Genomic DNA, 55,574 nt, shown 5'->3' with positions numbered 1-55,574 from the left:
GGCAGCGGTTCCGCTGGTCGTTCGGGATTCTGCAGGCGGTGTGGAAGCACCGCGGGGCGATTACCCGGAACAAGGCGATGGGACTGTTCGCGCTGCCGAACATCCTGATCTTCCAGATCTTTCTGCCGCTGGTCTCTCCGCTGATCGACCTGATGTTCGTGTTGGGTGCGATCCACTTCGCACTGGATCGGTACTTCCACCCGCTGACGGCTTCGCCGGATAGCTTCTATAAGCTGCTGGCGTTCTTCCTGGTCTTCCTGGTGATCGACTTCATCACGTCGGTGCTGGCGTTCATGCTGGAGCGGAGGCATCCGGCGAGCAAGGGAGATGCCTGGCTGCTGGTGCACATCTGGATCCAGCGGTTCACGTACCGGCAGGTCTTTGCGGTGGTGCTGTTCAAGACGGTGAAGCGGGCGATCGATGGGAAGCCGTTCAACTGGGACAAGCTGGATCGGACGGCGAAGATGTCGGCTGAGACGGACAGGCTGACGGAGGTGCGGTAGTACCCCCTCCCCCGGTACTTGAGTACCAAAGTATTCGATTGATTGGGGTTATGGGTGGGGTACTTTTTGTAAAGTCTTGATTTCATTGAGGGCCCCCGAGTGCTTTTGTAAGGTATTGATTTCAAATGAAGAAGCCCCGGATTGCTCCGGGGCTTCTTTATTTTCTGGCTGGTTCTATTTTACGGGATTGGGGGAAACTCGACCGCCAGTTTGCGGAGATTTATTTGACGTTTGGTTTGTTTGATTTGCGGGGGTTTTGGGCGAGTTGAGGGGTTGACACCGACGTGGCTGCTTTGGACGGGATGCTGGAGGTTGTGGCTGAAAGGGGTTGGAGGTATGGGTGGGATTCGGCGGTGTCAGGGTCCTTCGACTGCGCTCCCTGCGGTCGCTTCGCTCAGGATGACGGGCTTTTTCCTTACGATGGCAATCTTCGCTCAGGATGACGGGCTTTTTCCTTACGATGGCAATCTTCGCTCAGGATGACGGCTGTTTCCCTCACGATGACATTGGCTCAGGATGACGGCTTTTTGTAACGACAACTGCAAAGGTTCGCGTTTTGCGCGAATGGCCCCAGGTCTCGGAATCGAGACCCTTCGACAAGCTCAGGGCAGGCTCTGGGGCACCCGTGTGTTTGCTGAAGGGGGTTAGCGGCGGACGTTGATGGCGTCGATGGTGAGGGGCTTTCCTTCGCCTGCGGCATTCATTGCGGCTACGGTGAAGTGAGGCTTCTCGCCGGCTTTGAGTGTGAGGGTGTTGAAGGTGACGTGTTTGCCGTCCTGGAGTGCGATGACGTTGCGTCCGGTGAAGACGACTTTGCGTCCGCTGGAGAGCACGGTGACGACGTAGGCGACGATGGGCGATTCTTCGCTGCGCGGTTCGGTGGGTTGAGGGCTGGAGAAGTGGATGCTGACGACGTTGCCGTCGCGGAACGCTGCGGCGCTGGCGGGTGCCGCGGGCGGAGCGATGGCGAGCGGCTGCACGGTGATCTCCGGTGAGGGAAGCGAGGCGGAGCTGGCGCCGTTTGCGTTGCTGGCGGTGACGGTGAAGGTGTAGCGCTGACCGTTGTGCAGGCCTTTGAATTCGACGTAGGCCTTGTTTGAGAACTCAGCCGCGGGCACATGCAGCGTGGTGCCGTCGTTCGCCTTGACGGTGTAGGAGGTGATGGGTGAGCCTCCGTCGAATACGGGCGGGTTCCAGCTGATGTAGGCGCTCGAGTCTTTGGCGAAGCTGGAGACGCGGCTGGGCGGCTCCGGGGCGGTCGGGCGCGTGAGCGGCTGGGTGGCGATGGCACGGAACGCGGGTTGGATGCCGGCGTTGGTGAGCAGGGTGGAAGGCGCTTCGTTGAGCTGCGCGATGAGGCGGTTGCCTGCGTAGCGCACCTGCTTTTGATCGGCGTCGGGGTCGCCCTGCTGGTAGTAGTTGTTGAGGATGGCGAGCGGGTCGAACTGGTCGCCGTTCTGGCCGTCGTAGTAGTCGTGGTGTTTGGAGTTGATGTCGTCGTGGTTGGCGTGGAAGACGACGTTGTGGTCGATGGTGATCATCGCGGAGCCGTTGTCGGTGTAGATGCCGTGTCCGGAGCTGAACTGGCTGGTGATGACGTTGCCGGTGACACGCTCGCCGTCGCTGAGGTCTTTTCCGGTGCGGCCCTGGGTGTAGATGCCGCCGCCGTCGGAGAGGACGAGCATGAAGTCGCTGATGCGATTGTCGGAGAGTACGTTGTGCCCGGAGTTGTTGGCTTGTCCGGGGAGCTTGATCTTGTCGGGCCAGCCGCCCCAGCCGATGGAGATGGCGGCGTAGGGGAGATGGTCGAGCTGGTTGTGCGCGACGAGAGTGCTGCGCGCGTAGCCGATGACGATGCCGATGCCACCGCGATACTCGGCGCCAACGTTGCGGAAGAGATTGTTTTCGATGCGATTGCCGGAGGTGAAATCGGAGATGGGGGCGAGGGGCTGGTCGACGTTGCCGAGCTCGAGGCCGTTGCCGGAGATGTCGGTGAAGATGCAGCCCTCGACGAGCGAGTTTTGCGTGCCGTCTCCCATGGCCAGGCCTGCGGCACCGAGATGCGTGAAGGTGTCGCGGAGAAAGGTGATGTTGCGGCCGGTGGATACGGCGACGTTGCCGGGTTCGGGCGTCCACTTGCCGAAGGGACACTCGCCGTCGGGCACGAGTTTGCAGAGTCCCTGGCGGTCGTAGCCATGAGGGCCGGTGACCATGTAGTTGGCCTGGATCTCGGAGAAGCCTTCGTTGGTGGAGGGGAAGAGCCAGGTGGCGTAGGAGAAGGTGAGGCCCTCGAACTTCAGGTTGCTGACGGGCTGCGATGCGGTGCTCTGGACGTCGATGAGCTTTTCGAGCACGGGCGCTTCGACGTCGGCTGTGTTCAGGTTTTCGCCGGGGCGTGGGGTGTAGTAGATGGTGTGGGCGGCGCGGTCGAAGTAGAACTCGCCGGGGGTGCCGAGCAGCTCGAAGGCGTTCTCGATGTAGCTTGGCTGCTTGCCGACGGACTTTGGCCCGACGAGGTTTGCGGTGCGTGCGCCGGAGGGCAGCATGACGCGCTGGGTGGAGTTCGTCCAGCAGGGCTCGGCTACGGTGATGGCGTCGCCGGCGATGGAGGCGATGGGGCAGCGCGGCTGCGTCCAGGAGCCGAGGCCCATGGAGCGAACGTTCCAGACGCTGTTGCCGCCGGTGTAGACGAGCTCGATGTCGGTGGGGTTGCGCCAGTGGCTGAGCTGGTCGGATGACGCCTGGTAGCCGGTGGCGGTCATGGTGAGGGCGACCGGGAGCGGGCCGCGGTCGCGATGGGCGCGGACGCCGTCGACATAGAGCTGGCGGGTGTTGGTGAGGCCGGCGGGTGCGGGCGCTTGCCAGAGGTTGCGGGCTTTGTCGACAAGTGTCCAATGGGTGACGCGGACGCCGCCGCTGATGACGGGATGGGCGCCGGGAGCGGCGGTCAGGGAGAGGCCGTCATCTGCGGGGGTGAGGACGAGCGGGGCGGTGAGGCGGTAGAGGCCGCCGTCGAGGATGACCTGTTTGCCGGAGTGGAGGGCGAGGTCGCGCGCGTGCTCGAGTGTGCGCACGGGATGCTGCCTGGCGCCTGAGGCGGAGTCGGACCCGCGTGGGGAGACGTAGATCTGTGCAGGGGCAGAGACGCTTACAAGGAGGGCGATTGGGAGCAGGAGCGATCGATATGCCATGTGTATGAGACGTTAGGGGCTCGGCCGCATATTTGTCAATGAGAAATATGTTTTGCTAGTGAAATACGTGGGCGATTGTGCTGAGAGGGCGTCTCGATGGTTTCGGGGTGAAACTTGATGGGTTGGGGCTCGTCTGGAGAAGTGATGACCCGAAAGTGGGATATCGATTGTGGAAGACGAGTCTAAAGTAAGTTGCGCAGGTGTTACCTGTTTGGTACGCTCTTCAAAGGAAGCCCTCGAGAGAATTGCAATTTGGAAATGACAATTGCTGAAACGCATTTGGCTGCGATGATTGTGTGCTTTGAACGTGTGATGGCGTAATTGCAATCTCTCCTGACCGCTGTGTTGCTCGCGGTCGAAATCCGGGCCAAGGTTCGAGGATTGAGTTTCAGAAAAAAGTACTACATTATTTTCGTCAGCCGTGACGAGGATGGGACCTTGGATAAGGTTCCGGTGCCTTTGCATTATGCGTACATCTTTGTAGCTGCGGCGGCGATCGGCTTGTTTACGATTACCGGGCTGGCGGGGTCGTATACGCGAATGCTGGTCAAGACGGCGAAGTTCAATCAGCTTCGCGCGGACCACAATGCGCTGCAGCAGGACTATGCGCATCTGGAGAAGACTGCGCATGAGAAGGACGTCGAGGCGGCTTCGCTGGGGTCGCTGGCGGGCGAGGTTTCGGCGCTGTATGGGCTGACGGCGAACAAGCTGGCGATGCCGGTGGAGAAGCTGACGAGGCGGCGCGGGAAGACCGATGTGGCCGAGGAGATTCAGAATACTCCGCTGGTTGATCCGAACAATGCGATGACGGACACGTCGTATTACAAGTCGGTGGACGCGTTTTATGCGCTGCGCAGCTCGGCGATGAATGGGCTGGCGACGCGGGCGCTGGCGACGATGGGCAGCCGTGCGCCGTCGGGGTTTGGATCGCCGTTTGATATGCCGACGGTGGGCGCGGACCTGGCTTCGTATATTCCGACGCTATGGCCGATCATGGGGCCGATTACGAGCAGCTTTGGCGAGCGTGAAGACCCGGTGCTGGGCAATGGCGAGGGCGAGTTCCATGCGGGCATCGATATTGGCGCGCCGAATGGGACGCCGATTCGGGCGACCGGCGATGGCGTGGTGATGAAGGCTTCGATGGGCAATGGATATGGCCGCGAGGTGATCATTGACCATGGGCATGGGATCGAGACGCTGTATGGGCACATGTCGGGGTTTGCGTGCGCGGCGGGCGAGAGCGTGGTGCGTGGGCAGATTATTGGCTATGTGGGCCACAGCGGGCGGACGACGGGTTCGCACCTGCACTATGAGGTGAGGATTCACAATACGCCGGTGAATCCGCATAAGTATCTGCGGGTGACGCTGGCGGGGTTGGGTGACTCGACGGTGAAGGGTTCGTAATTCTGGTTCGATGAAGTGATGAAGGGCTGGCCCGCGCGGGCCGGCCCTTTTTGCTATTGGTGGGCTAAAAGTCTTGATGGGTGGGACTTTTAGGGCGGATGTGACCCTTTTGGGGAATATCGAACGGGGGATGAGATTTCTATATTCGGGGATGGAGCTGGTGCGGTGTTATATGCCGCGCTGGAATATTGGGCCGGGTGGTTAACTTCGGCATGGGAAGCGACGATCTATGGCAGGGAAGTCTATGACAGTGAAGTCATCCTCGTTGGAACAGAATATGCGGAAGAGGGAAGAGGCCATCTCACTGTCGGAGGTGATCTCGGCACTGGGATATGCGCTGGAGCTGAAGGAAGGCTCGGTGAAGGGGCATGCGCAGCGAAGCTGCCTGGTGGGGATGCGGATTGGGCGCGAGATCCGGCTGGGCGCGGTGGAGATGGACGCTCTTTACTATGCGCTGCTGCTGAAAGACGTTGCGGGAAATTATTTTATTGATGGGATGGATGTGGCGCAGGCTTCGCTGCGTGCGGTTCGCGGCGCGAGCATTATGCGCAAGCTGGGCTTGAATGAGCTGGCCGCAGAGGCGGTGCGTTGCGCGGAGGAGCGCTGGGACGGCGGAGGGATTCCGGACAGCCTGCGCGGAGAAGAGATTCCTCTGCTGGCGCGAATCTGCGCTGTAGCGCGGTATCTGGATACGGTTGCTTCAGTGAGCGGCACGCGGCGGGCGATGGATGCGCTGGCAGAGCGTGGTGGAAGCTGGTTCGATCGCGGTCTGGTGCGCGTGGCGGAGTCGATTGCAGAGCGTGGTGAGTTGTGGAAGGGCTGCTTCTGGGGTGAGCAGCAGGACGAGACTCGGCATGTGGTGTGTGATCTGGATCCTGGCAGACGCGAGTATCGCGAGGCGGCGGAGATTGACCGGGTATGCGAGGCGTTTGCCGATGTGGTGGATGCGAAGTCGCACTTTACGTTTAGTCACTCGATTGGCGTGGCGGACGCGGCGCGTGGGATTGCAGAGCGAGTAGGGTTGCGCGAGGACCGGGTGCAGGTAGTGAGGCGCGCGGCGCTGCTGCATGACATCGGCAAGCTGAGTGTGTCGAACAGGATTCTGGATAAAGTGGGTGGATTGAATGCCGCGGAGTGGCGTGCGGTGCGGCAGCACCCGGGCTACACGCGGCGGATTCTTGAGCACGTGGAGCCGTTCCATGAGATCGCGGTGATTGCAGGGCAGCACCACGAGAAGCTGGATGGCTCGGGATATCCGAACCGGATGGTAGCGCGCGATCTGTCGCTGGAGGCGAGGATTGTTGCAGTGGCGGATATCTATGGTGCGCTGTCGGAGGACAGGCCTTATCGTGCGGGACTGGAGTTCGAGCAGATTGTTCCGATTCTGAAGGACCTGGCCCCGAAGAAGCTGGACCGCGATTGCGTAGAAGCTCTGGTAGACGTCGTTGCGAGCCACAGGAAGCCGGTGTTTGCGCATGCGACACCGCTGGTTTATGCGGCGGTTTGATCGCAGGTTGCTATGCCGTGACTGAGAGGAAGTGCTTGAAGGTATCTTCTGCCGGCGGCTCCTGCTGATTGGAACTGCCGGATGTGTCCGGCTCTATTGCGAGGATAGCTTCACTGTCGACAGTGTCTGCAAAGGTGCCGAGTTTTTTTCGGACATTGGCGGCAGCCTTCCTGGTTTCAGCGGCACGCTGCGCGCTTTGTGACGGGCCCAGTGACAGCGCCTGGATATTGATGTGGCCGTGAATGTGCATGGATCTCTCCTTCTCCTGCGTCTTCAATTTGCAGCAAACGAAGTGCCATAGTGGACGGTGGGTGAGATGTGAGAGGCCTAATGTTCCAGCGTTTTCGCGGATGGCTCAAGCGGTATGGTGCAGGTTTGCCGTGACGGTGGCGAAGGTTTTATCGAGCAGGCGGAAGGCTTCGTCTACGTCGGATTTGGCGATGTTCATGGGTGGTGAGAGGCGGAGGACGTTGTTGTACATGCCTCCTTTGCCGATGAGCAGGCCGTTTTCGCGGGCGGCTTCGAGCAGGGCTGCGGTGGCTTCGGGCGCTGGCTCTTTGGTCTTCGGGTCTTTGACGAGCTCGAGCGCTTGCATGAGGCCCATGCCGCGTACGTCGCCGATGATGGGATATTTCTGCTGGAGTTCGAGGAGGCGTTCGCGCAGGTAGGCGCCGACGACGGCGCAGTTGGTGCGGAGATCGTCTTCTTCGATGAGGTCGATGACGGCTTTGGCGGCGACGCAGGTGACGGGGTTGCCGCCGAAGGTGGCGATGGTGGGGCCTTTGTAGGCGTCGGCGACTTCGGGCGTGGCGACGGTGAGGCCGATGGGGTGGCCGTTGGCTAGGCTCTTGGCGGCGGTGAGGATGTCGGGCTCGACTTCCCAGTGCTCGATGCCGAACCAGGTTTTGCCGGTGCGGCCCCAGCCGGTCTGGACCTCGTCGGCGATGAAGTCTCCGCCGTACTGTTTGACGATGTTGAAGGCGAGCTTGAAGTACTCTTTCGGCGGCGTGATGAATCCGCCGACGCCCTGGATGGGTTCGGCGATCATGCCGGCGATAGAGCCGGAGGTGCTGGACTGGATGACGGCTTCGATGTCCTGCGCACAGGCCACGTCGCAACTGGGGTAGGTTTTGCCGAGCGGACAGCGGTAGCAGTAGGGGTTCATCGCGTGGACGATGCCGATCTGATAGGAGACTTTGCGCCAGGAGCTGATGCCGGTGAGGGCGCGCGTCATGGACGAGCGGCCGCTGTAGGCGTGGCGGAGGGCAAGGATTTCGAGGTTGCCGGTGTGCTGGCGGGCGGTGTCGATGGCGGTCTCGTTGGCCTCGCTGCCGGAGGAGGTGAAGAAGCTCTTTTCGAGGCGGCCAGGAGTGATTTGGGCGATTTTTTCGGCGAGCGCTACAGCGGTCTCGTTTGGATAGAGCGTGGAGGTGTGTTGGAGTTTGTCGATCTGGGCCTTCATGGGGCCGGTGACGCGCGGGTTGGCGTGGCCGACGCCGACGGTGACGATGCCGCCGAAGAAATCGAGGTAACGCTTGCCCTCAACGTCCCAGATGTACTGCATCTCGCCGCGCTCTAGTGGTAAGGGATCGCGGAAGTAGGTGGCGACGGCGGGGAAGATGAACTGCTTCTGTTTGCGATTGATTTCCTGGCGGTCCATAACGTCTTTTTTCCTTGCTTCGGGTTAGAAGAACACTATACGTTCTTTCAGGGAAGCGGTTTGGAAGCCGGTAGACTTATGCGATTCAGCAGAGGCTATGGGGTAATGGAGCATGCGCGGCTCCTCGCAGGGCATTGATGTGGTGAACATCAACTGCGCGTTGAAGTTTGAGAAGACCAACCTGGTTTTTTGTGAAGTTCGTCCAATACTGAAGTGTTCAAGTGCGGCAACTGGATGATGTTGGCCGATTTTATTTTGGAGTAGCGGATATTTGGCAACAACAGTAGCTGCACCTATCGTTCTGGAATCGTCCCCGGCGGCAAGCAAGCGCGAGCAGCGGTTTGGCGCGGCGTTGGGCGCGGTGCTGACTGTGCTGGCTGTTGCCGTGAGCGGCTATCACCCCTATGCCGAAGACGGCGGGCTGTATATGGCTGGGGTGAAGTGGCTGCTCGATCCGAAGCTGTATCCGCATGAGACGGTGTTTGTGACCGAGCACCTGCGGTTTTCAGTGTTCGCGCACGTGATGGCCGGGCTGGTGCGGTGGTCGCATCTGGGGCTCGAAGCGGTCTTCTTTGGCGTGTATGTGGCGAGCATCTGGGCGACGCTGTTTGCGGCGTGGCTGGTGGCGGCGCGGTGTTTTCGCTCGCGTACGGCGCGATGCGGCGCGGTGGCTCTGCTGGCGGTGTGGCTGATGCTGCCGATCGCGGGTACGTCGCTGATGCTGATGGATCCGTATGTGACGGCGCGGAGCATTTCGACACCGTGCGCACTGTTGGCGCTGGCTGGGGCGCTTGGGTTCTTTGTTTCGGAGGATGGAGAGCAGAGGCGCGGACTGCTGCTGATGGTGGCGGCGCTGGTGGTGGCAGGGGCGATGCATCCACTGATGGCGGGCTATGCACTGGCTTGCGTGCTGGTGCTGGCGTGTGTCGCGTCGGAGAGCCTGGCGGTGCGGCGGTGGGGTACGGCGGCGCTTTGCGTGGGAGCAGTAACGATGGCGGAAGTGGTGTCGAGGCTCGCCCCGCCAGAGAGCGCGATCTATCGGCAGGCTGCGGTGACGCGGTACTACTGGTTTTTGAGCCGGTGGCACTGGTATGAGTGGATGGGTCTGGTGGCTCCGCTGGTGATTCTGGCGGTGATTGCATTTGGCCGGCGTGAAGGTAATGCGGCGCGTGCGGCGCTGGCGCGGATGTCGGTTGTGTGCGGCGTGATGGCGATGGGGATTGCGCTGGTGTTCGCGCGGGTAGATGCGTCGAATTATCTGGTGGCGCGGATGCAGCCGCTACGGGTGTTTCAGATTGTTTATGTGGTGATGATTCTGCTGCTCGGTGCGGCTGCGGCGAAGTGGATGCTGCGGAGACATGCTGTTCGATGGACTGCGGCACTGGCAGTGCTGGGTGGGTTGATGACGTTTGCCGAATGGCAGACGTTTCCGGATTCGGCGCACCTGGAGCTGCCTGGCATGAGGCATGGAAGCGCGGCTGAGAATCAGTGGGAGCAGGCGTTTCAGTGGATCAAGCTGAATACGCCGAAGAACGCGCTGTTTGCGCTGGATGCACACTATATTTCTGAGCCGGGTGAGGATGCGCAGTGTTTTCGCGCTCTGGCTGAGCGGAGCGCGTTGCCGGATTACTCGAAGGATGGCGGTGAGGTTTCGATTACTCCTGCGCTGGCGCCTGCGTGGGCTGCGGGTGAAGGTGCGCAGAAGGGGTTGAGCAAAGAGACCGATGCGCGCAGGATTGCTGCACTTGCTCCGCTGGGCGTGGATTGGGTGGTGCTGGACAGGAATGCAGCTACGGGTTTCTCTTGCGGCTTTGAGAATGGTGCGGTGAAGGTGTGCCAATTGCCGCAGACGGTGGTTGCTAGCCGCCGGTAGTGATCCCGGTAAAGCTGCTACGGAATGGAAATACAAAAAACGAGAATGGAAATGCAGGCAAATTGAGCCGCAGCGATGGAGAATCGCTGCGGCTCAACGTTCATTTGCCGGTGTAGGTGATGTGCCAGACGCTGCGGGAGCCGTCGTCGGTGACGAAGAGGCTGCCGTCTTTGGCGACGGCTACGCCGACAGGTCGGCCCCAGACCTGGCCACTGTTGACGACGAAGCCGGTGAGGAAGTCCTCGTACTCGCCGGTGGCGTGGCCGTTCTTCATGGGGATGTAGATGACTTCATAGCCGGCGCGGTTCTTGCGGTTCCAGGAGCCGTGTTCGGCGGCGAAGGCCCCGCCTGTGTATTCGGATGGGAACTGGGATTTGTGGATGGGATAGAAGGCCATCTCGAGCGAGGCCATGTGAGGCTGCACGATGACGTCAGGGGTGCGGACGTGCGATGAGATGTCTTCGCGCTTGCAGTTCGCGGCTTCAGCTTCAGTGAGCGGTTTGGTGAGTTGCGGGTTGGGGCCGGTGCCGTTGGCGCAAGGGTCCTGGAGGCGCGGGTCGCGGTGGCCGCCCATGTAGTACCAGGGCCAGCCGAAGAAGCTGTTTTCGGGGACGCTGGTGACGTAGTCGGGGACGAGGTGGTTGCCGAGGTTGTCGCGCTCGTTGGTGGAGCACCAGAGTGAGCCGGTGATGGGGTTGATGGCTTCGCCGACGCAGTTGCGGAGGCCGTGGGCGTAGACCTTGATGAATTTGCCGTCGGGTGTGTATTCGAGGATGTCGGCGCGGTGGAACTCGCGGGGGTGGGTGTCGGCGTCGTCGACGTTGGAGCCGGAGCCGACGGAGACGAGCATGTGGTTGCCGTCGGCGGTGAAGACGACGTCACGTGTCCAGTGGCCGCCGCCGCGGAGCTGGGCGTAGCCGGGGATGTCGGGGATGATGGTCTGGGGTGCGCCGGTCGCATGCATGTCGCCGGGGTGATAGGCGAAGCGCTGGATGGTGGTGGCGTTGCCGACGTAGACCCATTTGGGATTGGTCGCGGGATAGAAGGCGATGCCGAAGGGATGGTCGAGGCCGGTGGCGAACTTTTCGATGTGGGTGGCCTTGCCGTCGGGACCGACGCCGCGGAGGACGAAGACGATGCCGGCTTGTGAGTCGGCGAGAAAGAGGTCGCCGTTGGGCGCGAAGGTGATGAGACGCGGCATGACGAAGGTGCCTTCGGCGGCCTGGTGGGTCTGGCGGCGGTTTTCGCTGCGCTGCATGGGGGTGGAGTCGCCGCCGGCGTAGAGGGTGACTTTGAAGCCGGCGGGCGCGGTGGGCCAGGCGTTGTCCGGGCGCGGGACTACGGTGGGTCCGTTGTCTACGGCTTCGTCGGGCTTGGGCTCGGGCAGGTCGGCGAGGGTGATCTTATGGCGGACGCCGGGCTGCTGCTGGTTCCAGTCGGTGAAGGCTGCCTGGCCAGTGAGGACTTTGCCGGATTGCGCGAGGAGAGCAGGTGCAGTGAGGGCCGCGAGTGCGAGGAGGGCGAGGGTGCGGGTACGTCCGGACATGGGCGGGGTTCTCCAGGAGAGATTTGCGTGGTGCCGGGGATGAACAATTTTGTTCGTAGTGAATTGTATATGGCTTAGGTTAATCGGTTCTACCACTGCATTCCTCCCCCTTCGACTTCGCTCAGGGTGCGGAGTGGAAATGCAAAGGGGCTGGGCGAGTGTGTTCATTCCCACTCATGCGCGATGAAACTGCGTATGAATGGGGCGCCCGAACGTTTGTGGCTGTTGAAGGAGAAAGCAGATTCCTCCCCCTTCGACTCCGCTCAGGGTGCGGAATGGAAATGCAAAGGGTGGCTGATTGGGCTTTGTGCTTTCCGACCCATCGCGATAAAGCCGCGATGAATGGGGCACCCGAAGATTGGTGGCTGATTGAAACGCCACCGCTTATGGTTGCGGGCTGGGTGGGGCGGCGGTGAGTTGTTTGATGAGTTCAATAGGAACGTTTGCGGAGAGGACGGCGTGGTCTTTGTCTTGCTCGATTTTGATGGTGTTGGTCATCTGGAGCAAAGCGGCGTCGTTGGGGTTGGTGGGCTGATTTTGCTGGATGGAGCGGAAGAGATTGAGCAGCGTGTTGAGGGTTTGGGTAGTGTTGGCCGCGGTGGTTTCGTTGGGCGCGTATTCGACGATGCGCAGGTGGAGCGCGCCGACGTAGCGGAGGCTGGCGACGAAGGTGGTGTCGGCGGCGAGGGGGAGCTGGAGGCCGAAGACGCTGATGTAGCCGCGGTCGGAGAAGGGAAGGCCGATGTGTCCGATAGCCCAGACGGGGGAGAGCAGCGGTACGTCCCGGTAGCGCGCGCGCAGGAGCGACGACCCGGCGAAGGGCGAGGCGGCGGCGCGGTGGCGGTCGAGGATGGAGTGAATCTGCTCGGTAGTGGGCATGTTGGAGGCGGCGATGGTGTCGTAGGCGAGCTGCGTGATGCGGAAGGGGCGGATGTCTTTGCCTTCGCCGACAGGGATGGTGTAGATGGTGTGGCCGTCGTAGTCTTCGATAGAGGTAGCGAGCGAGCGCAGGTAGCGGCCGAGGCGGACGCCGTCGAAGCGGCCCTCGAAGACTTCGGAGTAGCCGACGGGGCCGTTGGGGCCGTTGGGGTCGGGCATGCGGTGAACGGCGAAGGCGACGGCGTCAAGGTCGCGCTCGGGCACGATGCCGGTGGCGTCGATGAACTGCTGGTACTCGGGGCTGCGATGGATCTGGGCGCGGTCGAAGTGCGTGGCCAGACGGATGGGGCGGAGGTTGGCGTAGAAGATGGCGTCGGACTCGGGGAGCAGGCGCGCGACTTCGGGCGGCGCGGCCTTGCGAAGAAGGACAGCTACGACGAGCGCGGCGATGATCGCGAGGGCGAGCAGCAGAGAGTAGCGGGTGCGTCTACGCATGGGATCCGGAAGCCGTTGGGTTGGGGCGCATGACGTAATCAGGTTAGCGTAAATCGGTTGCGGGCATCGGAGGAATCATTGTGACGGGTAGAGGGAGTTGTATAGGATCGAGCCAATGACGCCTGAAACAGAAGCGGAACGCGGGACAAAGAAGAGTCTTGTGGATTCGCTGCGCCGTGTGACGACGAGCGGGCGGTATATTCCCGAGATCGATGGTTTGAGGTTTGTCGCGATCGCTTCGGTCCTGCTGTATCACCTGGAGAAGATGTCGAATATTACCTGCGGAACCTGTGTGTCCAATGGAGGGTCGAACCCTATTTTTTTCGTGCTCCTTCATATGGGCCGCGGCGTGCCGATTTTTTTTGCCATCAGCGGGCTGGTGCTGGGGCTGCCATTCGCACAGCAGCATATTACCGGAGGGCCGAAGGTTGGGCTGAAAGCATACTTTCTGCGGCGGGTGACGCGGCTGGAACCGCCGTACATCATTAATTTGTTGATGCGGTTTCCGCTGGTGGTGGCGTTGAAACATCTTCCTGTGATGGAGGTGTTGCCGCACCTGCTGGCGAGTCTGCTGTACCTGCATTGGCTGATGTATGGCGTGCATCCACTGGTGCATCCGCCGAGCTGGTCGCTGGAGGTGGAGGTCCAGTTCTACGTGTTGGCCCCTCTGCTGGCGGTGCTGTTTTTTCCGAGGCCGAAGTGGGCCCGGCGCTTGCTGCTGGTGGGCTTGATCGTAGGCTTCGGGGCAGTGGCGGCGCATATACCTGAGCATCCCGAGAGCCGGTATACGCTGTCGCTCGCATGGTCTGTGCAGTATTTTCTGGCCGGGCTGCTGATGGCGGATGGGTACATCACGGTGCTGCCGCGGATCAGGTCTTCGTGGTGGTGGGACGTGGTTGGAGTTCCGCTATGGTATGTCGTGTTTTCTATGAGTGACCGCGAGGCGGGGTACTGGATGCCAGCGTTGCTGGTGGTGCTGTTTATCAGCGCGTTTCGCGGCAAGCTGCTGAACCGGTTTTTCCGCAATGCGTTTGTGGCGACGGTGGGAGGCATGTGCTACAGCATTTATCTGACGCATTCGCTGGTGATGGATGGATGCTATTGGGTATTCGGGCGGGTGCATTTTTTGACCGGGTTTGCCCGTCTTTATGGTGCCGGTGTGGTGATCGGATTGCCGATGGTCCTAATGGTAGGCACAGTGTTTTATGTGCTGATTGAGCGTCCGTGCATGGACCGCGAGTGGCCCCGGAAACTGGGGCGTTATTTGCGGGAGAGGTTTGCGATAGGCGTGGCGTCTTAGGTTTTGCTGTGGCATTCTGGCTATGCTAAAGTTGTTATGCGCTGTTGTTCGCGGAGTTCGACGCGATGGCAGCGCAGTTGACTGTTAGGGCTGGCGTAGCTCAGCTGGTAGAGCATCTGATTTGTAATCAGAGGGTCGGGGGTTCAAGTCCCTTCGCCAGCTCCAGTTTATCGGCAGTCGTGGATTTGGATGGGTTTGGTTGTACTGCGGGACCGTTCTGGCCGGCAGGCCTTCTGAAAACTCCTTCAACGTGAGATGACTCCGCGGCAGTGTTTCGCGGGGAAGATTCGGTTGGAGATGAGGGCTGCGCGGCGGGCGGGTTTGCAGGATGTGCACAGGTGGCCGAGTGGTTAATGGCAGCAGACTGTAAATCTGCCGCGCTATGCGCTACGGAGGTTCGAATCCTCCCCTGTGCACCATGAGTTGGTTGGACTGGAAGGATTGCGGGACTGGTGAGCGTTTTGGATTTTGGCCCTGCCAGCAGCGGACGGATGTGGATTGCGCTGGCGGTGATGGGTTTGCTGGCGCTATGCGTCTGGCGGACGATCGAGCCGGGAAAGATCCAGGAGCTTACGTGGATTTTGCTGGGATTTTTTGCCTTCCGCGTCGTGCTTGGACGGATGCGTTCGCGGTAGGATGGTTGAGTTGGGTTGGTTGTGAAGGCTGATGTAGCTCAGTGGTAGAGCACTCCCTTGGTAAGGGAGAGGTCATGGGTTCAAGCCCCATCATCAGCTCCAGATTTTTGCGGCGGGCGGGAGTAACTCAGTGGTAGAGTCACAGCCTTCCAAGCTGTTGGTCGCGGGTTCGATTCCCGTCTCCCGCTCCATAGGTTTTTGAAGGCGACCTGGCTGTGGCCCGTTCGCAGGAGATTTTAAGAAGCGATGTTTGAGCAGGCTGTACTTTCGGTTGCTGACCCTGAGACCTTCAATGCGGTGAAGGCCGCTGTCGCGGCTTCTTTTGCGCCAGGGAAGGTTGCGGATTTTCTGAAGTCCGTGGAGCGGGCAGGGTTTCGCGTGCGCGAGTTTGAAGATGTTCTGCGCAAGGGGCTGCTGGGCGCTGCGGTTGCCGGTGAGTACAGCCGGTTGAACCCGAGCGACCAGGGGCAGATTCGTGAGTTCTACCTGGCCAGTCTGGAGAAGGTCGCGCCGGAGTTGCGGCAGAAGTTCTTCAAGCTGTACGCATATTACTGAGACAAGTTTGGGTTTTGATTTTCGATTTCAACGCCGGTTGAGATGCCGGCCAACACTGAGGAGACAAGAGCGATGGCGAAGGAAAAATTTGACCGGTCAAAGCCGCACGTCAACATAGGGACGATTGGTCACATTGACCACGGCAAGACGACGCTGACGGCGGCGATCACGAAGGTGCTGTCGAAGCACAACCCGAAGAACACGTTTCGTTCGTTCGACACGATCGACAACGCTCCAGAGGAGCGCGAGCGCGGTATTACCATTGCCACCTCGCACGTGGAGTACGAGACGCCGAACCGTCACTATGCGCACGTCGATTGCCCCGGCCACGCCGACTACATCAAGAACATGATCACCGGCGCGGCGCAGATGGACGGCGCGATTCTGGTGGTTGCGGCCACCGACGGCCCGATGCCGCAGACCAAGGAGCACGTGCTGTTGGCGCGTCAGGTTGGCGTGCCGTACATCGTGGTGTTTCTGAACAAGTGCGATGCGGTCGAGGACGCCGAGCTGGTGGACCTGGTCGAGATGGAAGTGCGCGAGCTGTTGTCGAAGTACGACTTCCCCGGCGACGACGTGCCGGTGATTCGCGGCAGTGCGCTGGGCGCGCTGAACGGTGAGGCGCAGTGGGAGCAGAAGATCGACGAGCTGATGGAGGCGGTGGACAAGAGTGTGCCGCAGCCTGACCGCGCGGTGGATCTGCCGTTCCTGATGCCGATTGAAGATATCTTCTCGATCTCGGGTCGCGGCACGGTGGTGACGGGACGTATTGAGCGTGGCAAGGTGAAGGTGGGCGAGGCGGTGCAGATCGTCGGCTTCCGCGACACGCAGAACACGACGGTGACGGGCGTGGAGATGTTCAAGAAGCAGCTGGACGAGGGTCTGGCTGGCGACAACGCGGGCTTGCTGCTGCGCGGCACGGCGAAGGAGGATGTGGAGCGCGGGATGGTGCTGGCGAAGCCCGGCTCGATTACGCCGCACACGCAGTTCAAGGGCGAGATCTATGTGCTGTCGAAGGAAGAGGGCGGGCGTCATACGCCGTTCTTCAACGGCTATCGTCCGCAGTTCTACTTCCGGACGACGGACGTGACGGGCTCGGCGAAGCTTCCGGAGGGCACGGAGATGGTGATGCCTGGCGACAACATCCAGCTGACGGTTGAGCTGGTGACGCCGGTGGCCATGGAGAAGGGTCTTCGGTTCGCGATCCGCGAGGGCGGCAGGACCGTCGGCGCAGGGACGATCTCCGAGATCATCAAGTAGTCCTTCGCGGACGGCAGGAGACGCGCTTCGCGCGTGTTTCTGCTGACCCGCGAAGATCAAATCAGGCGGTGAGCTTCGGCTCGCCGCTTCTTTGGTTAAGGTCGATATGCCTGCAGCCAGAAGCATTGCTAGCGCAGTGCAGTAATCGTGGCACATTCCGACAAGTCATTCGCGGACGTAATATCTTGAGCGATGGGAGAGTACACTTCTACGGTGTTTGAGTACTTCGATATTCCGGAAGAAAAGCAGCCCGACGAAGATCCGATGACGATGACTGAGGGCTTGGGTGTGGCCGCTCTCTATTTTGCGTTGGTGGTGGGCTCTGTTCTTGCGTTTATCTTTTTTGGCGGGCGACCTTACGGGATGCAATATGCGACGCTCATCAGCTATTCAGGAGGTGTCTTCATCTATATTTTCTTCCGGCCCAGAGGTGTCAATACCAGGTACCGCCTATCGGCGCAGTATGTTCGGGAGCAGGTGCCGCGCCTGCTGATGATTCATTGCGTCTATCTACTGGCCATCTTCTTTCTGGAGACCTGGGCGCTTGCCATTCGTACGTCGATGCCAAGCTGGGCGGTGACTGGTCAAGGACGGGACATGCCGCCGTTTGTTTTTGCGCTCATGCTAGTTGGCATGGCGATTGGAATTTCGCAGATAATTCTTTCGCGGCGCATTCTGGGCAATGCCAAAAAGGAATTTGCGGCTAGCTCGGCAAGAACGATCCGATAAATCGCTGCTAAGAATATGACGAAATCTGGCAACCCCGAATGGAGTCGCGAGGATTTCAGTCGCACTGTGTCTCTGAGCGGTTTGCCTAAGGATCTTCAGATGGTTCTGGAAAAGTGCATGAGTCGGGCCTTCAGTCCTTCGATTTCTTTTGGATCGATTACCTGGGGTTTCACCCCAGGCTGGTATGAGACGGGCCTTTGGCCCTCAACCGTCAAGTGGAACCGGCCAAGAAATCAGTGATTTTCCTGCATTTTCGCAGAGCCGTGAAAAGTTGCGATTCGTGTTATTCGAGCCTTTGCGAAATGATAGATTTCGTGGATAATAGAGGAGGATGAGCGTGGCCTGACCGCTTGTCTTTCCGTACTGAAAATCAGGATTCGGCAGCGGGGGCCGTATGCCCTGCGTCGCGGCGTGTCGGACGGTCGATTGAACGACATTGCTGCTTGCCAGCCGAAGCGGCTGGCCACGTTAGAAGGAGAGTTTAGAAATGCGCGAAATTATCACGTTGCAGTGCCCGGAGTGCAAGAACAGGAACTACTCAACCACGAAGAACAAGAAGACGACGACGGGCCGTCTGGAGTTCTCGAAGTTCTGCAATACGTGCCGCAAGCACACGCCGCACAAAGAGACCAAGTAAGACAGCCTTCATCCGCTGGCTTTCGGGCTTACCAGAGGCCGAAGGCTGAGAGCGTACAGCTTTCTCGGGGGAGTAAGCTCAACGGTTAAACTGTCGGTCTCCAAAACCGAACTTCTCGGTTCGAATCCGAGCTCCCCCGCCATCCTGCCTGGTTTGATAGCAGGGTGGCATGAACAGAATTTGAGCAGCACGAAGGTTTGAGTCAGCACTATGGCGAAGACAGTGGCAGTACAGAACGAACCCACGAACGGCCTTGAGCAGTTGAAGAGCCAGCCGGCGCGCCTGATGGCGTTTCTGAGAGAGACGCGCAGTGAGATGCGCAAGGTGTGGTGGCCGGGTTGGCCCGAGGTGCAGTCGACCACGATCGTGGTGCTGATTACGGTGTTTCTGTTTGCGGCGTTCTTCTGGGTTGTCGATACGGTCTTCGGCAACATGATCGAGCGGCTGCTTCACTTGCTGACGGGACACTAATCGGTCTGAGTAGAAAGATTCGAGAATGCGCAAAGAAGGAACAAGCATGGCGGCAGAAGAGCTGAATCCGGAAGAGCAGAAGCCCGAGGCGTCGAACGCCGGCGAGCCGTCGGAGCAACTGGCGCCTCCGGTAAACGAGAGCTTCAAGTGGTACATCATCCACGCCTACTCGGGATTCGAGCGCAAGGTGCGCGAGTCGCTTGAGAGCCGCATTGCGGCCTTTGGCCTGCAGAACAAGATTGGCCGCATCATGATTCCGACCGAGCCGGTGACGGAGCTGCGCAACGGGAAGAAGTACACGATTGAGCGTGTGTTTTTGCCGGGGTATGTGCTGGTCGAGATGGACCTCGACAACGACCTGTGGCATGTGATCAAGAACACTCCGCGGGTGACAGGCTTTCTGGGGACGGGCGACAGTCCGGTAGCTTTGTCCGAGCAGGAGGTCAGTTCGATCCTGTTCCGCACGGATGTGAGCAAGGACAAGCCGACCCTGAAGGTGAAGTTCGACAAGGGCGAGCAGGTAAGGATCAACGAGGGACCGTTTGCCAACTTTACGGGCGCGGTGGACGAGATCAACGAAGACAAGCAGACCCTGAAGGTGATGGTCAGCATCTTCGGGCGGTCGACGCCGGTCGAGATCGAGTTCTCGAAGGTGGACAAGGTCGTCGAATAAGAGTTTGGAAGTATCAATTTATGCCGGCGTGACTTGAGCGCGCCGCTGAAAGCGAAGAGGATTTACCCCGATGGCACCGAAGAAGGTTACTGGATACGTCAAGCTTCAGATTGTGGCTGGGAAGGCTACGCCTGCTCCCCCGGTCGGCCCCGCGCTTGGTCAGGCGCAGGTCAACATCATGGAGTTCTGCAAGCAGTTTAACGACCGCACGGGCAAGGACCCGGCGCTGGCTGGGCTGACCGTTCCGGTCGTCATCAGCGTGTATGCGGACCGCACTTTCACGTTCATCACCAAGACTCCACCGGCTCCGGTGCTGCTGCTGAAGGCCGCCGGTATCGAGAAGGGCTCGGGCACTCCGAATAAGGAGAAGAAGGGCAAGGTGACGGAGAAGCAGGTGCTTGAGATCGCCAAGCAGAAGATGCCGGACATGAACGCTGCTACCGTTGAGGCTGCTGCGAAGACGATTCGCGGCACGGCGCGCTCGATGGGCATCGACGTTGTTGCTTAGCTCGATTTCGATTGGATTTTGTTTTGAAAAGAGGGTTGGGAGATGTCATCAGGACATCCCCAACCCCTTTTTAGTTCCGGTGCAATTTGCGGCGCGCTGTACGGCGGCAATTGCGCGGGACAGATCGTTCAAAGCTGGTGATATTGCATGTTGTTGAGGTCGGAGATGAGGCTGGGGCCTGTGGGATTCCATTTGAGTCGGTGCTGCGTCTTCGCGCCAGAGGCCCAGAGATCCATTCCAGCGAATGCTCCCAGCCAGCCAAAGTGATTGGCTGCGGTATCCGGCGCGATGGAGACGGTGGGGACGTTCAGGCCTCGGCCGATGGCTTCGGCGATATCGCGCAGAGGCACGTCCTCTTCGGCGACTGCATGATACCTGGCTCCTGCGACGTTTTTCTCAAGGGCCAGCCGGTATAGCCGGGCGACGTCGAGCCGATGGACTGCGGCCCAGCGGTTGAGTCCAGCGTCAATGTAAGCGGAGGCGCCTTTCTCGCGGGCCAACTGGATGAGATAGGAGACCAGCCCCTGTCTTGTTGTGTCATGGACCTGCGGAAGGCGCATGACAGAGGCTCGTACTCCTTGCTGCAGCAGTTCTAAAGCCACGGGTTCAGAGGCGCGAGGGTAGGAATCGGAAACAGGATGCGGCGGGTCGTCTTCGGTAGCGGCGCGGCCCTCGGCCAGCGCTGCTACGCCGGAGGTGACGATCAATGGACGCTCGGAGCCTTTGAGCACGGCGCCGATGGCTTCGATGGCGTGACGGTCGAGCTCGCAGTTCTCTTTGAACTTTGAAAAATCGTGATTGAAGGCGGTGTGAATGACGGCGTCGGCGGCTTCTGCTCCGCTGCGCAGGCTCTGGATGTCTTCAAGCTCGCCTCGGTGCACCTGCGCGCCAGCGGCTGCGAGTGATTGGGCACCTGCATCGGACCGCGTGAGCCCCAGCACCTGGTGGCCTGAGTCGATGAGTTCCAGAACAACCGCAGAACCGATAAAGCCGGTAGCGCCTGTAACGAAGACTTTCATGATTTCTCCTTTCACTTTTTGCGTGAAGACAGGGAGAGCGGTGCTTCTTATCGCTGCGGTGTCTGGTTGATGGCGTCGAGGTCCGCGAGCACTTCGGCAGGGAGATGGAGCGTTGCTGCCTGAAGGTTCTCGTGAAGGTGTGTGATGGAGGATGTTCCCGGGATGACGAGCATGTTGGGCGAACGCTGAAGCAACCAGGCAAGCGCGACCTGCATGGGAGTGGCGTTGAGATGGGAGGCCGCTGTGGACAGGGTGTCCGATTGCAGGGGAGTGAAGCCGCCAAGCGGGAAGAAAGGAACGTAGGCGATGCCATTGCGGGCGAGGTCCGTGATGAGAGCGTCGTCGGCGCGGTGGGCGAGGTTGTAGTGGTTCTGGACGCAGACGATGGGAACGATGCGTCGCGCTTCCGCGATCTGTGTGGGTGTAACGTGGCTCAAGCCGATGTGGCGTATCAGGCCTTGCTGCTGAAGCTCGGCCAGGACGGTGAGGGGTTCCTCGAGGGAACCCTCCGATGGGCGATATCTGTCGAACATGCTGCGCAGGTTGACGACATCGAGCGTGTCGAGACCGAGGTTGCGGAGATTGTCGTGGACCGCGGCGATCAGCTCGATACGCGAGAGAGCAGGGTTCCATGAGCCATCTTCACCTCGGCCGGCTCCGACCTTGGTCACGATCACCAGATCGCCAGGGTAGGGAGCGAGCGCTCTTCGGATGAGCTGATTGGTGACGTGCGGACCGTAGAAGTCAGAGGTGTCAATGTGGTTGACACCGCTTGCGACGGCGTCTCTCAGGAGAGAGATTGCGCCTTCAACATCTTTGGGTGGCCCCCAGACCATCTTGCTGCCGTCTTTGCCTGCAAGCTGCATGGCACCGTAACCCATGCGGTTGACGGTGAGTGAACTGCCGGGCAGTGTGAAGGTGGCGGTAAGATTTGCGTGGTAGGGCATACGATTCCTCCTGGTTCGCCTGCGGTTTGGCTTCTCCCTGGCATTGACGAATGTCGTGACGTCAAATAAAACGGAGATTGTCTCCGCATGTATAGATAATCGGAGAGTGTCTCCGGTTGCAATTATTTTGAGGATGACGAAGAAGCGCTCAGAACCCGTTCAGCGAAAGCCGCGCATCGACGCGCAGCGGAACCGTGAACGGATTCTTGAGGTGGCGAAGGCGGAGTTTACTCGTCTGGGAGCAGAGGCGAGTCTGGATGAGATTGCGAAACGGGCTGGGGTTGGGGCGGGTACGCTGTATCGGCACTTTCCTGCGCGCGATGACCTGATCGAGGCGGTTTACCGCAGTGAGGTGGAGAAACTTGCTGCGGCTGAGCGCAGGTTTGCCGAGACGATGTCTCCGATGGAAGCTCTGCGGGCGTGGATGCTGCTGTTTGTCGACCATATTGCGGCAAAGCAGATTATTGCTCCCGCGCTGAACAGCGTTGTTGGTGGGGCTTCGAAGCTGTTTGAGGGATCTCGTGGGCTAGTACTCGGGGCTATCGACGGGTTGGTGAAGCGTGCGATCAAGAGTGGCGAGATGCGAAACGATCTTGAACCGTTCGACTTGCTGAGGGCGCTGATCGGTGTTTCTCATGTGGCGTCCGGGCCAGATTGGCAGCGGAGTGCGCGCAGGTTGGTGGATATTCTGATCGCTGGCTCGCGCACGAACAAATAATTTTCCAAAGCAAATAGATATGCCTGATGGGCCATACTCCTTCGTGCGACAGCATGAAGGTTTTGGCTTTGACGATGGAAGGTTTAGAAGAAATTTATATTACTGCTTTACGCCGTATAGTTCACCGTGATATACGGTGTATAGATGATTGCAGAACAGGCGAATTCGACTACTTCGGAAAAGATTGCCGAGTGTGCGCTGCGCATTCTGGAGGCTGAGGGGGCGCAGGCGGTAAGCATGCGGCGGGTGGCTGGCGAAGTTGGCGTGACGGCCATGGCCATCTATCACCACTTTGCCAATCGTGAGGCGCTGCTGAACCAGGTGGTGGAGAGGGAGTTTGCGCGGCTGGTCGATTTTTTTGACCGGACTCGTGTTGAGGCGGGATTTGAGGCGCAGATGCTGGGACTGCTGGATGGTTATGTCGACTATGCGCTGGCGCATCCGAGGATCTTTGATTATGTGTTTGCTGAGTTGCGGCCGGGGGCGCGGCGTTTTCCGGAGGATTTTCGGGCGCGCAAATCGCCGACGCTGACTCCGATTGCCGACACGCTTGCGTATTGGATGAAACAGAAGCGGCTGAAGCGCGATGACGTGTGGGAGGTCGCGATGGAGCTGTGGGCCCATGTGCATGGGTATCTGGCGCTGTATCGGGGTGGGAGATTTGCCATGACGGAGAAGGAGTTTCGTGCGCTGGTGAGGCGTTCACTGGAGAGATTGCTGAATGGCCTTCGGGCTTGATGTTTTGTGGAGGCTGAAGGAGCGAGGTTTATGGCGAACGCGAGTTACGGAAAAGCGGCAGGCTGGATTGGGTTTGAGACGGTGCTGGCGGCGACGCTGGTATGTGCGGCGGGATACTACTGGTCGACGGGGCTAGAGCCACGCTGGTGGCCGATCTGGCTGGCTGCCCTGCCGGTGCTGTGGCTTGCGCCGAGGGTTTCGGCGTGGACAGCGCTGGGGATGGCGTTTGTTGCGCGTGTACTGGGTGCGATGAACCTGGTGTATTACATGCATCACTCGATCCACATACCAGTGTGGGTGGTGGCTGAGAGTGTGGCAGTACCGTCGATTGTGTTTATGCTGGCGGCGGGGTTGTACCGTAGTTTCTTTGTGCGTGGTCGACGATGGCTGGCGGTGCTGGCGTTTCCGGCGGTGATTGTTGCGGGGGAGTATCTGACGAACCTGTCGCAGGGCACGTTTGGCGATACGGCTTATACGCAGTTGGGGAACCTGCCGGTGCTGCAGTTGGGAGCGCTGGCGGGACTGTATGGGATTGGGTTTGCCGTGCTGCTGTTTCCTGCGCTGGGGGCTGCGGCGCTGTCGTCGCGCGGGCGTGAGCGCAGGCAGTTGGCGTGGGGGCTTGGCGCTTTTGTGGTGTGTGTCTTCGGGTATGGTGCGGCCCGGCTGTATCTGACGCCGCGTGCACCGCGGATGGCGATGGTGGGGTTGATCGATCGTGATCCGGCGAACATGCTGCCTTCGGCTCCGGAGCAGGTGATGGCGTTGGCTGATGAGTACAGCGGAGAGATTCGGATGCTGGCGGCTCGCGGCGCGAAGTATGTGGTGCTGCCGGAAGCGACAGTGCTGGTTACGCGTGGGGATGTGGGTCAGGTGGATGCGTTTTTTGAGCAGACTGCGCGGGAGGCCGGAGTGCAGGTGCTGGTGGGGATGATCGATACCACTGGGCCGGAGACGTTCAATGAGGCCCGATTGTATTCGGCGGCGGGGACGCTGGAGACGATTTATCACAAGCACCATCTGGTGCCGGGGATGGAGAGCGGAGCAATACCGGGCGGGGGTATGTCGGTTCTCGATGAGCCGGTGGGTAGGGTGGGAGTGGAGATCTGCCGTGATATGGACTATCCGAATCCTGCGAGAAAGTATGGTGCGCGGGACGTGGGGTTGATGCTGGTGCCAGCGTGGGATTTTGGTGTGGACCGCACGTGGCATGGGCACATGGCGCTGATGCGTGGCGTGGAGAACGGGTACAGCATTGTGCGCGTGGCGAAGCGTGGATTGATGACGGTGAGTGACGATCGCGGGCGCGTGATGGCGGAGACGCCGGTTGCGGCGGATGGCGCGTTCACCACGATGCTGGTGATGGTGCCGGTTCGCCATGATGCGACGCTGTATGGCGGGTGGGGTGATTGGTTTGCATGGCTGGTGCTGGCGGGGCTGGCTGCGATGCTTGTGGTGTGGGTGGGATTGCTGCGGCGGCGCGAGAGTGCGGTGTCGAATCCAGTGATGGTGGAAGGCTGACAACTGAAGGCTGGCTGGGCAAGGGGATACATTCCCACCCATCGCGATGAAGCTGCGATGGATGGGGTTCGGGCTTTTGTGTTGGTCGAGAGGAAAGCAGATTCCTCCCCGTTCGACTTCGCTCAGGGCAGGCTGCTGCTCTAGGGAATGGAAATGCAAAAAAGATTGGAGTGGAAGCGCAAAAGAAAGTCGAAATGGAGATGCAGAACGAGTACTAAGCGAGTGCGGCGAGTGACTCCTTGATGGTGGGAGATTGGCCTGCGGCGACGGCCTGGCGGCGGAGGCTGTGGAACTTTGCGAGCGTCGTGTTGGCTTTGCTGAGTGCTTCGATGCGCTTCGCGTAGGCTTCCAGCTTTGCTCCGGGGATGGCGAAGAGGGCGACGCTGTCGGTGAGGGTGTCGAGGTAGGCGCGGGCTCCGCAGCAGCCGAGGCTGAGGGCTGCGCGACCGGTGTTGATGACTTGCGGGACGACGGCGCAGGCGGGACGGCCGAGCGCGGGTGGATTTTGATCCTCGACTTGTTGGGTGGCTTCGGTGAGGATGAGCGTCTGGCTGGCGTCGGCGAAGAGGAGGACTACGTCTGGTGGGAGTGGGGTTTCGCCAAGTGGGCTGTAGAGGATGTGCTTCGATTGCGATTTGAGTGCGGGGATTTGCGCCAGATCTTGTGCGGTGACGTAGGTGAGATCGTTGAGGACTTTGAGTGTGTCGGCGAGGTCGGTTTGTGTGGCGGCTGACATGGGCAGGTTGTGGGTGTAGCAGCCGATGGAGCAGAGAGCGTGGTCTTTGGCTGACGTGGCGAATGCGCCTTCGGCTGCGTCCTGCCAGAAGCGGCAACCTGCTGGGGCTGGTGTGGTGTGCGTGGGGACGCCGGTGGGAATGTTGTCAGTGAAAGTGATGGCTATAGGTGGTTGGGTGAGGTCGAGTGCGTTGGTGAGCAGGTAGGCGAGGTTGGTGTAGTGTTCAGGGGCGTGCACGATGATTCCTCTGGTTAGCTATTGGTTGGCGGTTGCTGCTGCGCGGTGAAGCCCATCTCGGCGATGAGGGACTGGATGGTGGCTGGGGTAATGACTTTGGGTTCGTACTCGATGGTTGTGGTGGCTTCGGGGTAGGTGGAGTGCGAGCGCAGGATGCCTTTGTTGCGACGGAGCATGACGTCGAGGCCAGCGGCGCAGGTGACGCAGGAGAAGCCTTTGATCTTGTAGGTGATGGTTTGGGCCTTGGCTTCGGTGCAGCCGGTGGTGAGCGAGCCTGCTCCGGCGAGCGTGAGGAGTTGGAGGAAGGTTCGGCGGATCATGGTGTGCTCCTTATGCCCGTTGTTGCTTTGATGTTGGTGATTGCAACGGGTAGATTCTTGCGGCTGCCGAGAAAATGCGGGGGTTCTTCACTTCGCTTCGCTCGTTCAGAATGACGTTCATCTTTTTCCTGATCCATGCAGTAGCTACTTTGCTGTGGCTGAACCGGCCTGATATTTCCAGGCGGTCTCGATGTTGGCTTTGTCGGAGAAGCTAGTGTCGGTGTAGTCGGAGAAGTCGATTTTCTTGTTGAGGACGCCGGTTTCGATCATGAGGTCGCGGACCATGTCGAAGTCGGCCTTGCGCGGGGCGAGCGGGCTGTAGGTGACGCGGTCCATCGGCTTGGTGAGTGCCCAGCGGAGCAGCGCGGGCTTCTGGTTGTAGTAGAAGCGGCCTACGAAGTCGGCGGCGTCTTCGCGGTTGGGCTTGCTTTTGTCGAGCCAGAGGCCGGAGCGGGCGATGCCATCAACGAGGACTTGTACTGCCTGGGGATTTTTGTCGATGAGGTCCTGGCGGACGACGAGGATGCAGGACATGTAGTCGGGCCAGTAGTCGCGGGCCTGGAAGAGGATGCGTCCGTAGCCGGCCATCTCGGCCTGCGAGGGGAAGGGTTCGCCCATGACGAAGCCGTCGATGGCGCCCGCCGCGAGTGCTCCCGACACGTCGGGCGGGGCCATCTCGACCATTTTGATACTGTGCGGGTCCATGTGCCAGACCTTCATGGCGCGGAAGAGGATGAGGCGCTCGTCGGAGAAGCGGCTGGGGATGGCGACGGTACGGCCTTTGAGGTCGGCGAAGGTTTTGATGGGGCCATTTTTTCGTACGACCATTGCAGAGCCATAGCGGTGGCCGAGGTAGACGACCTTGATGGGAACGCCTTGCGCGCGGAGAGCGATGGCCATGGGTGCGACGATGAAGGCGGCTTGTACTTTGTTCGAGATGAGCGCTTCTTTCATCTCGGGGAAGCCCTGGAACATGCGTGGGAGAAAGAGCTCGCCGTTCTCGGAGTATTTGGAGATGTAGTCAGTGACGGGGCAGGTGAGCTGGCAGGTGACGGGGAGGTAAGCGACGATGATTTTGCGCTTGGCTTCGGGGCGATAGTCGTTGAGCACGGCGGCCCAGTTGACGTTGAGCCATGCGTGCATTGCAGTGATGAGGATGAGCCAGCCCGCGGCGGAGAAGAGGATGATCTTTTTGAGCGACTTTGAGCTAAGAGGCATTGCGGAACCCCCAGCGGACGGACTTGATGCGTTCGAGGCGGCGGAAGGCGAGGTCGAGGATGAGGCCGATGATGCCGATGAGCAGCATGGCGGCGACGACGAGGTCGTAGCGCTTGCCGGAGTTGCGTGAGTCGATGATGAGATAGCCGAGGCCAGAGTCGACGGCGATCATTTCGGCGGCGACGACGACGAGCCACGCGATGCCAAGCGCGATGCGCAGGCCGATGAGTATTTGCGGGAGCGCGGCGGGGAAGATGACTTTGCGGAGAAGCTGCGCGGGTGTGAGGCCGAAGTTGCGGCCGGCGCGGCGGTACATGGAGGGGACGTTCGAGACGCCGTTGATGCAGGCAACGACGATGGGGAAGTATGCGCCGAGGAAGATGAGGAAGATGGCTGCGTCGTCGCCGACGCCGAAGAGGATGATGGCGACGGGGATCCAGGCGATGGGGCTGATGGGGCGCAGGATCTGCATCGCCGGGTTGACGACCTGGTCGGCGGCGGGATACCAGCCGAGGGTGAGTCCGATGGGCACGCCGAGCAGGACTGCTGCGCCGAAGCCGATGGCGACGCGGCGAAGCGAGTCGATGATGTCTCCCCAGAGGACGTGCTGGTGGATGAGTTCGACCATGCCGCGTTCGACTTCATATGGCGATGGGAAGATGCGCGTATGCGACCAGAGGACGGAGTATCGCCAGACCGCAAGGAAGAGCGCGGTGGCGACGAGCGGCCAGAAGTAGCGTTCCCATTTTTTGGGTTCGGCGAGTGCGCTCATACGTGGTGGGCCAGTCCTATCTGGTGGAAGATACCGTCGCGGAGTTCGAGGTAACGTGGGGAGCTGAGATCGCGCGGGTGTGGGATGTCGATGTTGACGATTTGCTGGATGCTGGCGGGGCGCTGGTTCAGGACGACGACGCGGTCGGCGAGCTGGACGGCCTCGTCGATGTCGTGCGTGACGAAGATGATGGTCTTGCGCTCGGCTTGCCAGATGCGGAGCAGCTCGCCGCGCATGATGAGGCGCGTGATGGAGTCGAGCGCGCCGAAGGGCTCGTCGAGGAAGAGCATGTCGGGGTTGACGGCGAGAGCGCGGGCAACTTCGAGGCGTTGTTTCATGCCGCCGGAGAGCTCGTTGGGGTAGGACTGCTCGAAACCGCCGAGGCCGACCATCTTGATGTAGTGGGCGATGCGTTGTTTGCGCTCGGCTTCGGGGAGCTTGAAGAGGCCGAAGCCGATGTTGCCTTCGACGGTGAGCCATGGGAAGACGCCGCGTTCCTGAAAGACGAAGATGCGGCGCGGGTCGGGGCCGGTGACGGGCTCGCCGTCGATGCGGATGGCGCCGCTGGTCGGAGAGAGAAAGCCGGCCATGGTGTTCAACAGTGTCGATTTGCCGCAGCCTGAGGGCCCGAGCAGGCAGATGAATTCGCCTTCGTGTACCTGGAGATTGATGTCTTCGAGGACAGGCGTGGTTTTGCCGTCGCGGTTGAACGTCATGTTGACGTGGTCGACGCTGAGCTTGACGGGTGCGGCCTGAGCGGGCGAGTTGGCGGTTGCGGCGATGGGCATGGTGGATGACATGAGTTAGTCCTGAGCGTAACCCCAGCGGAAGGATTTGACTTGTTCGAGTGAGCGCATGGCGAGGTCGAGCAGAAGGCCGATGATGCCGATGATGACCATGCCGGCGACGACGAGATCGTAGCGGTTGCCGGCGTTGCGGGCGTCGACGATGAGAAAGCCGAGGCCGGAGTCGACGGCGATCATTTCGGCTGCGACAACGACGAGCCAGGCAATGCCGAGCGTGATGCGGAGGCCGACGATCAGTTGCGGAACGACGGCAGGATAGAGGACGCGATAGACGAGTTCCGATGGGCTAAGGCCAAAGTTGCGGCCTGCGTTGACGTAGACTTCGGGGACGCTTTGTACGGCGTTGATGGCGGTGAGCATCAGGGGGAAGAAGCAGCCGAGAAAGATGAGGAAGATTGCGGCTGAGTCGCCGACGCCGAACCAGAGGATGGCGATGGGAATCCAGGCGAGCGGAGAGATGGGGCGGAGGATCTGGATGATGGGGTTGAAGGCCATCTCGGCGCGGCGATACCAGCCGATGATGAGGCCGAGTGGGATGGCGAGGATGGAGGCGAGGGTGAATCCCCAGGTGACGCGGAAGAGCGAGGCGGCGATGTATTTGAGCAGCAGCTTGTGCTGGATGAGATAGAGGATGCCTCCCGCGGTCTGCCACGGGCTGGGGAGGATATGGATGGGATGCAGGTCGATCGCTATCTGCCAGAGGATGAGCAGAAGGGCGATGAATGCAATCGGCCTGAGCCGGACGAGCAGTTTCAAGGTGCTGGACCTCTTCTAGTGGCAAGGCTTCTGGGGTGCAGGATGATGTTAATCATAATGATGGGTGGTGTGCCTCCATCGAAAGGTTGATATGTGTGGAGCCCCACCCATGCCGCGAGAGGCTGCGGCATGAATGGGGCGCCTGACTCGTTGACTCAATATTTAAAGCGGTAGCGGAGTTCGCCGTAGATCTGGCGTGGGTCGTTGTAGTGGAAGCCGCCGAAGGTGAGGCTGTTGTCGAGCAATACGCGGCGGTTGGCGATGTTGGTTGCCGTGACGGAGATGGAGAGGTTTTCGCTGAAGGTTTTGCCTAGCGCGAGGTCTACCGTTGTGTGTTGCGGCAGGTAGTTGCTCGTATATGGTGTGGATGGATCGGGGTTGCCATTCACGAAGCCTGAACCGTAGTAGACATTGGTTGAGGCAAAGGTGTGCATGGGCAGCGTGGTGGTGAGGCCGACGTTGAGCGTGTTGCGCTGGTCGTGGTCGACGGGCTCGTAGTCGAAGCTGGCGTCGCATTGGGGTGAGGAGACGGGTGTGCAGATGAGGCCTCCGGTGATGGCTCCGCGCTGCTCGGCGATCTGATTGGAGTAGGCGAGGTGTGCTTGTGCGTGATGCCAGAGTTGTGGCGAGCGGAGGCTGAGTTCCCAGGCGCGGACGAGCGCGCCGTTGATGGTGACGGGGAAGTAGATGCTGGAGTCGCCGAGGTTGGAGTGGTCGAGGAAGTTGTTGACGCGGGTTTTGAAGGTGTCGGCGTCGAGGAGCCAGCCGCGAAGAGGGATTTGCACGCCGAACTGGTGCTCTTCGTCGCGCTCGCCGTGGAGTGGGACGAAGGTGGTGTTATTGTCCTGCGCGTATTGCACGAGCGGGCCGCTGGCGGTGACGAGTGGTGGGGGCTGGTAGAAGCGGCCGTAGAATCCGCGGAAGACCCAGTTGAGTTTGGGGACGAGGATGGCTGCGCCGATGCGTGGACTGGTGGCGTCTTCTGTGAAGCCGCCCTGGAAGTGCGACTGGCGCACGCCGCCGATGAGCGTGAGCCAGGGCGTGGCTTTGAAGTTGTCGGAGACGTACTCCTCGATGAGGCCGCCGCTGGCGCTGCTGGGGGTGGTGAATGGGGGTGTGCCGGAACCGTCGTTGAAGATGGCGCCGAAGCGGTTGGAGTCGTGTTGACCGAAGGAGTAGAGGCCGGCTTCGATGGTGTTGCGCGCGATGGTGGTGGTGATGGAGGTTTGTGCGCCGGCGTAGTTGGAGGTGCGGTGCGCGGTAGTGGCGATGGGGGTGTCGTTGGGGTTGGAGTCGTAGTTGGCGAGATTGAAGTGGTAGAAGGGCGATAGCTGCAGGACCGTGCTGGAGTTGAAGGTGTGGATCCAGGAGAAGGCTGCGAGCGCATCCTGTTCGTGCTGGCCGTCGCGGAGGCCGCTGGAGTCGTATTGCTGGTTTTCGAAGCTAAGCGGGTTGGGGTCGTAGGGGATCTGGAAGTAGTCGCCGCGATACTGTGCGACGAGTCGGAACTGGTCTTTGGGTGTGCGGTTGTTGATGAAGGACGCGAAGGCTCCGTAGCCGTTGGTGGCGTCGTGGTGGACTTGCGAGATGGGTGGGGCGAGGCCGTAGTCGCTGCGGTTGCCGTTGAGGCTGAAGTACCACGCGGATTTTTCGCTGTGATTGCCGAGCGAGAGCTTGGCTTCGCTTTGGAGGAAGCTGCCTGCGGTGAGGCGCAGCTCGGCCTGGTGGTCGCGCTCGAAGCCGTTGCGCGGGACGACGTTGAACATGCCGTAGGTGCGGTCGCCGAGACCGGCGGCGTAGCTGCCGCGTTGAACTTCGATGTAGTCGATGTCGCTGGGATCGATCTGCGCGCCGAGGTTGGAGGCGATGTTGGTGTTAGGGATCTGGACGCCGTCGATGAGCCAACTGACCTGGTGGCCGCCGCGCATGTGGAGCATGTCGTGGGTGATGTAGGCGCCGGGGACGTAGTCGGTGATCATGGCGAGCGAGTTGGTGAGCGCTGCGCCGGGGGTCTCGGCGATTTGCTGGCGGCTGATGAGGGTGGTTGGGGTGACGGTGTCGGTGTTGACCGGTGCGGTGTTGACGTTGACGGACTGCTGGACTGTGGTGAGGTGCAGCTCGAAATGCAGGATGGGCGAGGTACCGGAGACGAGTGTAATGGGCTGCGTGCGCGTGTCGAAGCCGGGCTGCGTGATGGTGATGGTGTAGTCGCCAAGTGGGATGGAGAGGATGGTGAAGGAGCCGTCGGCACCGGAGATAGCGGATTGGGTGTAGGCGGAGTTGGCGGAGCGAAGCTCGATGTGTGCGCCGGCGATGGGGCGGTGCTCGGGATCGTGCACGATTCCTCGGAGCTGACTGAAGATCGCTGCGTGGGCAGCGGAGCCGCAGAAGAGATAGAGAAGGCAAAGTAGAGCAAATTTGCGCATGGGGTCCTTTTTCTTTTTCGTCGAACGACGATGCTGGGCTGCGTGCAGGAGCATGCGTCTGCACGCAGCAGCAGGAAGCGGTCCTCCCACGTGTGATGGAAGGATGACAACTGATGGTGGGGATTGCTCTAGGCTTGCTGCGCTGGAGGGCCGCGCTTTTGGTAGGGGGAGATGAAGGCTGCTTTGGAGCGCGTCTCGGCGTGCGGCGTGATGTGCGTGACAGCTACGCTTGCGGTGACGCTGTGTGCTTCAGACTGAGCCTGCGCGTGCGTGATGCGGACGAGTGTGGCTGGCCGCGGGTAGCAGGGGCACTTTTCAGGAGTGGAGGAGACGGATGGATCGTTCGACGCGGGTTCGGCCATCTGCATGTTGCAGTGGTGCTTGCCGTTGCGGCGGCAGCAGGCGGGAAGGTTTGCGTCGGATGTGGATGTGAGCGCGAAGAGCGGCGTTATCAACGGAACGTTGAAGAACAGAAGCAACGCGAATGCGAGAAGACGCCGCACGAGGATGATTTTACTCGTATGCATTCGTGCGCGCGCGATCCTGCGCTGATTTGCATGGAAAATGCGCGGTTTTACTGAGTTGTCGTTCACCGTGAGGCTTTGCGGATTTGGTGCACAAGCTTCTATCATAGAGAGATGAGCGAGGTTTTGGAGCAGGAGACGAAGGCTACAGAGGCACATGCGGCGAAGTACACGAGGAACAACCCTTATATTTCGACCGTTTTGTATAACGAGCTGTTGACGGCGGCGGGGTCGGAAAAAGAGACGCGGCACATTGAGCTGTCGCTTGAAGAAGGCATGACCTATACCCCGGGCGATGCGGTGGGCATCGTTCCGGATAACCGCGAAGAGTTGGTGCAGGCGACGCTGGCGGTGCTCGGTTTCAAGGGCGATGAGCGCGTGCTGGACCACTACAAGGTAGAGATTTCGCTGGAAGAGGCGCTGCGGACGCGGTTGGGCATTGGCAAGCTGGCGCGCGGCAGCCTGAACCAGTTTGCGAAGCTGGCTCCGGAGAACGAGAAGCTGAAGGCAGTGACCGGGCCGGAGCACAAGGCGCAGGCAGAGGAGTATTGCTGGGGTCGCGAGTTTATCGACCTGGCGGCGGATTTTCCTGGTGTCGTGACTGATCCGCAGCAGCTCTTTCATGTGCTGCAACGGCTGACTCCGAGGATGTACTCGATTGCTTCAAGCCAGGCGTTGCATAAGGACAATGTGCAGACGACGGTGAGGGTGATTCGGTATGAATCGCATGGGCGGCAGCGGCAGGGCGTGGCCAGCGGACAGTTGGGCGACCGCTCGCTGAAGGGCACGACGATGCCGATCTTTCTGCACTCGAATAACAATTTCCGTTTGCCTGCAGATACGAATGTTCCGGTGATTATGATTGGGCCGGGCACGGGGATTGCACCGTTCCGCGCGTTTCTGGAAGAGCGGCAGGCGACCGGGCAGAAGGGCGATAACTGGTTGTTCTTCGGCGAGCAGCGTGAGGCGCTGGATTTTCTATACAAAGAGCAGTTTGCCGCCATGAAGAAGGATGGCGTGCTGACGCACCTTGACACGGCGTTTTCGCGTGATCAGACGAAGAAGGTCTACGTGCAGGACCGGATGCGGGAGAAGTCAACTGAACTGTATAAGTGGTTGCAGCGTGGAGCTTACTTCTATGTGTGCGGCGATGCGAGCCGCATGGCGAAGGACGTGGAGGCTGCGTTGCTGGATGTGATTGCGAAGGGGTCGAACGGCACGCTGGATTTTGCCGCGGAGTACCTTTCGGCGATGAAGAAGCAGAAGCGGTATCAGCGCGACGTTTACTAGAACAGAATTTTTTCTGTAGAGTGTGGCCTGGCTGCGGCTGGGCCGCATCTTTTTAAAGACATGTTGCAAGGGAGGGTGCGATGAACGTTGTGGTGTATGGTGCGACTGGGAATGCGGGCAGCAGGATTGTGAAGGAGTTGGTTGCGCGCGGACATAAGGTGACTGGCGTGGCGCGGAAGGTGGATTCGCTGAAGGGGCAGCCGGGAGTGACGGCGAAGGCGGACGATCTCTCGAATGTGGATGCGATTGCCGCGGTGATTAAAGGTGCAGATGCGGTGGTGACGGCGTATCAGCCACCTGCTGACAACACGGATGCTTTGATTGATGTGACGAAGCGTGAGGTTGCAGCGGTGAAGAAGGCTGGCGTGCCGAGATTGTTGATGGTTGGCGGTGCCGGGTTGCTGGAGGTGGCTCCTGGGGTGACGCTGATCAAGTCTGGACATCTGCCGGCGCAGTGGATGCCGATTGCGACCTCTCATGAGAAGGCTCTGGACGTGCTGCGCGGTTCAGATATTAACTGGACGTATCTGAGTCCGGCAGCGTTTTTTGAGCCGGGAGAGCGGACAGGGAAGTTTCGACTGGGAACGAAAGAGTTGATCTCGAACGAAAAGGGTGAGAGCAGGATTTCAATGGAGGACTATGCGATTGCCCTTGCGGATGAGCTTGAGAGGCCGCGGCATGAGCGGGGTTCGTTTTCGGTGGGGTGGGCATAGCCGGGCTGGCGGAAGAAAAGCTTGATTCCTCCGCTCTGCCACGGAACGGAAATGCAAAAAGCAAGGTCTCAATTAGACGCGGTGGTAGTCTCCGCGCCAGTTGGTGATGCTCTCTTTGATGGATTTGGGGCAGAGATTCTGAGTGAGGGTTTTGTTGACCAGTGCTGGGATCTCCTGATCTGAGGCGAAGCGCAGGGCGATGAGTTGTGGGGTAGTGAGCTCGTTGATATGAGCTGATTCAGCTGGGCCAAGAAGGGCTTGCAGGCGCAGGCGCTCTTCGAGCCGGATAATGCGGTCCTGCAATTTGAGGTCGTTGATGCGGCATTTTGTCGCGAGGACGGCGAGGGCGGCTGAGAGAATGATCCACCAGATGGCGAGATGAGAGTGTTGTGACCAGTGGCGTGCTGCGATCACGATGGAGAATATAAAGTTGAGCAGCGTGACAGGAAAGACAAAGAAGTGCATGAGCGGGTCGAAGCGATGATGGTTTTTGAGGTTCTGTTCCTGGGGCATCGTCGTTCCTTTCCGGTGCAAGGAGTGTGTGGTGCTGTAGCGGGCAACCAGCATAGCATTTTATTGAGGGCGGCGGATTTGCTGAAAATAATGGAGATGGAGGCGTATAGCTAGATGGCTGGAACGAAGAAGCGGATTGGTGTCCATGTAGGCACGGCGGGCGGTGTCTGGACTGCGATTGATCGTGCCGTGGAGGCGGGTGCGAATGCGTGCCAGATATTTTCGGCAAGTCCGAGGATGTGGAAGGCTGCTCCGGTGAAAGCTGCGGATGCGGCGAAGATGATGGAGTTGAGGAAGAAGCATGATGTGGGGCCGGTGGCTGTTCATGCGAGCTATTTAATTAATGTTTGCAGCCAGGCGGAGAGTGTGCGGGCAAATTCGATTACGGCGTTTCGCGGTGAGGTGGAGCGGGCGATGGCGCTGGGGGCGGAGTATCTGGTGCTGCATCCGGGGAGCTGGAAGGGATTGACGCGTGAGGAGGGGCTGCGGCTGGCGGCGGAGTCGATTGAGAAGGCGATCGCCGGGATCGATTTTTCGAAGACGATCAATCCTGGGAAAGAGTTCAGGATTCTGATTGAGAACACGGCGGGCGCGGAGTTTTCGCTGGGAGGAAAGCTGGAGCAAGTAGCCGAGCTGGTGGAGACGCTGAAAGCGCATGCTCCCGTGGCGGTGTGTCTGGATACGTGCCACGTGCATGTGGCGGGGTACGACATTGTTTCGGAGGATGGCTACATTGAGACGATGAAACTGGTGGAGTCTACAGTGGGGTTTGACGCAGTGAAGGTGTGGCACTGCAATGATGCGAAGGCGGCGATGGGGTCGAAGCTGGATCGGCACGAGCATATTGGCGAGGGGACGATTGGTGCGGAGGCGTTTCGGCGACTGCTGCACGATGAGCGGTTTGCCCATGCGGCGTTTCTCGCGGAGACGCCGGTGGATGCTCCGGGTGACGAGGCGAGGAATGTGGGAGTGCTGCGAACGCTGGCGGCGGGTTGATTCTGAGGGCGGTGGATGGCTAATGGGGTGATGGTCAGTCCGGCGATGGTGGTGGCGGCGGTTTTGCTGCTCGCGCCGTTTTTCTTTGCGGCGTTCTGTTCGCGGCGGTGGGCGCGGCTGGGTGAGGGATGGGCTGTCTGGGCGCGATTGGTTGTGCCTGCGATTTTGAGCGTGGCCTATGTGCTGGTGGCCTCTTCGGCGGGCATGTTTCAGTGGAGTTGGTTTGCTTTGTATGCTGTGCTGCCTGTGCTGGTGACAGTGGCGCTTTGGCTGGCTGCGCGGATGGACGCGGTGCAACGTGGAACCTGGTTGGATTTTGCGGTGCTTGCCGCGTTGGGGCTGGCGGTGGATTTGCGTTGGTTTGAGCCCGCGTGGCCTGCGCGGATGGCTGTGTTCAACAAGATGCTGCTACTGGATGCGGGGCTTTACGGGTTTCTGGCGGTGCGGCGGCTGGATGGGGTTGGATTTGATTTGCGGCTGCGTTGGCGCGATGTGCGCGTGGGTTTACGGGAGTGGGTCTTTTATCTGCCGATTGCTGTTGGGTTGGGACTGTGGTTGGGGTTTCTGCACTGGCATGGCTTTGCGATTGGATGGCGGCAGTTGGGGAAGTTGCCGATGGCTGCGGTGTTTACGTTTCTGTTTGTGGCCGTGCCGGAAGAGGTTTTCTTCCGTGGATGGCTGCAGAACTTGCTGGAACGAAAGATGGGGAGAAGTTACGCGCTGATTCTAACGGCGGTGCTGTTTGGGCTTTCGCATTTCAATAAACGCACGGCGCACTTCAATTGGCGGTATGTTCTGCTGGCAGCGATTGCGGGAATTTTTTATGGCAGGGCGTGGCGAGCGGAGCGAAGGGTTGGAGCTTCGGCGGTGACACATGCATTGGTGGATACAGTGTGGGGGTTCTGGCTGAGGTGATGATGGTGGTAGGTGAGGTAGCCGAGGCCGACGCGCATGTTGTGATCTACGGGGCCGGGGATTGTGAGTGCTACGGTGATGCCCAGGATCGCGTGCGCTATCGCGATGGAGTAGAGGTTGCGGTAGCGAAGGAAGAGCAGGCAGGTCGCGAGTCCCCATAGCAGGGTTATGGGTACGAGGATTGGGTTGGGGATGTGAGCGAGTGAGAAGAGCAACGCGGCTGCGACGGCTGCGGCGGCTTTGGTGGGAAGCGTGCGTGTGAGGCGCAGGAGAAAGAAATCCTGTAGCAGAAATTGCTGGACGCAGGCCCAGATGGCATATCCCCAATAGCGCTGGATGAAGAGCGCGGGTGTAGATGGAAGGTTGAGCGTGTGGAGAGCAGCAGCAACTGCGACGGCTGCGGCGGCGAGCCCGAGCGCTGCGGGAATGATCCAGAGTGAGCGGCGTGGCGGAATATCAAAGCCCAGCTTTGTCGCGCTTTCGCGCGAGTAGAGCATGACGAGGGCAATCCAGAGGACAGCTGCGATGTAGAAGGGACGCTGGGTTGTGCGCGGTGCCCAGATGACGATGAGGATGAGTAGATAGCCGACGGCTAATTCGATGAAGGCAAGTCTGCGGGCGGAGATGGCATCCGCTGTCATGTGAGGATGGTACTGCTTTATAGGGATCAGGGGAGCTGTGGAGCGGTGGGTTCGGCGTCTTCGAGGTCGGTGGTGTGGGGAATGGCTGAGGCGGCTTTGACCTGGTTGCGTCCTTGCTGTTTAGCGAAATAGAGGGCTTCGTCACAGGATTTCAGCAACGAGAGCGGAGGCTCGTCTGCGGCAGGGATGGTGGATGCGACGCCGATGCTGATGGTCTGAATGCTCCCGCAGGTATTTCCGGAATGTGGCAGACGCATGGCGGCTACGGCTTGGCGAAGAGTTTCGGCGATAGTGAGGGCCTCTTCTATGTCGGTGCCGGGAAGGATGACGGTGAATTCTTCGCCGCCGAAGCGAGCGGCGGTGTCAGTGGCACGGTAGAGATTGGTGGAGATGGCTTCGGCGATGTGGCGAAGGCAGCGGTCGCCGCTGAGGTGGCCGTGTGTGTCGTTGTAGGACTTGAAGTGGTCGACGTCGATGAGGAGCACAGCGAGAGGCTGGCGGAGAGCTAGAGCGTGGCGCCACTCGGCATCGAGGCGGGCATCGAAGGCGCGGCGGTTGGCAAGACCGGTAAGTGAGTCGGCGTTGGCGAGCGTCCGGTATTTGGCTTCGCTGGCTTCGAGCGAATGCTGGAGGGCTTTGCGGTCTTCGAGCAGTGCGGCGACGGGGAAGGCCGTAAATATGGCCACTGCGAGGAAGATCTGTGCGACAACAATGCGGTGCAGCATGGAACTGCCGATGAGCATTAGTGGACCGTGGCCGGTGGCGGTAAGGCGGATAGAGATGCAGGCGACTATAAAGATGGTGAGCGCCGCTCCGGGGAAGCCGAGGCGAAAGACGACGAGCAGCAGCGCAGGAAAGATGAAGAAGATGAGCGGGTCCTGGTTATGGGTGAAGACGAGGAAAGTGGCGATTGCCGGCACGAAAAGATAGAGCAGGGTCTTCGGTAGGTTGGGCAGCCGAAGCATATCGAAGAAGCCCGGCCGCAGCAGGATAAACAGCAGCGGGGCCATGATGGCCATGCCGAGGATGTCTCCGAGATACCATGCGCGGAAGAGCGACAGCCATGGACCGGCGTTGACGAAGAGAAGCGTCCACGAGGCTCCTAGCGCGCTGGTGATGGCGGTTGCGCCGATGACAGCGACGAGGAGAAAGCCGAGTAGAGGGCGACGGCGCGAGAGGTTAAGGGGATGGCCAAACCAGCGTGTCAGGATAAGAGTGGAAGAGATAACCTCAATGAAGTTGGCAAAGGCCACACCCGCGGAGAGGCGGAAGGGGTCGCCCCAGAAGCGGTCGGCGAGCGTATCGGCAAGAAAGCCGATGATGAAATAGCGCCACCAAGTGTTGCGTGGGCGTGTGATGACGATACTGAAGAGCATTCCATTGGTGAACCAGATAGTGGCAACGCCTTGCGACTGGCGCGAGAGCGCGATCCCAAGATAGGAGAAGAGCAGCAAGATTGGGAACGCAATGAGCAGATTGGTCCAGCGATCGCGAGTGGTCGGGGTCTCGGATTCAGAGGCATGCGTCTCTCTGGCAATCAAAGCTGCCTGGTTCCTCTCCGGTGATGCCTGTTCTTCCATCAGCTCTCCTAATTTGGGATGAGAGTGTCAATATATCGCGTGAGGTGGATGTTCGGCACGGTAAATTCTGCGGCTACCCGGGTTTAGGTGGAAGTTTAGCGGCTTCTGAGACGGGCTTCTTTACAATGGAAACATGTCTGAAACGAATGTGATGGAGAGCGAGCGGCAGGGACGGTATGTTCCGGCAGAGATTGAACCGAAGTGGCAGGCGCGGTGGGACGCTGATGCTGCTTTGTATGCGGCTGAGGGGCATGACTCCGGCAAGCCGAAGTTTTATTGCATCGAGATGCTGCCGTATCCGAGTGGCAAGCTGCACATGGGGCATGTGCGGAACTACTCGATTGGCGACGCTCTGGCGCGACATATGTGGATGCGCGGGTATAACGTGCTGCATCCGATGGGCTGGGACGCGTTCGGACTGCCGGCGGAGAATGCGGCGCTGAAAAACAATACGCCTCCGCGGGAGTGGACGCTGGCGAACATTGCGGCGATGCGTGAGCAGATGCGGCGGATTGGCTTCAGCTACGACTGGGCTACCGAAGTGACGACTTGCCTGCCGGAGTATTACAGGTGGAACCAGTGGTTCTTTCTGAAGATGTACGAGGCAGGGCTGGCGTATCGGAAGAAGAGCAAGGTGAACTGGTGTCCGGAGTGCCAGACGGTGCTGGCCAACGAGCAGGTGGTGGATGGGCGCTGCTGGCGGCATGAGGACACGATCGTTGAACAGCGAGATCTGACACAGTGGTTCCTACGGATTACGAAGTATGCCGATGAGCTGCTCGATGGGTTGGACAAGCTTGATGGTTGGCCGGAGAAGGTCCGCACGATGCAGCGGAACTGGATTGGCCGGAGCGAGGGCACGCTGGTTGATTTTGCTGTAGCTGGTAGTGCAGACAAGATTACTGTCTTTACGACTCGCGTCGATACGATCTTTGGCGCGACTTCGGTGCAGCTTGCTCCGGAGCATGCGGTGGCGAAGGCGTTTGCAGCAGAGGATGCGGCGCTGGCGGTGAAGATTGATGAACTGCTGGAGCAGCAGAAGCGTGCGCGCGAGGCTGGCGATGTGGGCGCGATTGAGAAGCATGGCGTGCCGACGGGACGGTTTGCAGTGAATCCGTTCAATGGCGAGCCTGTGCCGATCTGGGTGGCGAACTATATTCTGGCCGACTATGGAACTGGCGCGATTATGAGCGTTCCGGCGCACGATGAGCGGGACTTTGAGTTTGCCGAGAAGTACGGGCTGGAGGTGCGGCGTGTGATTGCGCTGAAGTCTGGCGAGACGGAGCTGCCGTTCACTGCAGAGGAAGACGCTGTGCTGGTTGGCTCGGGTGAGTGGACCGGGTTGGGGTGCGAAGATGCGCAGCGGAAGATGGCGGCGTTTGCGAAGGAGAATGGATTTGGTACTGCTACGGTTACATATCGCCTGAAGGACTGGGGTGTGAGCCGGCAGCGGTATTGGGGCACGCCGATTCCGATGGTGTATTGCGTGAATGGACATGCGGGCGTGGAGGCTGGTGGCGTGGTTCCGCTGCCGGAGAACGCGCTGCCGGTGGTGCTGCCTGAGCAGGTGGAGATTACGCAGCAGGGTGGCTCTCCTTTGGGGAGGGTTGTGGGGTTTGTGGAGACGAAGTGTCCAGTGTGTGGCGGGCCTGCGCGGCGCGAGACGGATACGATGGACACGTTTGTCGATTCGAGCTGGTACTTTTACCGATATGCAGATGCGAAGAATTCGGCTGCGCCGTTTGATTCGGACAAGGCGAATTACTGGTTTCCTATTGACCAGTACATCGGCGGTGTCGAACACGCGATCCTGCATTTGATCTACTCGCGCTTCTGGACGAAGGTGATGCGCGATCTTGGCTTGATTAAGAATGATGAGCCTGCGGAGCGGTTGTTTACGCAGGGAATGGTGATTAAGGACGGCGCGAAGATGTCGAAGTCGAAGGGCAATGTGGTTTCGCCTGACGATATGATTGCGCGCTATGGAGCGGATGCAACGAGGATGTATGCGCTGTTTGCCGCGCCTCCGGACCGTGATCTGGATTGGCAGGAGGATGGTGTTGCGGGTGTGAGCCGGTTTCTGGGCAGGGTGCATCGGCTGACGACGAAGTATGCGGGAGCGGCTGGTGGGAGTGGAGAGTCGGCTGCCGGGCAGGAGTTGCTGCGGAAGCTGCACCAGACGATTGGGAAGATTACTCATGACTTTGGGGGGCGGTGGCACTTCAATACTTCGATTGCGTCGATCATGATTCTAGTGAACGAGATTGCCGCGAAGGAAGCGTCGATGGATGCGGGTGAGGTCTCGGGTGAGGTGATGGCGCAGGTCTTTCGCGGGCTTACGCTGTTGCTTGCACCGTTTGCGCCGTTCCTGGCGGCGGAGCTTTGGGAGCAGCTTGGTGGAGAGGGCGCGGTGTTTCGCACGCCGTGGCCTGTGGCCGATGAAGCGCTGGCGCGTGAGGACGAAGTTGAGATTCCTGTGCAGATGAATGGCAAGTTGGTGAATGTGGTGAAGGTTCCGGCGGGAAGCGATGAGGCTGCGGTGAAGGCCGCGGCGCTAGCGGATGCGAAGGTTACTGCGCGTGTGGAAGGGAAGGCAGTGGTGAAGGTGATTGTGGTGCCGGGCAAACTTGTGAACCTTGTGGTGAAGTAGTGGAGCAGCTTCGGGAAGACGAAGGCGTTGTCATTGCTGCAGGGACCGTGCGGGGCACGCAGTCACTGGTCCATACGATGGCGCGGTGCTGGCGGCATCGGGAGTGGACGGCGCTGGAGGTGGCGTGGCGGTGGGCGTTTGGCGTGCCTGCGGTGGCGGTGGCAGGGTATGAGGCACTGAAGATTGCACGGAGTGTTCCTCTCGATATGGAGGCATTGCGCAGGATTTCTATCGTGGAACCGATGGACACGGCGGCGACGCTGGCGAAGGCGATGGATTTGTTGCTTCCTCCGGTGCTCCATGTGCTTGCGTGGCTGGGGCCGTTGCTGGTGGCGGTGTGGGTGGTGGCTTCGTCGGTGGGCAGGACCGTGGTGTTGCGGCGTGTGGATGCTACGCTGCATCGTCGGCTGGGGACGTTGATGGTGTTGCAGGCGCTGCGGGTGGTGACGCTGTTGGGAAGCTTCTGCGTGTGGTTTTTGCTGTTGCAGTGGATTTCCGGGAAGACCGTGACTGGGCCGCTGGCTGCTGGTGGTGAGCCGAATCTGGTGGGGTACTTTGCGCTTGCGATTATCACGACGCTGGGACTGTTTTCAGCGTGGGCAATTGCGAGCTGGGCGGTGTCTGTGGCGCCGCTGCTCGCGATGTTGCGCGGCACGGGTGCATGGGCGAGCCTGAAGGCTGCGTTTTGGGTAGGACCGCTTCGCTCGAAGCTGATCGAGATTAACCTGGTGATGGGGATTGTAAAGATCGCGCTGATTGTGCTGGCGATTGTGTTTACGGCGACTCCACTGCCGTTCGAGGCGGTGGCTACGCCGACGTTTATGGCCTGGTGGTGGGCTGGGGTGACATTGCTTTATTTCATTGCTTCGGATTTCTTTCATGTGACGCGGCAGGTGGCGTATCTGGAGCTTTGGCGGGCGTATGAGGGGTCGTCGCTGAAGTAGCGCGGGACGCCATTTACACTGGATTTGTGGATACCTCAACGATTGTCATTCTGGACTTTGGGTCGCAGTATACGCAGCTGATTGCGCGGCGTATTCGTGAGTTCAATGTGTTTTCTGTCGTGCTGCCTTGCACTGCTTCGCTGGAGCAGGTGAAGGGGCTGAAGCCGAAGGGCGTGATTCTCTCGGGCGGGCCTTGCTCGGTGTACGACAAAGACTCTCCGGCGGCGGACCCGGCGGTGTTGGCGATGGGTGTGCCGGTGCTCGGCATTTGCTATGGGTTGCAGTTTGTCGTGCATCATCTGGGTGGCAAGGTGGTGGCAGCTGCGGCACGTGAGTATGGCCATGCCGAAGTGGATGTGATTGCCGAGACGCCTCTGTTTCGCGGGCTGCCGGGGACACTTGAGGTTTGGATGTCGCATGGCGATCATGCGGAGAAGCTGCCTGCTGGCTTTTCGCTGACGGCGAAGACGGCGAATGCGGTTGCGGGAATTGCGGATGAAGCGCGGCGGATTTGGGCCGTGCAATTTCATCCTGAGGTTGCGCATACGCGGCAGGGGATGGAACTGCTGAAGAACTTCTGCCTGGAGATCTGCGAGGCGAAACAGGACTGGACTCCGGAGCACTTTATTCAATCGACGGTGGCGCGGATTAAGGCTCAGGTGGGCGATGGGCACGCCATTTGCGGGCTGAGCGGTGGCGTGGATTCGTCGGTGGCGGCGGTGCTGGTGGCGCGGGCGATTGGCGACAGGTTGACGTGCATCTTTGTGAACAACGGTGTGCTGCGCAAGGACGAGTTCACGAAGGTGCAGAAGACGATGCGCGAAGGGTTAGGGCTGAACGTCGTTGCGGTGGATGCGGGTGAGCGGTTTTTGACGAAACTGGCGGGCGTGACTGATCCAGAGAAGAAACGCAAGACGATTGGGAATGAGTTTATTGCGGTGTTCGATGATGAATCGGCACAGATATTTCGGGCCGAGAAGAGCGCGGGCAAAGAGGTCGCGTGGCTGGTGCAGGGGACGCTGTATCCGGATGTGATCGAGTCGTCGAGTGTGCATGGGCCGAGCCATACGATCAAGAGTCATCACAATGTCGGCGGCCTGCCAGAGAACATGAAGCTGAAGCTGATAGAGCCGCTGCGCGATCTCTTCAAGGACGAGGTGCGGAGGATTGGCCGCGACCTGGGAATGCCGGAAGAGATTCTGGAGCGGCAGCCGTTTCCAGGGCCGGGGCTGGCGGTGAGGATTCTGGGCGAGGTGACGGCGGAGCGGGTGGCCATTTTGCAGGAAGCGGATGCGATTGTCGTCGAGGAGATCAAGAAGGCTGGCCTGTATCGCAAGGTGTGGCAGAGCTTTGCTGTGTTGCTGCCGGTGAAGTCGGTGGGTGTGATGGGCGACCAGCGGACCTATGCGAACACCTGCGCGATTCGTGCGGTGGAGAGCGAGGACGGCATGACCGCGGATTGGGCTCCGCTGCCGTATGAGGTGCTGCGGACGATTTCGAGCAGGATCATCAGCGAGGTGCGGGGGATTAATCGGGTGGTGTACGACATTACGTCGAAGCCGCCGGGGACGATTGAGTGGGAGTAGTCAGTGTGATGGCTGAGCCGATAAGACTGGTGCATGCCGTGGAGTGGTTTGGAGCACGATGCGGGTGTCGCGGACGAAGGTGACGTCGGTGCCGCGCTTGATCCAGCGATTGTAGAGCGCGAGCGCCGTGCCGTAGGCGCCGAAGCCGGCGGCGACGTTGGCTGAGCCGGATGCGATGCCGACGACGAAGCCGATGATGCCGATGCTGTTCGATGCAGTGGCGTTTTTGCGCGCGAGAACTTCGCCGCGGTCGTCGGCATCTTCGTGGAGCGGGCTAATGGCGAGTGCGGCGAGCAGCAAGGGGATGGCGATCTTGTCTTGCGGCTTGGGTTTGACGACGCCTTCGGAGTTCATGGCGAGGTTCTGTCCGCCGGCTGAGTCGGCGGCGGTAAGTGTCGTCTCGACATTGCGAGTCGTACCGGCGGGAAGCACGAGCTGGCGAAAGTTGAAGTGGAGGACACCGGCGCGTCCGAAGCGGCGTGCGGGCCTGGCTTGAGTGATCGTGCCGACGAGTGTTGCACCCTGCGGAACGGCGATGCTGTGGTCGGGATTGTAGATGGGTTCAGCGACCGTGGCGCGAATGGGTTCGCCTTGTTTGGAGGTGGCAGAGCTGAGCTTCTCGTTGAGATAGGCCTGAACGAACCAGGCGGACGAATTTGAAGAGTTCTCGGTTGATACGGCGGGATCGGGTGAGGCTGGCTGCTCCGAAACGGTGAACGGTGTAGTTGTTTCGACGGTCCACGCGGTGCCTTTTTCGATGTTCTGTGGATGCCAGGGAAGCTGGCTATAGACGACGCGCAGGAGACGGTCTTTTTTGCCCGGTGCCGTGAAGAGCGAGATCTGGTCGTGGAGGATTTGGAGGCCGGTGTCGAACTGTCTGCGGATGAAACCACCTTTGCGAGGAGGCGGAGCAACGAGGCGGTAGATGGGCGCGCCGTCGGTGGCTGTGCTGGTAGCGATGGTGAGGGTGGTTCCGTCGGGAAGCTGGATCTGGTTGAAGTCGACGACTGGGGTGTAGAAGGGTGTGAAGTCGGCGCGAAGGCGGGCGGAGACGCGGCGGTCGTGGTTCGGGTGGAGCGCGGTGACGCTGCCGGTGACGATGGTCTTTGCGGGGAGGACGAGTTTGTTGTCGGCGTAGACGGGGTAGATGAGCTCGCCGTGGATGGGCTGGCCGACCTGCATGGGCAAGGATTTATCGATTTGAACTGGCAGCGGAGTGTGAACGGGGACAGTGGCCGATTGCGTTTGGCTGTGTGCAGCCAATGCAGAGAACAGAAGCGTTATGAGTACACTTCGCTGAGACATTTGGTTACTTAGACTCATCGTAGCTGAGCCTGTGAGTTGCAGGTACTAAAAGAAGAGCCGTGGCGCTGGGCCACGGCTCTTGAATTGCACCTGAGTTGAGATTAGGCGAGTTCGCTCATATGCTTGACGCCGAACTTCTCCTGCCAGGGGCTGGCTGCCTTGAGAGCATTGTTGACGTTGTTGATGTTCTCGACGCCGGTGGTTTCCAGCCAGTCCTCGAAGGCCTTTGCGCCCTGCTTGGCGTAGATGGCGATGCCGTCCTTCCAGGTGGCGCGGCCGCAGAGTACGCCGTTGAACTTGGTGCCGGACTCGGCGGCCAGTTCGAGGGTCTCGATGAAGACTGGATTCGAGACACCTGCGGAGAGGTAGATGAATGGCTTGTGCGTCATTGCTTCGGCGTCGCGGAAGTGCTGCAGAGCCTCAGCGCGGGTGTATGCCTTCTCGCCCTTGAACGCCTTGGTGCCTTCGACGAACTCCATGACGATGGGGACTTCGACCTTGAGAACATCGACGTTGTAGCGGGCCTTGCCGAACTCGGCCATCGCGCCGGAGACGATCTCGGGCTTCTTCTTCGCGTAGGCAACGGACTTCTCATCGCCGCCCTCGGCGTCGTAACCGACGAACTCAAGGAAGAAGGGAATGTCGTGGGCGAGGCACTCATCGCCGATGCGCTCGATCCAGGCCTGCTTGTGGTCGTTGATGGCCGACTTTTCGAAGGGGGTGTAGTAGAGCAGAATCTTGATGCAGTCAGCGCCGGCTTCCTTGAGGCGACGGACGCTCCAGACGTCGAGCAGGTCAGGCAGGCGGCCAGCGGTGTTGGCGTCGTAGCCGGTCTTCTCGTAGGCGAGCAGCAGGCCCTTGCCGTTGCGGTGCTTGGAGGCAGGCAGGCCAAACTCGGGGTCGAGCAGGATGGCCGAGGCATGCTTGGTCAGGACGCTGGTCACGAGGGTCTTGAAGACTTCAAGGTCGTGCGCGTCGGCGGCGGCTCCGCGCTCCTTGGCAAGGGACTTCTGCAGGGAGCCGCGCTGGTCCATGGCGGCGGCCGCAATGACTCCGCGATGGTCGGAGACGGCTTTGAGTCCTGCAAGTTTTCCTGGGGTCAACTTCGACATTTCTGGGTTCTCCTGTGCAATTTTCGAGGGGTTGATTGTGTTCAATTGTCATTTTACACAGTGAGTGTACGGGGTTTCTGATAGACGGATTGTTTCGTTAGATGAATAGTTTCTGAATGTGCCTACATGTGCAGTGATGCCTCGCTTGTTTTTGCGTTCATATTTTCCAGTCACAGCCGCCTTAGGATGGTTGAGAAATTCCTGACGGATTGTCGAATTTGTCCGGCGGCGTTCGACGTAGAGGTAGAAGGTGAATTTCAGCCAAAGGAGATTTCAGAGATGCGATTCATGATGCTGATGATTCCGGGTAGTGGATATGAGGCGGTTGACGCTTCGGCCATGCCCGATGCAAAGGCCGTTGAGGCAATGATGCGGTATAACGAGCAGTTGCAGAAGGCGGGCGTGTTGCTGATGGTTGAGGGACTGGCGCCGCCGTCGGCTGGGGCGAGGGTTTCGTTCAACGGCGGCAAGGCTAAGGTGACGGATGGGCCGTTTGCCGAGGCGAAGGAGGCGATTGGTGGCTACTGGATGATCCAGGTGAAGTCACATGAAGAGGCGATTGAGTGGGCGAAGCGGTGTCCAGCGGGTGAGCATGAGGTGATCGAGGTACGCCAGGTGCATGAGATGGCTGATTTTCCCGAGGACGTGCAGAAGGTTGCGAAGGGTTTTGAAGAGATGCAGGGCAAGGGTGCGCTCCGCTGAAGCTTCGTGGTCTTCAAAAAAATCGCGGCACCTTGTCGATTTTTCAGAAGCTCATTCGACGTACAAGTAGAGGCGGCTTTTGACAGTTGAGAACCTCCTCTTACGGAATTTGCCATTCATTGAGAACAAGGAGAAGACGGATGCGATTTTTGTGTGTGTACAAGCCAAGTAAACCTGAGGGAACTCCCCCGAGTGAAACGGAGATGATGGAGATGGGGAAGTTGATTTCAGATATGACGAACGAAGGTGTGTTGCTGGCCACTGAAGGCTGCCTGCCCAGTGCGCTGGGCGCTCGGGTGCGAAAGTCTGGCGATGACTTCAAGGTGACAGATGGCCCGTTTACCGAGGCGAAGGAAGTAGTTGGCGGCTTTGCGCTGATTGAGGTGCGGTCGAAGCAAGAGGCGATCGAACAGACCCGCCGCTTTTTGAAGGTGGCAGGGGATGGCGAGTGCGAGATTCGCCAAATCTGTGAGGTCCCGTCGATGCAGCTTGCCTGATGGGTGCGGCTGCGCCTTCGAGGCATAGGTGCAGCCGTTTCCTGCGTGCTTGCGTTCGTTTCTACTGGCGTGATGTGATCGATAGCTGTGACGGCTACCGATGTTCATCGCACGATCGAGGCTGTGTGGAAGATCGAGTCGGCAAGGTTGATTGCCGGGCTGGCGCGGCGTGTGCGCGATGTCGGGCTGGCTGAGGACTTGGCGCAGGAGGCTCTGGTCGCCGCGTTTGAGCAGTGGCCGAGGACGGGTATCCCGGACAATCCTGCGGCGTGGCTGATGACCACAGCGAAGCGCCGCGCGATTGATATGTTTCGCCGCAACCGGCGCGTGGAAGAGAAGCATGGGGAGCTGGCGCGCGATGCTGAAGAGTTGCAGGAGCGCGCTGTCGCGGAACTGGATGCGGCGATGGACGACGATATCGGTGACGATCTGCTGCGGCTGGTGTTTACGGCGTGTCATCCCGTGCTGAAGCAGGATGCGCAGGTTGCGTTGACGCTGCGGATGCTTGGCGGGTTGACGACCGATGAGATTGCGCGTGCGTATCTGGTGCCCGAGGCGACGGTGGCGCAGCGGATCGTCCGGGCGAAGCGCACGCTGACGAAAGAGCAGGTGCCGTTCGAGGTGCCGAAGGGCAAAGAACTGCGCGCGCGACTGACAGCGGTGCTTGAGGTGATCTACCTCATCTTCAATGAGGGATATTCGGCGACGGCGGGCGATGACTGGATGCGGCCGGCATTGTGTGAAGATGCTTTGCGGTTGGGGCGAGTTGTTGCGGAGTTGATGCCGCAGGAGCCTGAGGTGCATGGTCTGGCTGCATTGATGGAAATTCAGGCTTCGCGCCTGAGGGCTCGAACGAGTGCGTCTGGTGAGCCGATTCTATTGCTGGACCAGCGGCGTGCGTTGTGGGACCGGCTTTTGATTCAGCGAGGGTTGGCGGCACTGGATCGTGTGGAGAAGCTGGGTGGTGCTGATGGTGTGTATGCACTGCAGGCGGCGATTGCTGCGTGTCATGCCCGTGCGCTCGAAGCTGAGGAGACCGATTGGGCACAGATTGCAGGACTGTACGCAAGGCTCTTTGAAGTGATGCCGTCGCCTGTAGTGGAGTTGAATCGTGCGGTGGCGCTCTCGATGGCGTTTGGGCCGGAGATGGGGTTGGTGGTGGTCGATGCTTTGGTGCGCGAGGGGACGTTGGCGAACTATCATCTGCTGCCGACGGTGCGCGGCGATCTGCTGGTGAAATTGGGACGCGATGATGAGGCTCGCATGGAGTTTGAGCGCGCGGCATCACTCACGCGCAATGCGCGTGAGCAGGAGCTGCTGATAAAGCGGGCGCAGAAATGCTCTGCCAGCAAAAATTGAGCGACCCACGGGCGTTTTGAAGACGTGCTATGGGTCGCCTAGTGTGACTGACTATTTCTTTGGTGTGTGGTTAAACATCCAGCCGATGCCGAACTGGTCGGTGACCATGCCGAAGTAGTCTCCCCAGAACATGTCCTGGACGGGCATATCGACTTTGCCTTTTTCGCCAAGCGAGGCGAAGAGTTTATCGACTTCTTCGCGGCTGTCGCAATCGACGCTGATTGAGAAGTTGTTACCTTGTTGCAAAGGTACGGCAGGAGGGCAGTCTGACGCCATAATGACGGCAGCGCCTTTGGCTAGACGAGCATGGAGGACGCGGTCCGCCTCTTTCATCTCTTTTGGCATATCGGCGGGGCCTTGTGAGTATGGCATGACATGTAGATCTGCGCCGAGACACTTTGCATAGAATTCCATCGCCTGGCGACAGTTTCCATTGAAGTTGAGGTAGTTATAGAAGTTCTTCATCGAATGCTCCGTTGGTTGGATTTTCGTGCAGTCGTTCGGGGACTTGTGTTTGTTCGTCTTAGCCGCCTGCGATAGCTCCGATGATGAGGAGCGGTTCTTTGGCGGTGACGATCTCTTCGGGCAGAGGCTCGTCTGGTGATTGGTGCGAGATGTCTTCTTCGCAGGCGAAGAAGCGCAGGAAGTCGCGTCGTTTGAGTGTGCCGTGGTCACGGATGGTGCCTTGCAGCGTTGGGTAGCTGGCTTCGAGAGAGTTGAGCACAGCGCGTAGCGTGATAGGCGCTGAGACATCGAGCGTGACTTCCCCCTTTACCCCTGCGAGCGTGCGAAGGTGCTGGGGGAGTTCGACGCGGATGCGATGCTGGCTCATGCGAGTGTCTGGACCTCGACGGACAGTACTGCTGGCAGGTCACGGACGATCGGAGCCCAGGAGTCGCCGGCGTCGGGTGAAGCGTAGACTTGCCCGCCGGTGGTGCCGAAGTAGACGCCACAGGAGTCAAGCTTGTCGACGGCCATGGCATCGCGAAGGACGTTAACGTAGCAGTCTTGTTGAGGAAGGCCTTTGGCGAGCGGCTCCCATTCGTTGCCTCCGGTGCGGCTGCGGAAGACCTGCAGCTTGCCGTCGAGAGGGAAGTGTTCGGAGTCGGACTTAATGGGGACAACGTAGATGGTCTCCGGTTCGTGCGCGTGGACGTCGATGACGAAGCCGAAGTCGGTCGGCAGGTTGCCGCTGACCTTGGTCCACTGGTCGCCGGCGTTGTCGGTGCGCATGATGTCCCAGTGCTTCTGCATGAAGAGCGTGTCAGGGCGTGATGGATGCATGGCGATGTGGTGGACGCAGTGGCCGACTTCAGCGTTGGGGTCGGGAATGTATTTGGAGTAGAGGCCCTTGTTGATGGGCTGCCATGTCTTGCCGCCGTCATCGGTGCGGAAAGCCCCGGCCGCGGAGATGGCGATGTAGATGCGCTTCGGATCGGCAGGGTCGAGGATGATGGTGTGGAGACACATGCCGCCCGCGCCGGGTTGCCAGTTGGGGCCAGTGCCGTGCTCGCGCAGACCGGGAAGCTCGGACCAGCTTTTGCCGCCGTCTTTGGTTTCGAAGATGGCTGCGTCTTCGATGCCTGCGTAGACGTGGTCGGGGTCGGTGAGCGAAGGCTCGAAGTGCCAGACGCGCTTGAACTCCCAGGGGTGCGGGGTGCCGTCGTACCACTGGTGCGTGCCGGGGTTGTGCGCGTAGGCGAACTTGTTGTCGACGGCCTCCCAGGTCTCTCCGCCGTCGTTAGAACGTTGCACAACCTGTCCGAACCATCCGCTGGACTGCGAGGCGTAGATGCGGTTGGGGTCGGCTGGCGAACCTTTCATGTGGTATATCTCCCAGCCGGCGAAGTGGGGGCCGGAGACCTTCCAGTCTTTGCGCTTGCCGTCTGAGGTGAGAACAAACGCGCCCTTGCGCGTGCCGACCAGAACTCGTACGTTGCTCATCGTCTGCTCCTTTTTGATTTGGGGGCCGATTGTGCTGCGGTAGTGCTGAATGGAGGTAAGAGCGGGTTGGGGTCACGCTCGGCCCAGCGACGGCGCGTCTCGGCGAGGATGGCCTGGCGGTTCCCGGCCATCTGGGCCATTAGTTCGCAGGGGGCGCCAGTCTTCTCGTGTTGCGCGCTCCAAAGAAGTAATTCGAGCAGGACGGGCGCAAGGTCAATGCCTTTTTCCGTAAGCCGGTAGTGGACCCTGCGTGCGTCTTTCTCTTCAGATTCGGCTTTAATGATTCCGGCTGCTTTAAGTTTTTTGAGCCGGGTGGCGAGGATGTTCGTGGCGATGCCCTCGCCGGAGTTCTGGAACTGCTTGAAGGTGGTGTAACCACGCACCATCAGGTCGCGGATGATGAGTAATGACCAGCGGTCGCCGAACTTTTCGAGCGCGATGCTGACAGGGCAGCCGGAGCGTGGCCTGGATTTGGATTCGCGTGGCACTGGGACAAGGTAGCGTAACTAACTTGCTGTTTGCAAGTGAAGTCAGATACAGTTTTCTGAAGCAAGATCTGGGATAACTAAGTCGAGTTTGCGGAGGAGTTTGCGTGAGCAAGGTCAGGGTGGCTGCGTTTTCGATCTCACTGGACGGATTTGGCGCCGGACTTCGGCAGGACATCAACAACCCTTTGGGAGTGCGTGGTTTAGAACTGCACCAGTGGTTCTTTGATACGGAGATTTTTCAGAAGATGTATGGGCAGAGTGGCAGCGGTGCTCAGGGGGTGGACAACGGGTTTGCTGCTAAGTCATTTGAAAATGTTGGGGCCTGGATTCTAGGCCGTAATATGTTTGGCCCAGTGCGCGGGCCATGGGATGGCGATGCATGGAAAGGCTGGTGGGGCGATACGCCGTCGTACCATACTCCGGTCTTTGTTCTAACTCATTATGAGAGAGCGCCGCTGGTGATGAACGGGGGTACGACTTTTTACTTCGTGACAGATGGGATCGAGTCGGCGATGAAGCAGGCAAAGGATGCTGCCGGTGGCAAGGATGTCCGCGTGGGTGGAGGAGTTTCGACGATTCGTCAGTACCTGACGGCGGGGCAGATCGACGAGATGCATCTGGCAGTGTCACCTGTTCTTCTGGGTGAGGGAGAGCATCTGTTTGCGGGAATCAATCTGGCCGAGCTTGGCTTTGTTGTAGAGAAGGCTGTTGCTGGTGAAAAGGCAACGCATGTCGTTCTGAGGAAGAAATAAAGCGAGAGTTTTGCTGTCGATGAGAGAGTTGGACGCCTCGGCTTTACACTGCCTGCATGGAACCTGTGCTGATTACCGACCCGGCGCTGAACGGTGTGCTGCATGAACTGATTGAGCGCGAGCCGATCTTTCATTGGCCTGAGCAAACGACGCGCGCGGACTTTGAAGCCATGATGGTGGAGGATTTCTGGGAGGTTGGGGCTTCGGGACGCAGGTACAGCCGTGAGTTTGTGCTGGATGTACTGGACGAGCGGAGGGAGCATTCGCCGGGAAAAGATTCATGGGTGACGAGTGACTTTTGGTGCCGTGAACTTGGGCCGGAGATGTATCTGCTGACCTACACGCTTCGTCAGGACGAGCGGAAGACGCGGCGCGCAACGATCTGGCAGCGCACCGCATCGGGGTGGAAGGTTGTGTTTCATCAAGGGACGGTCTGCGAGTAGCTGTTTGTTTAGCTGGCTTTGTCGAGTAGGACTCGTTGCGCGGCGAGGAGTTCGCGAATGCCTTTTTCGGCGTAATCGAGCATCTCGCTGAGCTGCTTGCGGCTGTAGGAGTCTTTTTCTGCCGTGGCCTGGGTTTCGACCAGCCCTCCGTCGGCCAGCATGACGACGTTCATATCAACCGTGGCACGGGAGTCTTCTTCGTAGCAGAGGTCGAGCAGCAGGTTGCCATCGACGATGCCGACTGACGTAGCGGCGACCATCTGACGGAGCGGCGAGGTCTTGAGCGTGCCGGCGGCGACGAGCTTGTCGAGCGCCATCGCCAGGGCGACTGCAGCTCCGGTGATGGCGGCGGTGCGGGTACCTCCGTCGGCCTGGAGGACGTCGCAGTCGAGGATGATGGTGCGCTCGCCGAGGGCCTTCATGTCGACGACGGAGCGCAGGCTGCGGCCGATAAGGCGCTGAATCTCGTGAGTGCGACCGCCGATCTTGCCGCGCTCGCTCTCGCGTGGGGTGCGAGTGAGGGTGGCGCGGGGAAGCATTCCGTACTCGGCCGTGACCCAGCCTCGGCCAGAGTTGCGTAGCCAACCGGGAACTCCCTGTTCGACAGTTGCGTTGCACAGGACGCGCGTGTTGCCGGATTCGATCAGCACGGAACCTTCGGCGGTGGCGACGAAGCCGGGGGTCAGGCGGACGGGACGGAGCTGGTCGGCGGCGCGGTGGTCGGGGCGGAAGAGAGCTTCGGACATTGGGAGATTATAGTTGGCAGGACGTATGCTCGATGGTGACGGATGGGTGATGCGGAGAGGTTACGCGTGGAAAAGGTGCGTGTTCCAAAATGGGACTGGTTCCGCAATGGGAAATAATTTGATTCGCATTTTTGCTGGGATTTTGCTCGGTTCCGGGTGCAGGATAGTTTCATATTGGGAAAGGGGGATGTAAAAGTGATTTTGGAGTAGTCTTTGGTTTGTCTTTGTAAGAGAGAACTTAGCGAGAGAGTTCCAGTTTGGCACTTAAATTGATTACATAAGTTTTATCTGCCCTTGGTAAGTAACAGCAGAAGATCGTGAGTCGGATGAATGCAGGCAATGCAGAGCAGTACAGCCTGGAAGTCAGGGGACCGTTCTGGTCAATTTGCGGCCCTTCGTCATGTAACGGAGACGATGGGTCTGGTAGAACAGCGCTCGAAGGCTGCGAAAGACGTAGCCTATGCGAGTGGGGTGGCCGAGAGTGCGGGGCTGGTGCACGATGTAGGCAATCTGTTGGGGGCGTTGCGCCTTTACTCGGACCTGCTGGCACTGCCGGGTGTTCTTCGAGAGGAATACCGTGCGTATGCGGCGGATCTTCGTCTTTTGAGCGAGCGAAGCCGTGTGATGGTGGGGCGGCTGGTGCTTCATACAGAGGCGGAGCAGTCTTTGTGGGCTGAAGGGACGGTGCTGCCGGATGCGGTGGAACGGTGCCGGGGCCTCTTGAGCCGGATTGCCAGACGCGACATTGAGGTGAGTTACGGTTCGGGTGCATTTCGGCCCGTGAATGTTCCGGTCGAGTCGGTGGAGCGAATTCTGACCAACCTGGTGAAGAACGCTGCTGAAGCTACTCCGGGTGTGGGATCGGTTGCCGTGATTGTGGAAGGCACAGGTCAGCGTGTGGTCCTGACTGTGCGCGATCGGGGATGTGGAATGACTCCAGGAACGGTGCGAGCGCTGACAGAGGGCACGGGCATTGCTCCAGCGGGCGGACGTGGGCTGGGATTCCGCGTCGTGCGGGAGTTGGTGGCGATCTCGGGTGGATGCCTCAATATCGAGAGCGAGCTGAATGTCGGGACGAGCATCTCGGCCGAGTGGTATGTGGCGGAAGGCTTTGACGGACAGGCAGCAACGACGATCGGGAAAGGTATGAGGAAGAAGGCATGCTAGCTGGGACCGGGACAGGAGCAGGAAAGACAAGCGACGTTGGGACGCATGGCGCGGCTGCGGATTTGATTGCGACGGCGAAGGCCCCTTCGGGTGTGTTGGTGGGTGTCTCGCCTCTGGACATTCCGTCGCCAGATGCGGGCGCGGTGGCTGGTACGAGCGAGCGCGAGCTGCTGCATGTGCTGGTAGTCGATGACGATGCCGCAGTGCGGAAGGCGTGTTGCGCGATTACGGCAGGGATGGGCTTTGCTGTGGTGGGGGCCGACAGTGCGACGTCGGCGCGAAGTATTTTGAAGTATCAGAAGATTGATCTGATTCTGCTGGACTTGAAGTTGCCTGGCGGAGGCGGATTGGCGTTGCTTGAGCAGGTGAAGACGCTGCACCCGGAGACGAGCGTGGTGGTTATGACTGCGTTTGCGTCGGTGTCGTCGGCTGTGGAGGCAATGCGGATTGGTGCGGGAGATTATTTGACCAAGCCGTTTGCCTTGGAAGAGTTGACGACAGTGCTGGAGCGGGCGAGCCAGCAGCATCATGTCGACGTTGAGAGCCGCAAGTTGCGCGAACGGTTGCGCACTCAAAAAGGGATGGGGGGCTTGATTGGTCAATCGCCGGAGATGGAGAAGCTCTACCGCATCATGTCGAAGGTGGCCTTTTCCAGTCATCCGGTACTGAT

General features: G+C 59.8%; 55 protein-coding genes and 5 tRNA genes (2 of these 60 running past the window's edge). 35 read left to right on the top strand and 25 right to left on the bottom strand.

Annotation, left to right across the window (positions count from 1 at the left end):
- Window positions 1–503: the final stretch of a trifunctional glycoside hydrolase family 18/polysaccharide deacetylase/glycosyltransferase family 2 protein gene (locus tag IEX36_RS15385; protein WP_188760463.1), read on the top strand. It extends 3,037 nt beyond the left edge of the window; the window shows 503 of its 3,540 coding nt (coding positions 3,038–3,540); its start codon lies beyond the left edge, outside the window; the stop codon is at window positions 501–503.
- 644 nt (window positions 504–1,147) lie between these two features.
- Here the strand turns inward: IEX36_RS15385 and IEX36_RS15375 are convergent.
- Window positions 1,148–3,577, bottom strand: a complete 2,430-nt coding sequence (locus tag IEX36_RS15375) for a fibronectin type III domain-containing protein (RefSeq protein WP_229669059.1) — start codon at window positions 3,575–3,577, stop codon at window positions 1,148–1,150.
- Window positions 3,578–4,075: 498 nt separating this feature from the next.
- On the opposite strand from IEX36_RS15375, the gene IEX36_RS15370 reads away from it, so the two are divergent.
- A complete protein-coding gene (locus tag IEX36_RS15370) occupies window positions 4,076–5,098 on the top strand; it encodes a M23 family metallopeptidase (RefSeq protein ID WP_229669058.1) in 1,023 nt (340 codons plus the stop codon).
- Window positions 5,099–5,375: 277 nt separating this feature from the next.
- The gene (locus IEX36_RS15365; protein WP_188760460.1) at window positions 5,376–6,605 is read left to right on the top strand and encodes an HD-GYP domain-containing protein; all 1,230 of its coding nucleotides are present in this window, start codon (window positions 5,376–5,378) and stop codon (window positions 6,603–6,605) included.
- A 10-nt stretch (window positions 6,606–6,615) separates the two neighbouring features.
- Here IEX36_RS15365 and IEX36_RS15360 read toward each other — a convergent pair whose 3' ends face one another.
- Both IEX36_RS15360 and IEX36_RS15355 read right to left on the bottom strand, forming a co-directional pair.
- The gene (locus IEX36_RS15360) at window positions 6,616–6,855 is read right to left on the bottom strand and encodes a hypothetical protein (RefSeq protein WP_188760459.1); all 240 of its coding nucleotides are present in this window, start codon (window positions 6,853–6,855) and stop codon (window positions 6,616–6,618) included.
- Window positions 6,856–6,960: 105 nt separating this feature from the next.
- A complete protein-coding gene (locus IEX36_RS15355; RefSeq protein ID WP_188760458.1) occupies window positions 6,961–8,265 on the bottom strand; it encodes an aspartate aminotransferase family protein in 1,305 nt (434 codons plus the stop codon).
- A 271-nt stretch (window positions 8,266–8,536) separates the two neighbouring features.
- Here IEX36_RS15355 and IEX36_RS15350 point away from each other — a divergent pair, with 271 nt between their 5' ends.
- Window positions 8,537–10,138: a hypothetical protein gene (locus tag IEX36_RS15350; RefSeq protein ID WP_188760457.1), complete on the top strand. Its 1,602-nt coding sequence runs from the start codon at window positions 8,537–8,539 to the stop codon at window positions 10,136–10,138.
- A gap of 100 nt (window positions 10,139–10,238) precedes the next feature.
- Here the strand turns inward: IEX36_RS15350 and IEX36_RS15345 are convergent, their stop codons facing one another.
- Both IEX36_RS15345 and IEX36_RS15340 read right to left on the bottom strand, forming a co-directional pair.
- Window positions 10,239–11,684, bottom strand: a complete 1,446-nt coding sequence (locus IEX36_RS15345; protein ID WP_188760456.1) for a PQQ-dependent sugar dehydrogenase — start codon at window positions 11,682–11,684, stop codon at window positions 10,239–10,241.
- A gap of 384 nt (window positions 11,685–12,068) precedes the next feature.
- Window positions 12,069–13,058 (bottom strand): hypothetical protein, encoded by a 990-nt coding sequence (locus IEX36_RS15340; RefSeq protein WP_188760455.1) that lies wholly within the window; start codon window positions 13,056–13,058, stop codon window positions 12,069–12,071.
- Window positions 13,059–13,173: 115 nt separating this feature from the next.
- On the opposite strand from IEX36_RS15340, the gene IEX36_RS15335 reads away from it, so the two are divergent.
- The 14 genes from IEX36_RS15335 (at window position 13,174) to rplK (ending at window position 19,826) form a co-directional block, all read left to right on the top strand.
- Entirely contained in the window at window positions 13,174–14,358 is a 1,185-nt protein-coding gene (locus IEX36_RS15335) for an acyltransferase family protein (protein ID WP_188760454.1), read from the top strand.
- Between the two features lie 89 nt (window positions 14,359–14,447).
- Window positions 14,448–14,523: transfer RNA gene (locus IEX36_RS15330), tRNA-Thr, on the top strand.
- Window positions 14,524–14,690: 167 nt separating this feature from the next.
- A tRNA-Tyr gene (locus IEX36_RS15325) sits at window positions 14,691–14,777 on the top strand.
- Window positions 14,778–14,810: 33 nt separating this feature from the next.
- Window positions 14,811–14,993, top strand: a complete 183-nt coding sequence (locus tag IEX36_RS15320; protein ID WP_188760695.1) for a hypothetical protein — start codon at window positions 14,811–14,813, stop codon at window positions 14,991–14,993.
- Window positions 14,994–15,020: 27 nt separating this feature from the next.
- Window positions 15,021–15,095 (top strand) — tRNA-Thr (locus tag IEX36_RS15315).
- Between the two features lie 14 nt (window positions 15,096–15,109).
- A tRNA-Gly gene (locus tag IEX36_RS15310) sits at window positions 15,110–15,184 on the top strand.
- Window positions 15,185–15,239: 55 nt separating this feature from the next.
- Window positions 15,240–15,548 (top strand): hypothetical protein, encoded by a 309-nt coding sequence (locus IEX36_RS15305; protein ID WP_188760453.1) that lies wholly within the window; start codon window positions 15,240–15,242, stop codon window positions 15,546–15,548.
- Between the two features lie 72 nt (window positions 15,549–15,620).
- Window positions 15,621–16,808, top strand: coding sequence for an elongation factor Tu (gene tuf / locus IEX36_RS15300; RefSeq protein ID WP_188760452.1), 1,188 nt, complete (start codon window positions 15,621–15,623; stop codon window positions 16,806–16,808).
- 213 nt (window positions 16,809–17,021) lie between these two features.
- Window positions 17,022–17,537: a hypothetical protein gene (locus IEX36_RS15295; protein WP_229669057.1), complete on the top strand. Its 516-nt coding sequence runs from the start codon at window positions 17,022–17,024 to the stop codon at window positions 17,535–17,537.
- A 487-nt stretch (window positions 17,538–18,024) separates the two neighbouring features.
- Window positions 18,025–18,174: a 50S ribosomal protein L33 gene (rpmG, locus tag IEX36_RS15290; protein ID WP_162400445.1), complete on the top strand. Its 150-nt coding sequence runs from the start codon at window positions 18,025–18,027 to the stop codon at window positions 18,172–18,174.
- A 66-nt stretch (window positions 18,175–18,240) separates the two neighbouring features.
- Window positions 18,241–18,316, top strand: a tRNA-Trp gene (locus IEX36_RS15285).
- A gap of 68 nt (window positions 18,317–18,384) precedes the next feature.
- Window positions 18,385–18,645: a preprotein translocase subunit SecE gene (gene secE / locus IEX36_RS15280; protein ID WP_188760450.1), complete on the top strand. Its 261-nt coding sequence runs from the start codon at window positions 18,385–18,387 to the stop codon at window positions 18,643–18,645.
- Between the two features lie 46 nt (window positions 18,646–18,691).
- Window positions 18,692–19,318 (top strand): transcription termination/antitermination protein NusG, encoded by a 627-nt coding sequence (nusG, locus tag IEX36_RS15275; protein WP_229669056.1) that lies wholly within the window; start codon window positions 18,692–18,694, stop codon window positions 19,316–19,318.
- 70 nt (window positions 19,319–19,388) lie between these two features.
- Window positions 19,389–19,826 (top strand): 50S ribosomal protein L11, encoded by a 438-nt coding sequence (gene rplK / locus IEX36_RS15270; protein ID WP_188760448.1) that lies wholly within the window; start codon window positions 19,389–19,391, stop codon window positions 19,824–19,826.
- A gap of 128 nt (window positions 19,827–19,954) precedes the next feature.
- On the opposite strand, the gene IEX36_RS15265 is transcribed toward rplK, so the two are convergent.
- Both IEX36_RS15265 and IEX36_RS15260 read right to left on the bottom strand, forming a co-directional pair.
- Window positions 19,955–20,845: an SDR family oxidoreductase gene (locus IEX36_RS15265; protein ID WP_188760447.1), complete on the bottom strand. Its 891-nt coding sequence runs from the start codon at window positions 20,843–20,845 to the stop codon at window positions 19,955–19,957.
- Window positions 20,846–20,892: 47 nt separating this feature from the next.
- On the bottom strand, window positions 20,893–21,792 hold the full coding sequence (locus IEX36_RS15260) for an aldo/keto reductase family oxidoreductase (protein WP_188760446.1): 900 nt from the start codon (window positions 21,790–21,792) through the stop codon (window positions 20,893–20,895).
- Window positions 21,793–21,925: 133 nt separating this feature from the next.
- Between IEX36_RS15260 and IEX36_RS15255 the strand changes: the two genes are divergently transcribed.
- From IEX36_RS15255 to IEX36_RS15245, 3 genes are all read left to right on the top strand, one after another.
- The gene (locus IEX36_RS15255) at window positions 21,926–22,510 is read left to right on the top strand and encodes a TetR/AcrR family transcriptional regulator (protein ID WP_188760445.1); all 585 of its coding nucleotides are present in this window, start codon (window positions 21,926–21,928) and stop codon (window positions 22,508–22,510) included.
- 144 nt (window positions 22,511–22,654) lie between these two features.
- Window positions 22,655–23,248, top strand: a complete 594-nt coding sequence (locus IEX36_RS15250) for a TetR/AcrR family transcriptional regulator (protein ID WP_188760444.1) — start codon at window positions 22,655–22,657, stop codon at window positions 23,246–23,248.
- A 30-nt stretch (window positions 23,249–23,278) separates the two neighbouring features.
- Complete coding sequence (locus IEX36_RS15245) at window positions 23,279–24,766, top strand: apolipoprotein N-acyltransferase (RefSeq protein WP_188760443.1); 1,488 nt, start codon at window positions 23,279–23,281, stop codon at window positions 24,764–24,766.
- 214 nt (window positions 24,767–24,980) lie between these two features.
- On the opposite strand, the gene IEX36_RS15240 is transcribed toward IEX36_RS15245, so the two are convergent.
- From IEX36_RS15240 to IEX36_RS15205, 8 genes are all read right to left on the bottom strand, one after another.
- Window positions 24,981–25,739, bottom strand: a complete 759-nt coding sequence (locus IEX36_RS15240) for a DUF169 domain-containing protein (RefSeq protein WP_188760442.1) — start codon at window positions 25,737–25,739, stop codon at window positions 24,981–24,983.
- Between the two features lie 14 nt (window positions 25,740–25,753).
- Window positions 25,754–26,059, bottom strand: coding sequence for a heavy-metal-associated domain-containing protein (locus IEX36_RS15235; protein WP_188760441.1), 306 nt, complete (start codon window positions 26,057–26,059; stop codon window positions 25,754–25,756).
- 144 nt (window positions 26,060–26,203) lie between these two features.
- The gene (locus tag IEX36_RS15230; protein ID WP_188760440.1) at window positions 26,204–27,277 is read right to left on the bottom strand and encodes an ABC transporter substrate-binding protein; all 1,074 of its coding nucleotides are present in this window, start codon (window positions 27,275–27,277) and stop codon (window positions 26,204–26,206) included.
- Window positions 27,267–28,049 (bottom strand): ABC transporter permease, encoded by a 783-nt coding sequence (locus tag IEX36_RS15225; protein WP_188760439.1) that lies wholly within the window; start codon window positions 28,047–28,049, stop codon window positions 27,267–27,269. Before IEX36_RS15225 ends, IEX36_RS15230 begins: the two co-directional genes overlap by 11 nt.
- The gene (locus IEX36_RS15220; RefSeq protein WP_229669055.1) at window positions 28,046–28,849 is read right to left on the bottom strand and encodes an ABC transporter ATP-binding protein; all 804 of its coding nucleotides are present in this window, start codon (window positions 28,847–28,849) and stop codon (window positions 28,046–28,048) included. Before IEX36_RS15220 ends, IEX36_RS15225 begins: the two co-directional genes overlap by 4 nt.
- A gap of 3 nt (window positions 28,850–28,852) precedes the next feature.
- A complete protein-coding gene (locus IEX36_RS15215) occupies window positions 28,853–29,611 on the bottom strand; it encodes an ABC transporter permease (protein WP_188760438.1) in 759 nt (252 codons plus the stop codon).
- Between the two features lie 155 nt (window positions 29,612–29,766).
- On the bottom strand, window positions 29,767–32,037 hold the full coding sequence (locus IEX36_RS15210) for a TonB-dependent receptor (protein ID WP_188760437.1): 2,271 nt from the start codon (window positions 32,035–32,037) through the stop codon (window positions 29,767–29,769).
- A 128-nt stretch (window positions 32,038–32,165) separates the two neighbouring features.
- Window positions 32,166–32,564 (bottom strand): hypothetical protein, encoded by a 399-nt coding sequence (locus tag IEX36_RS15205; RefSeq protein ID WP_188760436.1) that lies wholly within the window; start codon window positions 32,562–32,564, stop codon window positions 32,166–32,168.
- Between the two features lie 111 nt (window positions 32,565–32,675).
- Here IEX36_RS15205 and IEX36_RS15200 point away from each other — a divergent pair, with 111 nt between their 5' ends.
- On the top strand, window positions 32,676–33,851 hold the full coding sequence (locus IEX36_RS15200) for a diflavin oxidoreductase (protein WP_188760435.1): 1,176 nt from the start codon (window positions 32,676–32,678) through the stop codon (window positions 33,849–33,851).
- A gap of 80 nt (window positions 33,852–33,931) precedes the next feature.
- Entirely contained in the window at window positions 33,932–34,564 is a 633-nt protein-coding gene (locus IEX36_RS15195; protein ID WP_188760434.1) for an NAD(P)-dependent oxidoreductase, read from the top strand.
- Window positions 34,565–34,636: 72 nt separating this feature from the next.
- Here IEX36_RS15195 and IEX36_RS15190 read toward each other — a convergent pair whose 3' ends face one another.
- Window positions 34,637–35,077 carry a DUF6526 family protein gene (locus tag IEX36_RS15190; RefSeq protein ID WP_188760433.1) on the bottom strand — a complete coding sequence of 147 codons (441 nt, stop codon included), beginning with the start codon at window positions 35,075–35,077 and terminating at the stop codon, window positions 34,637–34,639.
- Between the two features lie 114 nt (window positions 35,078–35,191).
- On the opposite strand from IEX36_RS15190, the gene IEX36_RS15185 reads away from it, so the two are divergent.
- A complete protein-coding gene (locus IEX36_RS15185) occupies window positions 35,192–36,073 on the top strand; it encodes a deoxyribonuclease IV (RefSeq protein WP_188760432.1) in 882 nt (293 codons plus the stop codon).
- A 15-nt stretch (window positions 36,074–36,088) separates the two neighbouring features.
- Window positions 36,089–36,988: a CPBP family intramembrane glutamic endopeptidase gene (locus tag IEX36_RS15180; protein ID WP_229669054.1), complete on the top strand. Its 900-nt coding sequence runs from the start codon at window positions 36,089–36,091 to the stop codon at window positions 36,986–36,988.
- Here the strand turns inward: IEX36_RS15180 and IEX36_RS15175 are convergent.
- Together IEX36_RS15175 and IEX36_RS15170 are read right to left on the bottom strand one after the other, a co-directional pair.
- The gene (locus IEX36_RS15175; RefSeq protein WP_188760431.1) at window positions 36,895–37,629 is read right to left on the bottom strand and encodes a CPBP family glutamic-type intramembrane protease; all 735 of its coding nucleotides are present in this window, start codon (window positions 37,627–37,629) and stop codon (window positions 36,895–36,897) included. The genes IEX36_RS15180 and IEX36_RS15175 overlap by 94 nt on opposite strands.
- A 26-nt stretch (window positions 37,630–37,655) precedes the next feature.
- A complete protein-coding gene (locus IEX36_RS15170) occupies window positions 37,656–39,209 on the bottom strand; it encodes a GGDEF domain-containing protein (protein ID WP_188760430.1) in 1,554 nt (517 codons plus the stop codon).
- Between the two features lie 133 nt (window positions 39,210–39,342).
- Between IEX36_RS15170 and leuS the strand changes: the two genes are divergently transcribed.
- The 3 genes from leuS to guaA are packed head-to-tail and all read left to right on the top strand — an operon-like array spanning window position 39,343 to window position 44,389.
- The gene (leuS, locus tag IEX36_RS15165; RefSeq protein ID WP_188760429.1) at window positions 39,343–41,859 is read left to right on the top strand and encodes a leucine--tRNA ligase; all 2,517 of its coding nucleotides are present in this window, start codon (window positions 39,343–39,345) and stop codon (window positions 41,857–41,859) included.
- Complete coding sequence (locus IEX36_RS15160; RefSeq protein ID WP_188760428.1) at window positions 41,859–42,803, top strand: hypothetical protein; 945 nt, start codon at window positions 41,859–41,861, stop codon at window positions 42,801–42,803. Before leuS ends, IEX36_RS15160 begins: the two co-directional genes overlap by 1 nt.
- Window positions 42,804–42,829: 26 nt before the next feature.
- Window positions 42,830–44,389, top strand: a complete 1,560-nt coding sequence (gene guaA / locus IEX36_RS15155) for a glutamine-hydrolyzing GMP synthase (protein WP_188760427.1) — start codon at window positions 42,830–42,832, stop codon at window positions 44,387–44,389.
- Here guaA and IEX36_RS15150 read toward each other — a convergent pair whose 3' ends face one another.
- Both IEX36_RS15150 and IEX36_RS15145 read right to left on the bottom strand, forming a co-directional pair.
- Entirely contained in the window at window positions 44,390–45,577 is a 1,188-nt protein-coding gene (locus IEX36_RS15150; RefSeq protein WP_188760426.1) for a hypothetical protein, read from the bottom strand.
- 218 nt (window positions 45,578–45,795) lie between these two features.
- Entirely contained in the window at window positions 45,796–46,806 is a 1,011-nt protein-coding gene (locus IEX36_RS15145) for a tagatose 1,6-diphosphate aldolase (protein WP_188760425.1), read from the bottom strand.
- Window positions 46,807–47,085: 279 nt separating this feature from the next.
- Between IEX36_RS15145 and IEX36_RS15140 the strand changes: the two genes are divergently transcribed.
- The 3 genes from IEX36_RS15140 to IEX36_RS15130 all read left to right on the top strand — a co-directional run bounded on the left by IEX36_RS15140 (window position 47,086) and on the right by IEX36_RS15130 (window position 49,364).
- Complete coding sequence (locus IEX36_RS15140) at window positions 47,086–47,508, top strand: YciI family protein (protein ID WP_188760424.1); 423 nt, start codon at window positions 47,086–47,088, stop codon at window positions 47,506–47,508.
- Window positions 47,509–47,648: 140 nt separating this feature from the next.
- Complete coding sequence (locus IEX36_RS15135) at window positions 47,649–48,005, top strand: YciI family protein (protein WP_188760423.1); 357 nt, start codon at window positions 47,649–47,651, stop codon at window positions 48,003–48,005.
- A gap of 87 nt (window positions 48,006–48,092) precedes the next feature.
- Entirely contained in the window at window positions 48,093–49,364 is a 1,272-nt protein-coding gene (locus tag IEX36_RS15130) for an RNA polymerase sigma factor (protein ID WP_188760422.1), read from the top strand.
- Between the two features lie 51 nt (window positions 49,365–49,415).
- On the opposite strand, the gene IEX36_RS15125 is transcribed toward IEX36_RS15130, so the two are convergent.
- The 4 genes from IEX36_RS15125 to IEX36_RS15110 are packed head-to-tail and all read right to left on the bottom strand — an operon-like array spanning window position 49,416 to window position 51,796.
- On the bottom strand, window positions 49,416–49,829 hold the full coding sequence (locus IEX36_RS15125) for a VOC family protein (protein WP_188760421.1): 414 nt from the start codon (window positions 49,827–49,829) through the stop codon (window positions 49,416–49,418).
- A 58-nt stretch (window positions 49,830–49,887) separates the two neighbouring features.
- A complete protein-coding gene (locus IEX36_RS15120; protein ID WP_188760420.1) occupies window positions 49,888–50,196 on the bottom strand; it encodes a MoaD/ThiS family protein in 309 nt (102 codons plus the stop codon).
- On the bottom strand, window positions 50,193–51,308 hold the full coding sequence (locus tag IEX36_RS15115; RefSeq protein ID WP_188760419.1) for a WD40/YVTN/BNR-like repeat-containing protein: 1,116 nt from the start codon (window positions 51,306–51,308) through the stop codon (window positions 50,193–50,195). The genes IEX36_RS15120 and IEX36_RS15115 overlap by 4 nt, the downstream gene beginning before the upstream one ends.
- Window positions 51,305–51,796, bottom strand: a complete 492-nt coding sequence (locus tag IEX36_RS15110) for a winged helix-turn-helix transcriptional regulator (RefSeq protein WP_188760418.1) — start codon at window positions 51,794–51,796, stop codon at window positions 51,305–51,307. Before IEX36_RS15110 ends, IEX36_RS15115 begins: the two co-directional genes overlap by 4 nt.
- Window positions 51,797–51,900: 104 nt before the next feature.
- On the opposite strand from IEX36_RS15110, the gene IEX36_RS15105 reads away from it, so the two are divergent.
- Both IEX36_RS15105 and IEX36_RS15100 read left to right on the top strand, forming a co-directional pair.
- Complete coding sequence (locus tag IEX36_RS15105) at window positions 51,901–52,548, top strand: dihydrofolate reductase family protein (RefSeq protein ID WP_188760417.1); 648 nt, start codon at window positions 51,901–51,903, stop codon at window positions 52,546–52,548.
- A 56-nt stretch (window positions 52,549–52,604) separates the two neighbouring features.
- Complete coding sequence (locus IEX36_RS15100; RefSeq protein ID WP_188760416.1) at window positions 52,605–52,991, top strand: nuclear transport factor 2 family protein; 387 nt, start codon at window positions 52,605–52,607, stop codon at window positions 52,989–52,991.
- Window positions 52,992–52,999: 8 nt separating this feature from the next.
- On the opposite strand, the gene rph is transcribed toward IEX36_RS15100, so the two are convergent.
- A complete protein-coding gene (rph, locus tag IEX36_RS15095; RefSeq protein ID WP_188760415.1) occupies window positions 53,000–53,737 on the bottom strand; it encodes a ribonuclease PH in 738 nt (245 codons plus the stop codon).
- Between the two features lie 414 nt (window positions 53,738–54,151).
- Between rph and IEX36_RS15090 the strand changes: the two genes are divergently transcribed.
- Together IEX36_RS15090 and IEX36_RS15085 are read left to right on the top strand one after the other, a co-directional pair.
- Window positions 54,152–54,904 (top strand): sensor histidine kinase, encoded by a 753-nt coding sequence (locus IEX36_RS15090; RefSeq protein WP_188760414.1) that lies wholly within the window; start codon window positions 54,152–54,154, stop codon window positions 54,902–54,904.
- Window positions 54,898–55,574, top strand: the 5' portion of a protein-coding gene (locus tag IEX36_RS15085) for a sigma-54-dependent transcriptional regulator (RefSeq protein ID WP_188760413.1). The gene runs 925 nt beyond the window's last position; only the first 677 of its 1,602 coding nucleotides appear in the window; the start codon lies at window positions 54,898–54,900; its stop codon lies beyond the right edge, outside the window. The genes IEX36_RS15090 and IEX36_RS15085 overlap by 7 nt, the downstream gene beginning before the upstream one ends.

Source organism: Edaphobacter acidisoli (genome assembly GCF_014642855.1).
Taxonomy (GTDB): Bacteria; Acidobacteriota; Terriglobia; order Terriglobales; family Acidobacteriaceae; genus Edaphobacter; species Edaphobacter acidisoli.
The sequence above is the reverse complement of the archived record's forward strand: the minus strand, read 5'-3'. Positions and strand labels throughout refer to the sequence as shown.

Bases quoted from the DNA above. Each gene is read 5' to 3' on its own strand.
- IEX36_RS15185 (WP_188760432.1), top strand. From the start codon at position 35,192: ATGGCTGGAACGAAGAAGCGGATTGGTGTCCATGTAGGCACGGCGGGC.
- IEX36_RS15135 (WP_188760423.1), top strand. From the start codon at position 47,649: ATGCGATTTTTGTGTGTGTACAAGCCAAGTAAACCTGAGGGAACTCCC.
- rpmG (WP_162400445.1), top strand. From the start codon at position 18,025: ATGCGCGAAATTATCACGTTGCAGTGCCCGGAGTGCAAGAACAGGAAC.
- IEX36_RS15180 (WP_229669054.1), top strand. From the start codon at position 36,089: ATGGCTAATGGGGTGATGGTCAGTCCGGCGATGGTGGTGGCGGCGGTT.
- IEX36_RS15140 (WP_188760424.1), top strand. From the start codon at position 47,086: ATGCGATTCATGATGCTGATGATTCCGGGTAGTGGATATGAGGCGGTT.
- IEX36_RS15355 (WP_188760458.1), bottom strand. From the start codon at position 8,265: ATGGACCGCCAGGAAATCAATCGCAAACAGAAGCAGTTCATCTTCCCC.
- IEX36_RS15340 (WP_188760455.1), bottom strand. From the start codon at position 13,058: ATGCGTAGACGCACCCGCTACTCTCTGCTGCTCGCCCTCGCGATCATC.
- IEX36_RS15100 (WP_188760416.1), top strand. From the start codon at position 52,605: ATGGAACCTGTGCTGATTACCGACCCGGCGCTGAACGGTGTGCTGCAT.
- IEX36_RS15365 (WP_188760460.1), top strand. From the start codon at position 5,376: ATGCGGAAGAGGGAAGAGGCCATCTCACTGTCGGAGGTGATCTCGGCA.
- IEX36_RS15255 (WP_188760445.1), top strand. From the start codon at position 21,926: ATGACGAAGAAGCGCTCAGAACCCGTTCAGCGAAAGCCGCGCATCGAC.
- IEX36_RS15210 (WP_188760437.1), bottom strand. From the start codon at position 32,037: ATGCGCAAATTTGCTCTACTTTGCCTTCTCTATCTCTTCTGCGGCTCC.
- tuf (WP_188760452.1), top strand. From the start codon at position 15,621: ATGGCGAAGGAAAAATTTGACCGGTCAAAGCCGCACGTCAACATAGGG.
- rph (WP_188760415.1), bottom strand. From the start codon at position 53,737: ATGTCCGAAGCTCTCTTCCGCCCCGACCACCGCGCCGCCGACCAGCTC.
- IEX36_RS15235 (WP_188760441.1), bottom strand. From the start codon at position 26,059: ATGATCCGCCGAACCTTCCTCCAACTCCTCACGCTCGCCGGAGCAGGC.
- IEX36_RS15345 (WP_188760456.1), bottom strand. From the start codon at position 11,684: ATGTCCGGACGTACCCGCACCCTCGCCCTCCTCGCACTCGCGGCCCTC.
- IEX36_RS15335 (WP_188760454.1), top strand. From the start codon at position 13,174: ATGACGCCTGAAACAGAAGCGGAACGCGGGACAAAGAAGAGTCTTGTG.
- IEX36_RS15190 (WP_188760433.1), bottom strand. From the start codon at position 35,077: ATGCCCCAGGAACAGAACCTCAAAAACCATCATCGCTTCGACCCGCTC.
- IEX36_RS15195 (WP_188760434.1), top strand. From the start codon at position 33,932: ATGAACGTTGTGGTGTATGGTGCGACTGGGAATGCGGGCAGCAGGATT.
- IEX36_RS15360 (WP_188760459.1), bottom strand. From the start codon at position 6,855: ATGCACATTCACGGCCACATCAATATCCAGGCGCTGTCACTGGGCCCG.
- IEX36_RS15225 (WP_188760439.1), bottom strand. From the start codon at position 28,049: ATGAGCGCACTCGCCGAACCCAAAAAATGGGAACGCTACTTCTGGCCG.
- IEX36_RS15305 (WP_188760453.1), top strand. From the start codon at position 15,240: ATGTTTGAGCAGGCTGTACTTTCGGTTGCTGACCCTGAGACCTTCAAT.
- IEX36_RS15175 (WP_188760431.1), bottom strand. From the start codon at position 37,629: ATGACAGCGGATGCCATCTCCGCCCGCAGACTTGCCTTCATCGAATTA.
- IEX36_RS15145 (WP_188760425.1), bottom strand. From the start codon at position 46,806: ATGTCGAAGTTGACCCCAGGAAAACTTGCAGGACTCAAAGCCGTCTCC.
- IEX36_RS15220 (WP_229669055.1), bottom strand. From the start codon at position 28,849: ATGTCATCCACCATGCCCATCGCCGCAACCGCCAACTCGCCCGCTCAG.
- IEX36_RS15265 (WP_188760447.1), bottom strand. From the start codon at position 20,845: ATGAAAGTCTTCGTTACAGGCGCTACCGGCTTTATCGGTTCTGCGGTT.
- nusG (WP_229669056.1), top strand. From the start codon at position 18,692: ATGGCGGCAGAAGAGCTGAATCCGGAAGAGCAGAAGCCCGAGGCGTCG.
- rplK (WP_188760448.1), top strand. From the start codon at position 19,389: ATGGCACCGAAGAAGGTTACTGGATACGTCAAGCTTCAGATTGTGGCT.
- secE (WP_188760450.1), top strand. From the start codon at position 18,385: ATGGCGAAGACAGTGGCAGTACAGAACGAACCCACGAACGGCCTTGAG.
- IEX36_RS15125 (WP_188760421.1), bottom strand. From the start codon at position 49,829: ATGAAGAACTTCTATAACTACCTCAACTTCAATGGAAACTGTCGCCAG.
- IEX36_RS15120 (WP_188760420.1), bottom strand. From the start codon at position 50,196: ATGAGCCAGCATCGCATCCGCGTCGAACTCCCCCAGCACCTTCGCACG.
- IEX36_RS15115 (WP_188760419.1), bottom strand. From the start codon at position 51,308: ATGAGCAACGTACGAGTTCTGGTCGGCACGCGCAAGGGCGCGTTTGTT.
- IEX36_RS15205 (WP_188760436.1), bottom strand. From the start codon at position 32,564: ATGCATACGAGTAAAATCATCCTCGTGCGGCGTCTTCTCGCATTCGCG.
- IEX36_RS15170 (WP_188760430.1), bottom strand. From the start codon at position 39,209: ATGGAAGAACAGGCATCACCGGAGAGGAACCAGGCAGCTTTGATTGCC.
- IEX36_RS15245 (WP_188760443.1), top strand. From the start codon at position 23,279: ATGGCGAACGCGAGTTACGGAAAAGCGGCAGGCTGGATTGGGTTTGAG.
- IEX36_RS15230 (WP_188760440.1), bottom strand. From the start codon at position 27,277: ATGCCTCTTAGCTCAAAGTCGCTCAAAAAGATCATCCTCTTCTCCGCC.
- IEX36_RS15200 (WP_188760435.1), top strand. From the start codon at position 32,676: ATGAGCGAGGTTTTGGAGCAGGAGACGAAGGCTACAGAGGCACATGCG.
- leuS (WP_188760429.1), top strand. From the start codon at position 39,343: ATGTCTGAAACGAATGTGATGGAGAGCGAGCGGCAGGGACGGTATGTT.
- IEX36_RS15260 (WP_188760446.1), bottom strand. From the start codon at position 21,792: ATGCCCTACCACGCAAATCTTACCGCCACCTTCACACTGCCCGGCAGT.
- IEX36_RS15250 (WP_188760444.1), top strand. From the start codon at position 22,655: ATGATTGCAGAACAGGCGAATTCGACTACTTCGGAAAAGATTGCCGAG.
- IEX36_RS15090 (WP_188760414.1), top strand. From the start codon at position 54,152: ATGGGTCTGGTAGAACAGCGCTCGAAGGCTGCGAAAGACGTAGCCTAT.